This window comes from Kineosporia babensis (genome assembly GCF_021129305.1).
Taxonomy (GTDB): Bacteria; Actinomycetota; Actinomycetes; order Actinomycetales; family Kineosporiaceae; genus Kineosporia; species Kineosporia babensis.
This window is the reverse complement of sequence record NZ_JAJOMB010000001.1, coordinates 395869-453072: the sequence shown is the minus strand read 5'-3', so window position 1 is coordinate 453072 and position 57204 is coordinate 395869. Positions and strand designations below refer to the sequence as shown.

Here is a 57204-nt window from a genome sequence, read left to right as displayed (position 1 = left end):
GCACCGCACGCACTGCCACCGCTCGCGCACCCGACTGCTCTGAGCCTTCACCCGTACGGCGGGTCAGGCACCCCGGACGGCTGCCGACAGACCCTCAGATGGACGCCCAGACTCTGCTCCTGCTGCGCCGAGCCAGCTACGGACCGACGCCTGCGCTGCTGGCCGAGGCCCAGAGGACGGGCCGCCAGGCCTGGCTGGATCGGCAGCTGGAGCCGGCCGCGATCCCCGACGACTACGTGACCGGGGTGCTGCGGCGCTTTCCGCGGGTGCAGTGGCCGATCGCCAAGGTGCGGGCCGAGTACGCCGACGACTTCGGCAGCTGGGACGTGATGGTCGAGCTGACCCGGGCCACGCTGGTGCGGGCGGCCTGGAGCGAGCGCCAGCTGTTCGAGCTGATGGTCGAGTTCTGGTCCAACCACCTGAACGTCACCTGCCCCTCCGGCGACGTCTGGGACTCCCGCGCCGACTACGACAAGGTCGTCCGGCAGCACACTTTCGGCAAGTTCAGCGATCTGCTGGTGGCCGCCAGCCTGCACCCGGCCATGCAGAGCTATCTCGACAACGCCTCCTCGACCAAGGAGCACCCGAACGAGAACCAGGGCCGTGAGCTGCTCGAACTGCACACGGTCGGGGTCGGTACCGGGTACACCGAGGACGACGTGAAGAACAGCGCCCGCATCCTCACCGGATTCGGCACCGACGGTTCCGGCGAGGCGGTCTATCGTGCCGATCGTCATTTCATCGGCCCGGTCAGCGTTCTCGGCTTCAGCGATCCGAACTCGAGCGCCGAGGGCGGCCAGGAACTGGCGGTGCGCTATCTGGAATATCTGGCCCGGCACGAGAACACCGCCCGGCAACTGGCCACCAAACTCAGTCTGCGTTTCGTCAGCGACAATCCGCCCGCGTCCTTGATTTCCCGCTTGACCCAGGTCTATCTGGAGAACGACACCGCCATTGTTCCGGTGCTACGAGCGCTTTTCGGCAGCCGGGAATTCGCCACGTCGGCCGGGCAGAAGGTGCGCCGGCCGTACGAGGATCTGGTGGCCACCTTGCGGATTCTCGGAATGAAGGCGGATGCCAAGGGAATTGCCGGGATCGAGAGCCTGCACTGGATGATTCTGGACATGGGCCACGCCCCGCTGTACTGGGGCCCGCCGAACGGATATCCGGACGTGGCGGCGGCCTGGCAGTCTCCGGCCGGAACGCTGGCCCGCTGGAATGCGCACCTGGACATCGCAGCCCGCTGGTGGCCCAAAACCCTTACCGGACCGGCGCTCACCACGCTGATTCCCAGTCCCCGTCCGGCCACTCACGGCGCTCTGATCAATGCCCTGGCCGAGCGTCTGCTGCAACGTAAGGCCACGAAGGCCCAGCAGATCGCCGTCTGCGACTTCCTGACCGACGAATGGCACAAGATCACGCCGGCCACGCCGATCGCCAAGGACAGCGTGATCATCGGCTGGCGGCTGCCGTACGTGGTGAGTCTGCTGCTCGACTCGCCTGCGCACGCGCTTCGGTGAACTGCTTGCGGACGTGTCCCGCCTCACTTTTGCGGGGCTCATGGGCCGGGCGTCGTTACCGATGGGACTGTTCAGCCGATCCAACACCCGAACTTGCCTGAGTTCTCCTGAGCTCTTCTGAAACGACTGACTCGACGCTTGAGGACACCGCCGCCTGCATGAGTACCCGCGCCCACTGCCTGTGCCCCGACGGCCCCAGTGCCTCTGGCGGTCTTTCCCGCCGCACCCTGCTGCGCGGCCTGGCCACGGCCGGTGCCCTGGGCGGCGTAATGACGGCGGTGGACGGGTTCAACGCCCAGTTCGCCTTCGCCGCCGCCCCGGCTGCCTACACCGGTGACGTGCTGGTCGTGCTCTCGCTGCGCGGCGGCTTCGACGGCCTGAACGCGGTGGTGCCGATTGGTGACCCGGGCTACCTGGAGGCTCGTCCGACCATCGGTATCCAGGAGCGCTCACTGCTTCCGGCTGGTGGCATCTTCGGTCTGCACCCCGCCCTGAAGCCCTTGCAGAAATTCTGGAGCGCCGGGACTTTCGGTGCCGTACACGCGGTCGGCCAGGACAACCCCACCCGCTCGCATTTCCAGGCCATGCAGGAACTGGAACGCGCCGCGCCGGGATCCAGCCTGCGCACCGGCTGGCTCGACCGAACGCTCGGCAGCCGTGCTCGGGGGACGATCTTCCAGGCCTCGCAGGTCGGGTCGAACGACGTACCCCTGGCCTTGGCCGGACCCACGCCAGAGCTGGCGCTGGGCAGCGTGGACTCGTTCAAGATCGCCGGCGCTTGGAACACCGCCGAGCGCAACCGCTGGACCAAAGCCCTGACCGCGATGAACGCCGGCGCCCCGCCCGCTGTCGGCCTGCCCGCCAAGGCCACGCTCAGCGCAACCGGAACCACCGCCGCGCTCGCCGCCAAGAAGTACACCCCTGCGAACGGCGCTGTGTACCCCAAGGACTCGGCCCTGGGTAAGGCCCTGCGCGACGTGGCCCGCATGATCAAGGCTGACGTGGGACTGCAGGTGGCCTGTGTGGACGAGGGCGACTGGGACATGCACGCCGACATGGGCGCGGCCGACAACGGCTGGATGCACGACCACCTGAACGACCTGGCCCTGTCCCTGGCTGCGTTCGCCACCGACCTGGGCAACCGGTTCCAGAAGGTCACGGTGGTGACGCTGTCCGAGTTCGGCCGCCGGGTGGGCGAGAACGGTTCTGGTGGTGTGGATCACGGCCACGGGAACGCGGTGCTGTTGCTGGGCGGCGGGGTGAACGGCGGCCAGGTGCACGGGCGCTGGCCGGGCCTGTCCGAGGCCGACCTGGTGGACGGCGACCTGGCCGGCACCACCGACTACCGCACGATCCTCGGCGAGATCCTGCAGAAGCGCTGCGGAGCAGGCTCTTTGTCGCAGATCTTCCCCGGGCTGCCGGGCTCCGCCCCACTCGGCCTGGTCAAGGCGGCCTGAATTTGGCGTGGGGCGGTACCCACCCACCCTTGGGGAGGGGCCGGCCCTCGCCAAAAGTTGAGATCCGCGGCTGCTTTCTCGCTGCACTCGTCCGCGGGATGATGTCGCACTTGGCGGATCGTTGTCGCAGTACGCGGGCGGTTGTCGCCGAAAAAGGCCGTTAGAAGGGCCAAACCTGCAACTTCAAGCCGCTAGGTGCGACAGCGAGCCGCTGGGTGCGACATGGGGCCGCTAGGTGCGACAACGGGCCGCTGGGTGTGGGATGGGCGGCTGGGTGCGACAACGATCCGCTAGGTGCGACATGAGGGCGGCGGGTGCGACATCGGGCGGCCAGGCGCGGTCGGGTGAGGCTGCCGGGTGGTCGAGGGGAGGAACGCCGGATGCTGCGACCCACTGCCACCTGCGAAAGCCGCGGCTGACCGACGTCTCACATCTGGGGTTTGGGCCGATGCCGCAGGCGGGCCCAAAATGAGCAGCGTGGTGGTGAGAAAGCGCAAGATCGACATTGCGGTGGGCCGCAGCGCCCTCGAGGCCTGGGCGGCCGAGCCCACCGGCGTACCCCGGCCCACGCTGGCCAACGCGGTTCGCTTCACGCTGGAAGAACTCGCGGCCCGCGCACCCGGCCCGACCACCGAGGTGCGGGTGCCGCCGTTCGGGGCCGTGCAGTGCATCGACGGGCCCCGGCACACCCGGGGTACCCCGCCGAACGTGGTGGAGACCGATGCGCAGACCTGGCTCGAGCTGGTTTCTGGGCGGTTGAGCTGGGCCGATGCCGCTTACGACGGACGGGTGCGGGCCAGCGGACAGCGGGCCGACCTGTCCGATCTGCTGCCGCTGGGCGGTCTGCTGCCCTCGACCGCGCAGTAGGTCGGTACCGTCAAGGGGTGGCTGAGAGCAAGGGACTGTCCGTGACCCCGATCGACGACGAAGAAAACCCGGCCGAGACCGAGGACGCCGGCGGCAAGGCCGACGGGCCGGCGGGCTACCGCCTGCGCCGGGCGCCGCGCTACCGGGCGTTCGGATTCACAGGTGTGCTGCTCGGGGTGATCGTCGGGGCAGTGCTGGCGTTGTCGTTCGAGGTGACCGACAACTACTCCGAGCGCACCATTCTGGGCTATTTCGTGGCCATTTTCGGGCTGCTGGGGGCCCTGGCGGGCTGCGGCGTGGCCGTTCTCCTGGACCGTCGCAAGGACTGATCCGCAAGTCCGACAGGCCGGTCCGGACCTGGTCCGGCCATGCGGGTGATGCTGCGACCTCCTCCGGATGTGCGACACTCGATGACGTGGCGCGCGGCGACGGACGGCTTTCGCACGAACTCCTTCCCGGCGAGAAGGGCCCGCAGGACGCCTGCGGAGTCTTCGGAGTCTGGGCCCCCGGTGAAGAAGTGGCGAAACTGGCCTACTACGGCCTGTACGCACTTCAGCACCGTGGACAGGAAGCGGCGGGTATCGCCGTCTCCAACGGCAAGCAACTGCTGGTCTACAAGGACATCGGCCTGGTCTCCCAGGTCTTCGACGAGACCTCGCTGGACTCCCTGCGGGGGCACATCGCGGTCGGTCATGCCCGGTACAGCACCACCGGCGGCTCGACCTGGCAGAACGCCCAGCCCACCCTGGGCGACACGGCGGCCGGCACGGTGGCCCTGGCGCACAACGGCAACCTGGTCAACGGGCACGAGCTGCGGGAACTGGTGGCCGAGCGCTACGGCGCCCCCGACCGCGGCGAGATCGTCAACGGCAACACCACCGACACCGCCCTGGTGACCGCCCTGCTCGCGGGTGATCCTGATCACACTCTCGAAGCCACTGCGCTGGACGTGCTTCCGCACCTGCGCGGCGCCTTCAGCTTCGTCTTCATGGACGAGCACACGCTTTACGGCGCCCGGGACGCGAACGGCGTGCGCCCGCTGGTGATCGGCAAGCTCGAGACCGGCTGGGTGATCGCCTCCGAGACCGCTGCCCTGGACATCGTCGGGGCCGCGTTCGTGCGGGAGGTGGAGCCGGGCGAGTTCATCGCGATCGACGCCGACGGCCTGCGCTCGCAGCGCTTCGCCGAGGCCAAGCCCACCGGCTGCATCTTCGAGTACGTCTACCTGGCCCGGCCCGACACCACGATCAACGGCAAGGTGGTGCACGAGGCCCGCGTCGACATGGGCCGCAAGCTGGCCGAGGAGCACCCGGTCGAGGCCGACCTGGTGATCCCGGTGCCCGAGTCCGGCACCCCGGCCGCGGTCGGCTACGCCCAGGCCTCGGGCATCCCGTTCAGCCAGGGCCTGGTGAAGAACGCCTACGTCGGGCGCACCTTCATCCAGCCCAGCCAGACCATCCGGCAGCTGGGCATCCGGCTGAAGCTGAACCCGCTGAAGAACGTGATCAAGGGCAAGCGCCTGGTCGTGGTCGACGACTCGATCGTGCGTGGCAACACCCAGCGGGCGCTGGTGCGGATGCTGCGTGAGGCCGGCGCCGCCGAGATCCACGTGCGGATCTCCTCGGCCCCGGTGACCTGGCCGTGCTTCTACGGCATCGACTTCGCCAGCCGGGCCGAGCTGATCGCCAGCGGCCTGGGCGTGGAGGAGATCCGGGCCAGCATCGGCGCCGACTCCCTGGGCTACATCTCGCTGGACGGCATGGTCGAGGCCACCGAGCAGAAACGGGACCGGTTGTGCACGGCCTGCTTCACCGGTGAGTACCCGATCGAGCTGCCCGACTCCGAGCACCTGGGCAAGCACGCGCTGGAGCAGCGCCAGCTCGGCCTGGAGATCGCCCGGCCGCAGGCCCAGCGCGATGTCGAGGGTGTCTCCACCGGCCTGGCCGGCGGCGCCGCCGACGCGCTCACCCGCCCCTGACGTATCCCGTCAGTCCCTTTTCGACGTCGACCGGAAACGGTCCGTCATCCCCTGAACGAGTAAGGTGATCTTTGTGGCTTCAGCTGAGCCGGGTTCCACGGCCCTGACCTATGCCTCTGCCGGTGTCGACACCGAGGCCGGTGACCGCGCCGTCGAGTTGATGAAGGCTTCGGTGCGGCGCACCCACGGCCCGGAGGTCCTCGGCGGCATCGGCGGCTTCGCCGGGATGTACGACGCGAGCTTCCTGACCAAGTACCGGCACCCCCTGCTGGCCACCAGCACCGACGGGGTCGGGACCAAGATCGGCATCGCCCGGGCCCTGGACATCCACGACACGATCGGCATCGACCTGGTCGGCATGGTCGTGGACGACATCGTGGTGAGCGGTGCTCGCCCGCTGTTCATGACCGACTACATCGCGGTCGGCAAGGTCGTGCCCGAGCGGATCGCGGCGATCGTCAGCGGTATCGCCAAGGGCTGCGAGCTGGCCGGTACCGCGCTGGTCGGCGGCGAGACCGCCGAGCACCCGGGTCTGATGGCGCCGGACGAGTACGACGTGGCCGGGGCGGCCACCGGCGTGGTCGAGGCCGACGAGCTGCTCTCGCCCGAGCGGGTGCAGCCCGGCGACGTGGTCATCGCCCTGGCCTCCTCCGGACTGCACTCCAACGGCTACTCGCTGGTGCGCGGAGTACTCAAGCAGGCCGGCTGGTCGCTGGAGCGCGAGGTGCCCGAGCTGGGCCGCACCATCGGCGAAGAGCTGCTGGTGCCCACCCGGATCTACACCGCCGACGTGCTGGCCGCGGCCGAGGCCCTGGGCCGGGAGCTGCACGCGGTCTCGCACGTCACCGGCGGCGGGCTCGCGGCCAACCTGGCCCGGGTGCTGCCGGCCGGGACGAGCGCCGATCTCGATCGTTCTACCTGGACCCCGCAGCCGATCTTCGACCTGCTGATGAAGCTCGGCTCGGTGCCGCTGCTGGACGCCGAGGGCACGTTCAACCTCGGCGTGGGCATGGTGCTGGTGGTGGACCAGGCTGCTGCCGAACGCGCCCTGGCGCTGTTCAGCGACCGGAACCTGCCCGCCTGGGTTCTGGGACAGGTGTCGGCCGGTTCGGCCGCCGAAGGAGCCGTCCAGGGCACCAAGGGTGTGGACGGCGGCTCGGTCCGGCTGGTCGGGGAGTACCGCGCCTGACGGTGCCGAAGAAGTCATGATCTGCGCAGGGGCAAGCAGAAGAACGGACCCGGCACCTGGAGGTGCCGGACCCGTTCGAAGCATGGAAAAACACGCCACCTCGTCGTGGCGTGCCGACATGCGAACTGCTGATCGCCTGGCGCAGACGACCTTGCTTCAGGTGGACCGGTGGAACTCGCCCGAAGCCGCCTTGACAGACTCAATCCCCGGCACCCCACGGGCACCGGGGATTGAGTCAACAGTCAATGATGACGACCGTTGGATGCCCAGTCGGCGTACTCGTCGTACTCGCCGCCGTCGTCGTCACGTCCGGCATCCGTGTCATCCACGGGCGGGCTCTGGCGATATTCACCATGTCCGAGTTCCCTCTGCAAGGCGTCATAGTCGGTGCTGGGGCTGTAGTACTTCAGCTCCCTAGCGACCTTCGTCTGCTTGGCCTTCTGACGGCCGCGCCCCATGGCGTCGACCCCCTTAAACGTCGACCCGGCGCAGGCGCACACGGCGCGGCCCCGGAGTGGTCATCAGTCTCTCGTGACGCCAAACGCTACATCGTCTGGTGCGGTTCCGGCATCCCGGTTGGACCGGCTTACCCAACCAGGGGTGCGCCGAGGCCCGTTCGCCGACCGCGGTGTTACTGGCCCCATCCTACGTGCAACCTGCGTGGGACGCTCACCCCGCCGCTCCGGGGAGTCGTCCGGGGCGGTCCCGATGCCCGTCCGGGCAGTGGCCGGTCTCACATGACGGTCAGAGCGAGCCCCGAGAGCTTCAGCATGGTTTGATAGCTATGTCCTAATCGTGGGCAACACGCCCGTGCAGCTGTTCGCGATCGCCGGGGGGTCGGTTCGTGGTCGTCAGCGATAGACCGTGAGTAATGCGTCACTCACAGGTGTCGCTTCACTCAGAAGTCGTACCGTGACGCTTCGTCCCTCTTCGGATCTGAGAATATGGATCTGGGTACTTCGGGGGTGCTCCACACAGTCATGGCTGATTTAGTGGTGCACACGCCGTTCTCGAGTGGATTTGATGTGGTCTGGTTGAAAACACCTAGCCCGATTGAGGGGCATGTATCCGGTGTTCGGCGGGCACATCGCCTATCGAGGGAGTGCTCACGAGAGCGAAGGTTAGAACCGACCCGCGAGGCGTGTCGGATGGGCCACATTCGTGGTTCGATCACTGTAAGGTGCCATGCCGTGACCGTACGTACACAACCAACGTCATGCTTCCTCCTGATGGGGGATCATCCGTCTGGATTGTTCCCGCGACGTGTCCTAACAAGGCACGATGTCGGAAGCCGGGGTATCCGCCCCGTTCATGGAGGCTGACATGACCACCCGATCGCCCGACGCCGAGCCGCTGCTCACACCGGCTGAGGTTGCCGCGCTATTCCGTGTCGATCCGAAGACCGTCACCCGGTGGGCCAAAGCCGGCAAGCTCTCTTCGATCCGAACGCTCGGTGGCCATCGCCGCTACCGCGAGTCGGAAGTTCGGGCCTTGCTGGCTGGGATTCCGCAGCAAAGGCTCGACGAGGACTGAAGGTCCAAGACGACAACTCGATAAAAACCGGTTACCGCCGGGGCTGACTACGGCCTCGGCGGTTTTCGGCTTTGTGGCCCGAGTAGTGGAAAACACCCAGTGGGATTTTGGCACAAGCAATAGGTGTTTTCATAGTGGGCCGATCGGAAAGGTCGTCGGCCTCGCCGCCGGGAGACGCTTAGGTGTTGCGCAGGGGTCCGGAGAGGCGCTTCTCCCGCACTCATGGAAAAGGGCCGTCGAATGACACCAGGAGATGTCATCGACGGCCCTTAGCTGGCCTGCCGGCGTTTCGCGCTGAAGCGGGAGAGGGCTCACGCCATCCGCCCGAATTGGTCGCGAAATTATGACCAGAGAGGCAGATCTGCCGGATTCGTGAGGGCAGGTAGAGCCAGGACTGTGCTCGGGCTCACCTTGGCGTCCAGGGACTGGGTCGACTTCGGCTCGGTCGTCTCGACCGGGGCCGAACTCGCCGTGGTCGTGCCGGTGTCCGTGGGCTCCTCCACCGGCGGGTCCTCGGGGTCCTCCTCCGCGGGCGGTGGGTCTTCCGGGTCTTCCTCCGCGGGCGGTGGGTCCTCGGGGTCCTCCTCCGCAGGCGGTGGGTCCTCGGCGGGCGGTGGGTCCTCAGCTGGTGGCTTGGACGTCGGTGGCTTGGACGTCGACGGCTTGTCCTTGTCTTTGTCCTTGTCACCCTTCGGCTTGTCGCTCTTGGGCTTGTCGTCCTTGTCCTTGCCCTTGTCGTCCGAGTCAGAGCTCGGGTTGCTGCGCGGCGGGTTGGCCACCGGCCGGGTCGTCGTGGTGACGACCTGGTGGCCGGCCGCGTCGGTGGTCGTGGTGGTGACCACCTCGGTCGGCGCATCGCTCGACTCGTCCGCCGACGGCGAGCCGGTGGGGCCGGTGCTCGGGATGTCGGCGGAACCGAACGTCCCGGTCTCGGCCGGCAGTTCGGTGCCGTCCACCAGGTTGGCCGAGGCCCGGCTGGTGTTGTCCGAAGGGGTCTTGTTCAGCTGACCCGTCAGCGCCCAGGCAGGGGCAACCATGACGACGGCTGCCGCCACACCACCGACGATCGGGCGGCGCAGCAGCAGGGGGCGGGGCGCCCGATGTCTACCGACGTACCTCATGGCTCGCTCTCATCTGCCGGAGCTGTCTCCGTGCGCTGTCTGACCGGTGCTGGGGGTGGTTCCTGGGGTTGGTTCTGCGGACGTCCGTTTCGCCACCCGACGTGCACTATGCTGTACATCGGGCGATGGTGTCAGCGCGTTACTCATCGGACGCTAACAGGCAATTCCCATCTTGAGCGACCGGATGCCCGCCAAATTCCCCGCGCTACCACGTAGCTGCATGAACTCCCCCCAGCTCTCAGACTCGGCGTTCCTAGCTTGGTGCAGGAAGGCCGATCTTGGTGCGCGTTCGACGGATTGATAAGGCCTGGATAGCGCAAACTTGAGCTTGCGCGGCCCACGAACATCACTCGCCGTCAGCCGACTCAGCCCGTTCGGGCAACCGCGGACATGGCTGAGGCCGGTTCGGGGGTTGGCTGCCCTCGAACCGGCCTCGGACGAATGCTGGAGCCGGACTCTCAGCTCTGCTTGATGCACCGAGCGTTGACGACCTCGACGCACTCGCCGTAGCGATCGCTGAGGTTGCGCTCGATCGAGGCGACAGTGGCGCTGTCGTTCACATCGACCTGCGTGCTGCGGGTGAAGCGGCTGGAGGGAATCGTGACCCGGAGCTCGAACCGCCCGCGCTCCAGGACGGTGCCCGGGGAGACGGCGACGAACTGGGCGTAGTGGGCGGTGGTGACGTTCTCAACCATGGGAAACAACGATCCTGAACGTAGTGCTCTGCGTGGTGGATGCGGGGTACCGCGTCGTGCCTCGCGCCCTTACCACAACGTGACGATCATGGCGGTTATGCCGCCGACGAGATCCAGGTTACTCCAGACAGCGGCCCGGTCCAGCCCGCTTTACTCACAGTGAGTGATGATCGGCTGCGAGTGGCCGATCGGGCCGAATTTCTGGGCGTTGCGGGCCTCAAGCGGAAGGAAAATGACCTAAAGCCTCTCTACGGTTCTTCCAGCCGCCCGAAAACACGGGCCGGCCACGACCGAGAAGGAGACCGAGATGTCGATCACTCAGGGCAGCATTCAGGACGTTGGTCAGGCTCCGGCGGGGGCCGGTCAGGAAGCCATCGAGTTGCTTGAGACCCTGGCCGAGCGGCGCCACTTCTTCCGCTTCACCCTGCAGAACCTCAGCGCCGAGCAGACCGGCTCCCGGCCGACCGCCAGCCAGCTCACCCTGGCCGGTCTGGCCAAGCACCTGAGGGAGACCGAGGCGCAGTGGGCGCGCTTCATCGTGGAGGGGCCGGTCGCCGTGGCCCTTCCCGAGGGCTGGGAGAACGACCCCGCCTTCTGGGTGGACGGCTGGAAGCTGATCGGCGAAGAGACGCTGGAGAGCGTCCTGGCCGAATGGGAGCAGGTGGCCACGCGCACCGAGGAGATCGTGCGGGCGCTGCCCAGCCTTGATGCGTCTCATCCGCTGCCCGAGGCCCCGTGGTTCCCCGCCGGCGCCACCTGGTCGGCGCGCCGGGTTCTGCTGCACCTGATCGGCGAGATCGCCCAGCACTCCGGGCACGCCGACATCATCCGCGAGTCGATCGACGGCCAGAAGACCATGGGCTGATCCGCGTCTTCGCAGGTCGGAATGGTCCTAGTACCTCTGTCTCATGGCGGTCCGAACCCGCGGTCACCGCCAATGGGTAGTACGCGAAATGCCGGCTACCCAGGAGGACGAGATGAAGAAGGCGTTGATCATCAGCGGAGCGGCCGCGGCGGCGATCCTGCCGGCGGCGCTGGGGCTGGCGGCCAACCCGTCGCTGAGCGCCCAGCGCCCGGTGGACCAGAGCAACGTGCAGTTGGTGGACAGCCTGAGCAACCCGCGTAGCACCGCCACCTCGAGCCCCTCGGCCACTGTTGACGACCACGGACGGCGGCACGGTGGCCGGGGAGCCGACGACATGCCCAGCAGCTCGGCCAGCTCTACCCACCATGCGACCGACGACCACGGACGGCGGGGGCGGGGCTCGGACGAGAAAGGTACGGACGACCGTGGCCGGGGTAAGGACCACAGCGGTCGGAGCGGGGACGACAAACGTGCGGACGACAGCGGGCGCCACAGCGGTTCAAGCAGGGACGACAGCGGTCACCACGGTGGGGACGACAGCGCTGATCACCGAGGGCGCGGTGGCGATGACAAGCATGAGGACGATGGTGGCCACCACCGCGGTCGCGGTGGGGACGACAAGGGTGGAGACGACAAGAGCAGGGTTGAGCGGTGAAGTGGTGAAGGAGAACGGGCGGCATGAGCTCCGAAGAGGCTGACGCGCAGACCGTGCCGCTGGCCACGGATGGGCAGGAGCCGACCGCCGAGCTCAGCACCGAGCCCGAAGGAGCTGCGCCGGGTGAGGGCTCGAGCCCGGCCTGGGTCAGCATTGCGTCAGGGGGAGCGGCCCGCACCGCTGATCAGCCGCTGCGTTGGGGTCGGCTGGTCGGCGGTGTGGTCGTGCTTGCCCTGCTGGTGTTCGTCGGGGTCGCCGCCGCCAGCGCGGTCACCGCCCGCCGGGCCGCCGAGCGCGAGGCGGTGAACGATGCGCTGGCGATCACCGATGTGCTCGGGGAATCGGTGATGCAGCCCGCGATCAGCGACGACCTGTTCTCCACCGACGAGCCCACCCGGACCGCAGCGCTGGAACGGCTGGACACCACCGTGCGCGAGCGCCTGCTGAGCGAGGCGATCATCCGGGTCAAGCTCTGGGCCCCGGACGGCACGATCATCTACGCCGACGAGCCCCAGCTGATCGGCGACCGCTTCCCGCTGGACGAGGAAGAGCTCGAGGCGCTGAAGAGCCCGGTCACCAAGGCCGAGATCAGCGAGCTGGACGCCCCCGAGAACCGGTTCGAGCGCAGCCAGAATCGCAAGCTGCTGGAGGTCTACCGTCCGGTCTGGTCACCCGACGGGCGCACCCTGCTGTTCGAGACCTACTCCGCCTACGACGCGGTCACCGCACGAACCAGCCAGCTGTGGCGGGGTTTCGGCGGGATCACCCTGACCAGTCTGCTGCTCCTGCTGATCGCCCAGGCCCCGCTGACCTGGGCGCTGGTCGCCCGGGTGCGGCGCTCGCAGGACGAGCGGGAGGCGTACCTGGCCCGGGCGGTGCAGTCCTCCGACGACGAGCGCCGGCGGATCGCGGCCACCCTGCACGACGGCGCGGTGCAGGAACTGGTCGGCAGCGCCTTCCTGGTGGCGGGGGCGGCGGACCGGGCCCGGGCGGCGAACGACCAGGCCACCGCCCGGCAGCTGGATCTGGCCGCGAGCTCGGTGCGTTCCAGCATCGGCGGGCTGCGCTCGCTGCTGGTCGACATCTACCCGCCCTCACTGCGCGAGGCCGGGCTCAAGGCCGCGCTGACCGACCTGACCGCGCCGCTGCGGGCCCAGGGGGTTGCGGTGCAAGTGCAGGTTCCGGACGAGGTGGAGCTGGGGCAGCAGCTTCAGGAGCTGGTGTTCCGGGTGGCTCAGGAATGCCTGCGCAACACCATGAAGCATGCTGATGCCGAGAGCGTTCAGGTCACGCTGCGCGGTGCGGTGCTGGAAGTGATCGATGACGGCGTCGGCTTCGACCTCGACGCAGTCCTGGCAGACCCGGCGCAGGGCCACTTCGGCCTGCGGCTGATCGCCGACCAGACCTCTGCCGCCGGGGCGGAACTGCTGGTGAGCACGGCCCCCGGCGCAGGAACCCGATGGCGGCTGGAGTTGCCCGAATGAACCATGAGATCCGCTATCCGGTGCGTGTTCTGCTCGCCGACGACCACGCCCTGGTGCGGGCCGGCCTGGCCGCGCTGCTCGATGCGCACCCGCAGATCGCCGTGGTCGGTGAGGCCGCCGACGGTGGGCAGGCGATCGAGCTCACCCAGAACGCGGAGCCGGACGTGGTGCTGATGGACCTGTCGATGCCCGGTGTCGACGGAATCACCGCAACCCGCGAACTGCTGGCCCTGAGACCGCAGACCCAGGTGCTCGTCCTTACTTCTTTCTCCGACCGCGACCGGGTGCGGGATGCGCTCGCGGCCGGGGCAATCGGATACCTGCTCAAGGATTCCGACCCGCAGGACGTGGTGGCGGGGGTACTGGCTGCGGCCAAGCAGGGGTCGCCGCTCGACCCCCGGGTGGCGCGGACGTTGCTGACCGAGGGCGCGGTCGGCCCGAAGCCGCAGCTGCCACCGTTGTCGCCCCGCGAGCTGGACGTGCTGCGGCTGGTGGCCAAGGGGATGGCCAACAAGCAGGTCGGCCGGGCTCTCGGGATCAGCGAGCGCACAGTAAAAGTGCACCTGGGAAACGTGTTCCGCCGGATCGGGGTGCAGGACCGGACCTCGGCCGCGCTCTGGGCCCGGGAGAACCTCACCTAGCGAAGGGAGCTTTCAAGGTGGGCAGGATGTGTTTCCGGTGCCAGGCGAAGACGACCACCGCGATCACGGCGTAGACCGCGGACAGGATCAGCCGGCCCTCGGTACTGGTCACCGGGAACTGGACCATGAACAGCAGCAACAGGATCCAGGCGGACCAGTGGTGGAACTTCAGCCCGATGATCAGGGCCACGCCCATCATCGTCTGGGTGGCGGTCAGCAGCATCTCCTCGGTCTGCCGGTGGTCCAGCTGCAACGCCGCCCCGCCACCACCGGCCAGGTAGGCGATCGGCAGCGACCCGACCAGAAGCGTCCATTGGTTGACCTTCGAGGAGATCAGCGTGGCCAGGGCCGCTCCGGCATTGCCTCGCCAGGCGAACATGATCGCGATGATGAACTCGGGCGCCTCGGAGGCCAGCGGCGCCACCCACTGCACCAGCAGGAACTCGTCGATGCCGAGGTCGGCCCCGGCGTTCACCAGGCTGTGCGCGAAGGGTTCGGCCGCCAGCAGCACGATGAAGGCGGCGAAGGCGAACAGCCCGAACAAGGTCCAGCGCCGCCGGCGCCGGGGCAGCGCCCCGATCGCGGCGGAGGTGCCCTGCAGGTGCGGTTCCTCGACCGCGCCCCGGCTGAGCCGGTAGGCGTAGCAGCCGAACCAGGCGAACAGGATCACGCCCATCCACAGGTGGATCTGCCCGGTCAGCGGCATCACGAAGGCGAAGATCCCGGCGATCAGCAGAAACCCCAGTTCCAGACGGTTGCCCTGGTTCAGCGACAAAACCCGGCGGTTCCGCGGCAAGGCCGGGCGGTTCGAGGACAAGGCCCGGCGCCGCAGAGCCCAGAGCCCGACCAGCACCACAACCGGCCAGCCCAGCCCCAGCAGCAGCCGGTTGGAGCCGGTCATGTTGGCCGCGGCGTACTGCACGTACTCGGGATTACTGCCCGCGGTATAGGCGTAGTAGAGGTCGACGGCGTACTCCGGCAGCACCGCGATCAGGGCCAGGATGGCGATCGCCAGGCCGCCGGAGATGTCTACCTGAGCGGCCTCGGCGGCCCAGGCGAGCAGGAACGACGCTGCGAAAACAGCCACACCGTAAATGATCATCGACAGCACCGGCTCCGGATGGGAACCGGACAGCCGGGTGACGATCGCCGGCAGGGCCAGCAGGGTGCACAGCCCGATGGAACGAAACATCAAACGCGTAGGCACGACAAACGGCTCCCTCGGTCGGTTTTCGACCGGAGCGCCTGGACGAAGCTGAGGGTAGCGACCCGGCCGGCAAACGGAGGTACTGGCCGAAGGTCTGGCTCGCCGCCGCAGAGGTGTCCGACGGTGGATGACCGTGCTGCCCGCGATCGGTGCAGGAAGCCGTGATGGCGACCATCCGCACCGGTCCAGCGCTGGCGTGGACCGGCGGAGTTACTCCCCTTCACTCACGAGGCTAACCCAAACGGGTGAGGGTGTCGCCAGGGCGGAAGGCCCTCAAACGTGGCCGAGATGCTGCTCGACCCACTCCACCGCGCTGCGCACGAACTCGACCCGGTTCGCGGTGTCGAGCAGGTCGTGCCCCTCACCGGCGAACCGCAGGTAGCGATGCGGCACCCCGCGCTCGGCCAGCGCCGCCACCACCTGCTCGGCCTCCTCCACCGGCACGTTCGTGTCGTCGGCGCCGTGCACCACCAGCAGCGGTGCGCTCAGCCGGTCGATGCGGTGGATCGGGGAGAACTCGCGCAGCAGTTCGGCGTCCTTGGCCGGATCACCGTACTTGGACACCGCAGCGGCCGCGATCCACGGCTCGGTGTGCTGGTAGAACGTCTCCAGGCTGGCCATTCCGCAGACATCGATGCCGACCGCGAACCTCTCCGGGTAGGTGGTCAGCCCGGCCAGGGTCAGGTAACCGCCGTACGAGCGCCCCATCAGACCGATCCGGCCGGGGATCGAGATGCCCGTTCCCAGAAGGTGTTCCGTGGCCGCGTAGACATCCTGGATCGACCCGAGCCGGAGCTCGACGTCGTCGGCGGTCTCGTAGGCGCGGCCGAAACCTGAGGAGCCGCGCACGTTCGGGGCGAACACCGCGATCCCGGCCGCGACCAGCGACTGGAACAGCGAGTTGTACACCGGGCGTTCCTGCGATTCCGGCCCGCCGTGCAGATGGATCATGGTCGGCCAGGGAGCGGGGGAGTCCGGCCGGTACAGCCAGCCGTTGATCTCCCGGCCGTCCAGTCCAGGAAAGCGCCGCAGGACCGGCCGGGTCAGGTCGGCCGCGTCTACGGTGGCGTAGCTGGACCCCCGTGAGCCGCGCAGTTCACCGTCGGCGCGGCTGGTCAGAGGCAGCGTCATGCCGGAGGTGAGGTCGATGGTCCAAGCTCCCTTGGGGTCGGACCAGTCCTCCGCCGTGAGCAGCAGCGACTTACCCCCGGCGAACACCTGGCAGTCGTCCACCACGTCGCGGGGGAGCGGGCCGATCTCGTCCTCGCGTAGCGACTCCAGGTTGAGCAGGCTTACCGCATTGGTGCCGCCGTACTCATTCCACAGCAGTACCGCCGAAGCTCCGTCTGCGGCCAGCGTGAAGTACTGCAGTTCAGCTTCTTCCCGGCGGGCCAGGAGCTCTACCCCACCGTCAAGCGCGATCCGTACCAGTGCAGCGCGATCGTGGTCGGCCTCGGATCGGGCGTAGACGAACTTGCCGTCGGGGGAGAGCGCACCGTGGTCGACGAACCCGCCGCGTTCCCCGGAGACCGACGTATCCACAGACTGCTCGTCCGAACCGTCCAGCAGGCAGACCGAGAGCGTGCGGTAGCTGCGCGGGCCGCGACGCAACAGCGCTCGCCCACCAGCTACGTCCAAAAGCGAGATCAGTTCACCGGAGATGATTACCTGGCGGGTGCCGTCCGCCGGGGAGATCAACACCGCGGAGGCGACCACCCCCACAGTCTCGGTGAGCATCAGACGCCCGTCGGGCGTCCATCCGTGGTGGGTACCGGCAGCCAGCCACGCCGTCGAGCCAGGACCCCCGGCGACCAACCGCAGACCCGAGCCGTCCGGCCGGGCTACCCACACCTCGTCCCGGGAACTGCCCGACCCGGCCACCAGGCAAGCCAGCCACTCCCCGTCGGGCGACCAGCTGATCGAGGTGACCCGGGCCAGCGTGATCCCTGAGCTGACCGGCTGCGGCTCCGAGCCCTTGATCCAGATCGCCGGAGCACCGCCCCGGTCGGAGATGAAGGCGACGCGAGTGCCGTCCGGGTCGGGGGTGGGCGACCAGCTGCCGTAGACGTCTTCCGGTACGGCCTCGGCCGACTGCTCCTCGAAAGCGGCACCGGGGCCCTGGTCGTTCACAGACCCGTCCGCTGGAGCCACAGTTCGAGCAGGCCGAGCTGCCACAGCACGTTGGCACCGATCGTGGTGCGCGAGGCGTTCGGGTCGGCCAGCAACGTCTGCACCACCTCGTCCCGGAACAGCCCGCGATCCCGGGCCGCCGGCGCCAGCAGGGCGTCCCGCACCCGGTCCAGAATGCCGCCCTCCAGATGCCGCACCCCGGGAACCGGGAAGTAGCCCTTCGTCCGATCGATCACCGCGTCCGGAACCACTCCGCGCGCCGCCTCCTTCAACACACCCTTGCCCCCGTGCGCCAGCTTGAGTTCCGGCGGGCACAACGCGGCCAGTTCGACGAGTTCGTGATCGAGGAACGGTACCCGTGCCTCCAGGCCCCACGCCATCGTCATGTTGTCGACCCGCTTGACCGGATCGTCCACCAGCATGATCCGGCTGTCGATCCGCAACGCGGCGTCCAGCGTGGTCTCGGCGCCCGGTGCGGCGAAGTGCTGCTCCACGAAGGCGGTGCTCGGATCGCCCTCGACCAGCCAGTCCGGGTTGAGCAACTGCGCCACGGTGGCGTCCGGACGATCGAAAAAGACCTTGGAATAAGCAGAAACAGCATCAGAACGGGGGACGTCGCGCAGCGGCGGGTACCAGTCGTACCCGGCGAACACCTCGTCGGCGCCCTGCCCGGACTGCACCACGGTGATGCTCTTGGAAACCTCTTCGGAGAGAAGGTAGAACGCCACGCAGTCGTGACTGACCATCGGCTCGCTCATCGCCGCCACCGCGCCGTCCACCCCGCGGGCCAGCCGGTCGGGCGGGATCGGGATCTTGTGGTGATCGGTGCCGAACTCCTTGGCCACCAGGTCGGAGTACTCGAACTCGTCGCCGCGCTCCCCGCCGACGGCGTCGAACCCGATGCTGAACGTGGCCAGATCCTGCTGCCCGGCTCGGGCCAGCAGCGCCACCACCAGGCTGGAGTCCAGCCCGCCGGAGAGCAGTACGCCCACCGGCACGTCGGCGACCATCCGGCGCTGCACGGCCAGATCCAGTGCGGCAAGGGTGCGTTCGCGCCATTCCCCGATACCGATGAGGGACGATCGACTCGCCGGCGGATCCCAGTAGACGGTTTCGGTGCTGGAACCGTCCGGTTCGACCACCCTTACGGTGGCGGGCGGCAGTTTGCGGACGCCGTTCAGGATGGTGCGCGGCGCCGGAACCACCGAGTGCCAGGACAGGTAGTGGTGCAGGGCTACCTTGTCGATGCTGGTGTCCACGTCGCCGGCCGCGGTGAGGGCGGGCAGGGTGGAGGCGAAGCGGATGCGCTGCGGGGTCTCGCTCAGGTAGAGCGGCTTGATTCCCAGCCGGTCCCGGGCCATCACCAGCCGGCCGGAGTCGAGCTCGTGCAGCACGAAGGCGAACATGCCCAGGAACCGGTCCACACAGGCGGTACCCCAGCGGTGGTACGCCTTGAGGATCACCTCGGTGTCGGAGACGGAGCGGAAACGGTAGCCGTAGCCCTCGAGTTCGCGGCGCAGCTCGTGATGGTTGTAGATGCAGCCGTTGAACACCAGGGCCAGCCGCAGCTCCTCGTCCACCATCGGCTGGGTACCCGCCGCCGAGAGATCGATGATCTTCAGCCGGTGGTGCAGGAACGCGGCCGGGCCGTGCGACCAGGTGCCCTTGGCATCCGGCCCGCGACGCTCCAGGCACGGTGACATCCGGGCCACCGCATCCAGATCCGGTTTTCCGCCGTCCAGCCGGAACTCGCCACCCAAGCCGCACATGCCACAGACCTCCAACACCTCGCCGCAACGCCCTACCGAGTTGACACGCCCGCACCGGGGGCGCGCAACCCGAGAGCGTTACTTCAGCAGCCAGGTGTCCTTGGAACCGCCCCCGCGCGAGCTGTTCACCACCATGCTCCCGGTCGGCGCCACCCTGGTCAGGGCGGTCGGCGCGACCAGCAGCTCGGGCGTGCCCGGGTTCAGCACGAAGGCCCGCAGGTCCACATGGTGGGCAGTGAGCCGGTCGTCGGTGAAGCAGGGCATGGTCGACAGCGGCACCATGTCCTGGGCGATCCAGCGGTGCGGGGTGGCGATCAGCTGCTTGCGGTGCGCCGCGATCTCCTGCTCGCTGGCCAGCGGCCCGATCAGCACACCCTCGCCGCCGTAACCGTCCACCGGCTTGAGCACCAGCTCCTCCAGCCGGCCGAGGACGTGCTCGGCCTGCTCGGGCAGCCCGCACAGATAGGTGGGAACACTCTTCAGCAGCGCCTTCTCACCCAGGTAGAACTCCACCATCTGCGGCACGAAGGCGTACACGGCCTTGTCGTCGCCGACCCCGTTGCCCGGGGTGTTGCACAGCGCCACGCGCGCCGCGCCGACCGCCGAGAGCAGCGACGGGCCCAGCGGCCGGCCGTCGGCCCCGGCCCCGTGCAGCAGGTCCTCCTCGTCCACCCGCAGGTAGAGCACGTCCACCCGGGTCCGGCCGCCCTCGCGCAGCAGGTACACGGTGTCGCTCTCGACCAGCAGATCGCCGATCTGGGCCACCGGCACGCCCATCTCGTTGGCCAGCATCCGGTGCTCGAACCAGGCGGAGCCCTCCGGGCCCTCGCTCAGCAGCACCACCTGCGGCTCGTCCGGAGCGCTGGGCAGGGCCGCCGACTGCAGCGTCTGCAGCAGCAGGGCCGGTACCTCGTTCGGGTCGAGCATGCCGTCGGGCCGGGGCAGATCGCCCATCACGGCATCGCTCAGCCGCCGGTTCTGCACCGAGTAGCCCAGGCCGGAGGGCACCCGCAGGTTGTCCTCCAGCAGCAGCCACTGGCCGCTGGTGGCGTCCTTGACCAGGTCCATCCCGCTGATGTGGGCGCGTACTTTCTGCCGGTGCACCAGCGCCCCGGTGCCGCGCAGACCCGGCGCCGAGTCGAGCACCCAGGCCGGCACCACACCGTCCTTCACGATCTGGCGCTCGCCGTACACGTCGTGCAGGAACGCGTCCAGGGCGGCCGCCCGCTGCCGCAGGCCCAGGCTGAGCTGGGCCCATTCGTCGGCCTGGACCACGCGGGGCAGCAGGTCCACCGGGAACAGGCGCGCGCTGGCCCGGCCCGGAACCCCGAACGTGACGCTGTTGGACCGCTGCTCCTCGTCGCGCCGGCGCTCGCGTAGCCGCATTCCGCCGGGGCCCAGATCCTCCAGCACCCGGAACATTTCGACGTAGGACTTGGTCGGGCCGGTGGTGTCGAGCGCCTCGTCCCCGCTCTGCCGGTACAGCGGCAGCGAGACCGGATGCCCGGGCTCGCCCGGCACGGCCGGGGTGCTCCGGTCCGGATCGGTGCGGCTGAGGAGCATGTCGACCACGTCGGCGAAGCGTTCGCGGCGCTCGTAGACGGCTCGTTGCTCGGCCGCGGAACTGCCTCGCACGAGCGCGCGTTCGGCCAGTTCGCCGACGGTGGTCCAGTCTCCGGTCTCCTCCAGCTGAGGCCGCAGGTCTTGCAGGAGGTGGTGCACGGCGTCGGCGGCGGGCACCGGCAGGGTGGAATGCGGCAGATCGAGCAGATCGCCCTCCAGCCCGGAGCGGGCGGCCCGCCAGAGCGCGGCCCGCAGCAGCGGCGAGGGCCAGCGCCGGGCCGGTTCGCCGGCGCCGATCGCGGCCGCCTCCTGGCGCACCATGGCCCGGAACAGCCCGGCCACCAGCACCACCGTGTCCAGGTCGGGGCAGGCGTCGGTGAGGCGCAGTTCCAGGGTGGGCAGGTGCGAGGAGGGCCGGACGTCGAAGTAGATCATCCCCGAGTCGCTGATCGTGCCCGAGGCGACCAGGTCGGCGATCAGCTGGTCGTGCTCGGCGGCCGAGCCCAGCTCACCGCTCAGGCCGGCGGTGGGCCAGCGCGACCACAGCAGCGAGCGGTTGCTGGCGTAGCCCGAGTCCTCGCCCATCCAGAACGGGGACGAGGTGGACAGCGCCAGCAGCACCGGCAGCCGGGGCGTGACCCGCTGCGCGATCTGCACCGCCAGGTCGCGGTCGGAGACCTGCACGTGCACCTGGGCGCCGCAGATCAGCTGCTCGCGCACCAGGCTCTGGTACTCGTCGAGCATGTGCTGGTAGCGCTGGTTCGAGGTGACCGACAGCTGCAGCGGGTCGACCAGCGGCACCGTTCCGGCCGCCACCACGCCCAGGCCCATCGGGGTGGCCACCTCGACCAGGGCCCGGCGGGTGTCCACCAGGGCCTGGCGCAGGTCGGCCAGCGTGCCGCAGACCGGGGTGTTGCTCTCCACCACGCTGCGTTGCAGCTCGTCGGAATAGGTGTCGGTGGGCAGGTGCTCCAGCAGCTTCGGGGCCTGCGCCACCAGCTCCCGGGAAAGCAGATCGACGACGTGAAACTCTTCTTCCACACCGAGACTGGTCAGTTCTCCGGAACCGCTCACGACTGGTCGCTACCTCGCACCCTGGGGAAAAGCGGCTGATCGCCACCATTTCAACCGTAGGCCAGGAGCGTGACCTGCACATTTCGAGTCGATTTCGGGGTTCGGCTCAGATCCGGTCCTTCAGGCGAAGCAAGGGCTTCTCGAGCCAGCGGTAGGAGCAGACGGCCGCGGCCATGGTCATCACCAGGGCGAAGAGCACCTGGCCGGCCCACGGCCCGGGCAGGTACTTCACGCTGAGGTCGAGCAGCGGCAGGTGGAACAGGTAGAAGCCGTAGGAGACCACGCCCAGGCCGACCAGCGGGCTCAGCCGCAGCAGGCGCCCGGTGAGCTGCCCGGCGTCGGCGGTCAGGCCGGTGATCAGGCCGGCTGCGAGCAGGGCGGTGGCGATGATCTGCATCGGCATCCAGCTGCTCAGCCCGGCGTAGCCGCCGGTCAGCAGGAGCAGGCCCAGGCCGAGCAGGCAGGCGGGAGCCAGCGCGACCCGCGCGAACAGCGTCTTCAGGAAACCGGGGTCCGAGCGCAGCGCGACCGCCAGCGCACAGCCGAGCAGCAGCTCACCCGCGCGGGAGTAGGGCATCGCGTAGCTCATCGGGACGGTGCCGGGCCGGGCCTCGGTGGTGAAGATCAGCAGCGCCCAGGAGATCAGCACCCCGGCCAGGGCCACGTTCAGCACCGACCAGCGCCGCCGCCGGGCGAAGATCAGCACCGGCGGCCAGAGCAGGTAGAACTGCTCCTCCACGGCCAGGCTCCAGGTGTGCAGGAAACCGCCGTGCGCGGAACCGGTGATGCCCGCGACGAAGTCCTGGAAGTACAGCCCGGTGGCCAGCGCGCTGAACACGTACCCACCGGCCGTGCCGCCGTCGCCGAAGACCGGGGCGAACAGCGCGCAGAAGGCCAGCATGACCAGCAGCGCCGGGTACAGGCGCAGCAGCCGGCGTAGGTAGAACCTGCGCAGCGCGATGCCCTCGGAGCGGTCCCACTCGCTCATCAGGATCGAGGTGATCAGGTAGCCGGAGAGCACGAAGAAGATGCCGACGCCGATCCAGCCACCGGCCAGCGGGCCCCAGCCGACGTGCGAGACGAACACCGCCAGCACCGCCAGGGCCCGCAGGCCGTCCAGTTCGGGTCGGTAGCCGAAGCGCCGCTCGGCCGGCTGGGCCGCCCGGGTCTGGGCGCGGGTTTCCGTCTCAGCGGCCATGCCGGATCGTTCCCCTCGAGGTCAGGTGGTCGGGAACTCTGACGTTCAGTGAGGGTATGGCGTGGTTGCTGAGATGCTGCTGAAAGACGCGCGGTTTCAGCCTTCTGGAGCTGGTCGAAGGGCGTATTCGGGGGCTTGTGCGGGTTTGTTCGGGGGTCGGTTCAAGTCTTACTCGGCGTTAGGTTTCAGGAATGCGGCCTCGCGGTCCGGGCCGATTCCGGGGCGGGGCCGGTCCGGGCGCAGTTGAACCTCTCCACCGATCGACTGCAGCCAGGCCCAGGTGTCGGCGATCGTCTCCTGCACCGGACGGCACTGCAGGCCGGCGGCCAGAACCTTCGAGGTGTCGCTCAGGTGCAGTCCGGCGTGATCGGGTCCCGGCGGGATCCAGACCGGCAGTTCGCTCCAGGGGGCGAAGCCGGCCTCGACCACGGCCTGCGGGTCCGACCAGCGCAGTCGGGCGTCGGCGGAGCCGGTGACCTCGACGCAGGTGCTCAGGAACTCGCCCATGGTGGTGTGCCCCGACCGGCTGACCATGTCGTACGGCCCGCTCAGCCCTCGTTCCACCGCGCTGATCGTCCAGGCGGCCAGGTCGCGCGCATCCACGTACTGCAGCGGCAGGTCTTGCGGGCCGGGGGCCAGTACGTCGCCGCCGCGCTTGATCCGGTTCAGCCACCAGGGCAGCCGGCCGATGTTCTCGCGCGGGCCCAGGATCAGACCGGCTCGCACGTGCAGGTAGCTCTCGGGAAAGCCTTGCTCGACGGCAATTTCCGAGCCGCGCTTGGCCTCGCCGTAGGGCACCTCGGCGCCGTCCCGCCCGGCCTCCGGGTCACCTTCGACCAGGGGCGCGCCCTCGTCGGCGCCTTCTGCGGTCGGGAACTGATAAACCGAGCGGGTGGAGATGAAGACGTAGCTGCGCGCTGATTCGCGCAGGGCCTTGACGCTGTCGGTGACGACGTACGAATCCCAACTCCAGGTGTCCAGCACGACGTCCCAGTTCTGGCCCTCGAGTGCTCGCAGTCCTTCGGGTTTGGTCCGATCGCCTTGCAAGGAAGTTACTTTGGCGGCCTTGGCGTGGTTGCCCCGGTTCAGTGTAGTTACGTCATGGCCCTGGGCCAGCGCCGTCTCGACCAGTGCATGGCCCACGAATTCGGTCCCACCCAGCACGAGAATTCTCATGGGCCAACCCTGGTGCGTGGCTTGTCGTGCTGGCTAGAACTTCTGCAGTAAGGAGAAGACCAAACCGGGGGCCGCGCCCGACAGCGCAAGGCGCGCACCCCGTCCTCAATTTCGGGTGTTCGTGCGCTCGCGGTCACCATTCAGCAATGCTGCCTCGGGCGTCCACTGCTCCCCCTGAGGCACCCGCGGCAGCGGCGGGATCGGGTCCTCGTGGTCCAGGTGGTCGATGGTCTTCAGCTTGTTCAGGTTCTCCCGCGCGAGGTCGCTGTGCCGCTGCTCGACCGCCTTGTCCGGGCGCACCACCAGCGTGCTGTCCACCATCGCCTCCGGCGGCTTGTCATCGCCCGGCAGCCGCAGCCCCAGGTATGACGCCTTGCGCTGGTCGTAGCCGTCGGCCAGCGCGAAACCCTGGTACTGCCAGTCCAGCTCGTCGGCAATGGCAGAGACCAGACCGGCCTCCAGCACCGAACGATCGCGCAGCCGGGGCAGGTAGGGCAGTGAGGTGTACAGCTCCCAGAGCTCGCCCAGGCTGATGTGCCCGGCCCGCCAGGTGGTGGTCAGCGGGCCGTCCAGATCGCCGCGAATCGCATGGTCGTCGCGCGCGGTGACCAGTTCGCTCTCGGAGCGGAGGGTCAGCGCGGCCCGCCCGGCCAGATCGCTGCCCTCGCCCTCGGCGGTGAGTACACGGATGCCGAGCTCGGTCTCCTCGTCCTTCTGCACCGGCACCAGCAGCCAGGAATACGTCTCCAGCAGTTGCGCGTCCACGCTGCTGTCGGCCGCCGTCTTCAGGGCCTGGGCCTCCTGCGCCGCGTCGGCCGGCAACCCCAGCGCATGAGCCATGGCGCTCACGTGTGACCAGGCCAGATAGTCCCGAACGCAGGATTCCAGTGTGGGGTAGTGCTGCGCGTCGGCGGCCAGCGCGATCACCGCGTTGCGATGGGTTCGCGGCTGGCGGCCGTGGGTGGTGACCAGCTGCAACACGTGCTGGACGGCGGCCGAGGGAGCCGCCGGGCCGTGGGTCTGGGCCGGATCGTGCAGGTGCCGGGGATGCAGGACCGCCAGTTGCACTTCGGCCTCATCGGGCAGCCCACTGGTCGAGTCCACCACGTGCACCGCCCCGAATCCCTCGGGCTCACCGGCCGGGCAGAGTGTCTCGAGCCGGCGCACCATCTCGGCGTGCAAGCGTTCGGTGGTCAGCTGATCGGCGAATTCGTCGGCCGCCCGCTCCATTTCGCCGGGCGCGTCCTTACTGGTCTTGCGCGCGAGGTGAGGCATCGGGGACATCGGGTGCTCCTTTGCGGCCGCTTCGGCTACCACCGGTGCTCGACATGTCGGCGCGCTGCTCCAAAAGCTTGAGCCGCCGTCGGGGTTACCGTGGAGGTGGGACAGGTGACCGATTCGCCGGATCCAGCACGGCGCCTCGGATACGTTCAGCGAAGGAGTGGGAAGGGGGACGCAGCATGAAGGTCGTCCGGAGCATGCTCGCGGTGGTCGGGGTCGGGGCACTGGGTCTGCTGCTGGCCGGGTGCGGAGGTGGCGGGGCCCAGGTGGGCTCGATCGGCGCCGAGGAGAACCCACCGGCCGAGGCCGCCCCGGCCTCCACCCAGAGCCGCGAGGAGATCGAGCAGGATCGCGCCGAGGACCGCGAGAACGACCCTCGCACGGCCGACGAGGAACGCCGGGAGGAGGCGCGCGAGGCGGCCGACAAGGTGAAGGAGGTCGCCGACGACATCCGGCGCGGCGTCACCGAACCGCACTTCACCATGCCCGACCTGATCGGCCAGAACCTGCAGGACGCGCAGGACGAGCTGCAGGACCGGGGCAGTTACCTGCTCGACCAGGTGGACGCCACCAGCCAGAACCGCTTCCAGCTGATGGACACCAACTGGAAGGTCTGCGCGCAGGCGCCGAAGGCGGGCAAGCAGGTGCTGAAGACCAAGCTGGTCCGGCTGGAGTCGGTCAAGATCGAGGAGAACTGCCCTTAGGCCAGGTTTCGGGAATTAGCCACGGCAGCGAGTTCCCTAACACTCGGAGTAGGAGTAACCCTCCGTGCCCCGGGGGACGATGGTCGGGTCACGCAGCACCACCGAGATCCGGCCGCCCCGCGCGGCACAGGCCTGCTCGAAGTTGTCCGGGCCGTTGTCGGTGTACTCGATCTCGAACCAGCGGTTGCCGTAGGCCCGGTCGTAGAGCCCGCACTCGTCGTACACCTCGCACGACTCCACCACCGCGAAGTCGAAGCCCACCGCCAGCCGGGTGGCGCGGCTCAGCTCGGCGGCGTTCTTCTGGGCGATGGCCAGGCCCTTGGCGTGGGCGCGGCGGGCCAGCAGTTTGGCCAGGGCCAGGTTGTCGGCGCGCTTGAGCTGCTGCGGGAACCGGGTCCAGGTGTCCAGGTTGTCCGGGTCGACGGCCTGAAAACCCTTGGCCGCGCAGGCGTCGATCCAGGCGTACTCGATCTTCGCGATGGCTGCCCGCTTGGCCTTGGTAGAGGTGTCCAGAATGAATTCGCCCGGCCAGTTGGGGTCTTCACGCGGCCGGCCGGAGGAGTCCTTCAGCAGCAGGGCGCGGCGGGCGCGGGTCTTGGTCCAGAAGTCCTTCTGGTAGTCCTGGGTCTGAAAGGCATTGATGTAGCAGATCGAGTAGACACCCTTGACCGCCGGCTCGGAGCTGTCCCGGTCGACCACCTTGACCGTGCGCAGCGGCGCGTAGGCCCCGCCGAGCTGCATGTCCACCGGGGCATTGAGCGGCAAGTTCTTGATCGGGGACGTAGCTGCGCGGGTTTGCGGGGCGGCCTGGGCCGGGCCGGTGGTGGCGAGCAGGGTGGTCAGGATCAGCGCCAGGCCGATCCCGGCCGCGGCAAGACGACGAACCACCAGCAGATCTCCTCACCCGGCGCTACCTGGACACAACCCGGTCCCCCCTTCGCCCGGGGCAAGATCCTTTGAAGCCATTGCCCGGTCTGGTGCCCGACCGGGCTAACGAGGCGGGCTCAGCCGACCCCGGCCCCCGCTCTCCACCACCACCGACAGCTCTTCCGGGCCGAACCGCAGCCCGCTCACCTCCAGCGCGCCGAACGGTGAACCGGCCGGTGGCAGACATTCCAGGGTCCCGTTCTCGGCCGACAGCCCGGCCAGGGCCTGCACGATCGGGCCGATCGCGGCGGCGGACCAGGCCTGAGGACGGCAGGCCGAGGGATACGGGATCGGCTGAGCGGTGTACCCGGCCGGATCGCCGCTGTAGAGCTCGGGCAGGCGGTAACCGAAGTCGGCCCCGGCCGCTAGCAGCCCCTCGATCAGGCCGAAGGCCGCGGACCCGAGACCGGACCGGGCCAGGCCGTGGACGGCGATGGCGGTGTCGTGGGCCCAGACCGAGCCGCAGTGGTAGCTCAGCGGGTCGTAGCCGCCTTCGGTGGTGGCCATGGTCCGCAGGCCGTAACCGCTGGACAGGGCGGGTGTGGCCAGCAGCGCCGCCACGTGCTCGGACTCCTCGGCGGAAAGCAGTCCGGTGCCCAGCAGATGGCCGATGTTGCTGGTCAACGAGTCGACCGGTCGCCCGGAGCCGTCCAGCGCGAGCGCCGGCAGGTGCAGACCGTCGGCCCGGGTGACCCAGAATTCGGCCCGGAACCGCTCGGCCAGACGATCGGCCCAGTCCCGCCAGAACGCCGCCCCCGGCCGCCCGAAATGATCCAGCAGACCAGCACCCCGCACGGCCGCCTCGTAGGCATAACCCTGCACCTCACACAGGGCCACCGGACCCTCGGCGATCGTCCCGTCGAAGAAACGCACCGAGTCGGGCGAGTCCTTCCAGCACTGATTGGCCAGACCGTGCCCGGACTCGTCCTGGTACTTCAGGAACCCCTCGCCCTGGTCATGCATCCACCCGAGCGCTGCCTCCAGCGCCGGAAGAAGCTCCACGACAACGGTTTCTGGCATTCCCCAGCGCCAGGAATCGTGCAGCAGGCAGATCCACAGCGGCGTCGCATCCACCGTGCCGTAGTACAGTGGAGGCAGCGACATGGCCGATTCGCCGCTTCCGTGTTCGGTTGCGGTTGAACGAATCTCGTGCGGAATCTTGCCAGGTTCCTCGGCCGTGTCGATGTCTGTCTTGGTGCCCTGCCGGGTGGCCAGTGCTCGCAGGGTGCCCTCGGCCAGGGCGGTGCCGAAGGGGAGAAGAAAGCGGGCGGCCCAGATGCTGTCCCGGCCGAAGAGGGTGAAGTACCAGGGGGATCCGGCGGCCAGGAACACTGCGCTCGGGTCGTCGGAGGGTGTCATGCGCAGCGCGCGCAGATCTGACCAGGAGGCGCGTAGGAGCGCGGGGATGCGGGGGTCGCCGGCGGTTGCGGTGGGCGTGTGGTCAAGAGCCGAACTGGAGACGTTTGTGTGCAGCGCGGTTACTGCGGTTGCGTCGACGTGGGCGGAGAGGTTCCAGGTCAAGGACGTTGTGCCGTGGGGCGGGAGCTCCACTTCCCAGCTTAGGAAGATGCTTTGGGACTGATTGGTGGCGGTCGGGGGAGAGCCAAGTGGGGATGCAGTAGGTGTGGGAGCCGTGTCCGGTGAGGGGGTGGGTGGGGAAGCGCTTGAGGGGAAGGCACTCGGTGGGGTGGAGTCGGACGGGGGAAAGGCAGTTGTGGGCCGAGAATCGTCTGGGCGGGGGTATTCTCGCCGGGCGCCGTTGGCCGAGACCGTGACCTGGACGCCCGGGCCGTCCCATTCGACGCGGGCGGCCGAGTCGGGTGAGCCGGCGGGAGCGGGCTTGATGTCCTGGGTCGGGCGGCCGCTGCGAAAAGCCTCGACCCGGGCCAGGTCCGTGGCCAGCTCGAGCGTGACCAGAAGCGAGATCGGCTTCTCGGCCACCGAACTCAGCGTGATCTCTTCCTCTACCCAGCCGGCTCGCACAGTCCGCGTGCGAGCGATCCGCGCCGCATCGTCCGTTGCTCTTGATACGGAGACGAACCGCGCCACACCGGCCGAAACCGCGCCGCCGCCAACCAACGTGGGTTCTTCCCCGTCCACCCGCAGCAGCGCCCGCGAGAGCACCCGGATGTCGCAGTGCGACACGCCCTGAGCGCCCAGCCCGCGGATCTGCCCGGAGGGCTCACACAGTGCGGTAGTGGGCGCGCACAGCGTGGTGACCAGATCGTGCAGCCAGGGCTGGACAGCAGCAGTGCCGGACATCGGACTCCCCGCAAAAGGAACGGCTGGTAGCGCCCGGGTGGCAGAACCCCGGTGCTACCAGCCGAGCAGACCGCTGGGCGGCGGGTCAATCCCTCACTTGGTGATGGTCTTGGACACCCGCGAACCGGTGGTGCCGGTGCCGCCGAACTCGACCCGCCACTGGCTCTTCTTGGTGGTCTTCAGCGTGGTCCTGAACTTGCCCCCGGCCTGGGTCTTGGTCCAGGCGACGCCGACCCACTCGCCCTTCTTCTTCATCTGGATCTCCACCTCCTGGCCCTTGAAGCCGATCCAGGCGCGCGCGGCCGGCTTGCCGAAGTCGACCCGCTTCAGCGTGCCGGACACCTGGCGTCCGCTCTTGAGCTTCTTCACCGAGGCCGACACCGAGGTGCCGCGCCGCATCCGGAACGAGGTGTTGCAGGTGCCCACCACCTCGCCCTCGGCGGTGATCAGGTCGACCTTGGCCGGCACCAGGCCGGCGGTGCTGTTCAGCAGCTTGGCCGAGCTGAACCGGTGCACCCGGTCCTGGCCGTCGGGCAGCGAGTAGGGGCCGGCGGTGCCCAGATCGGTGGAGGTGAAACGCATTGACCAGTACGGGTAGGCGGACTGAACGTCGAACTTCACGTCGGTCGGCTTCTCGTAGATCGTGAAAAGCTTCGGGGTGAGCGGGCACTCGGACGAGGGGATGCCCGGAGCCGCAGGGGCAGAGGGAGCAGCTACAGCAGCAGAAGCGGTGGCCGCCGGGGCCAGCAGAGCCAGTGACGCGAGGGTGACGGCGGTGACCACGGAGGCGGCCGCCCGTCGGAGGGAAGTCATGGCTGGCAAGTTACGCACTTTTCACACCGAGCGTGGGTGTTTTGCCGTAAAAGTCACCAACTGGCCATCTGAAAGGACGGTGCGGGTGGCGCCCACACCGTCCCCCATTGGGTTTTCAGCCGGTGATCTCGATCTCCGGTGAGACGCCGGACAGCTCGTCGCTCTGGAAGTACAGCCGCCACTTGCGCTCGCCGATCTGCTTGGTGAACTTGAACTTTCCGCCCTTGGTCACCTCGGCCGCGCCGGCGTCCTGCCACTTGCCCCGGGCGTTCAGGAAGCGGACGCTGACCGAGCCCTTGGAGTAGGTGGTCCAGCGCGAATCCGGCTTCTTGCCCCAGACCACGCGCTCCACCCGGCCGCTGAGTTTGCGCCCGTACTTGATCTTCTCGACCTTCACGTCCTGCAGTCGGGTGGCCCGCCGGATCCGCCAGGATGCGGTACAGGTGTCCTGGACGCCGTCGCTGCGCCGGGTGCGCTGCACCTCGCCCTGCTGGACTCCGGCGTCGGAGTTCTTGAACATCTCCGGGCCGATCCTGACCGAGCTGCCGTCGCCGTCCGCCTCGGTGTCGTAGACGTACAGCCCGATCCGGGGCAGCTCGTAGGTCCAGGCCGAGGCCGAAGGCACGTTGAAATCGACGGTTTTCGACTTGGCGCCGATGATGGTTCCGCGCGGGCGCAGATCACAGGTGGTGCTCTGGGCGGACGCGGGATTCGCCGACCCGATCAGGGTGAGCGGGACAAGAACGGTGGCGGCCACGATGCCGGCCGCGGACTTGCGCAGCGAGATCATCCTTCGAGCGTAGGCGTCGTACCCGGCTCGTGCGGGGGTTTGCGGCATCAACCGAACAGGGGACGTCGGCCCGCGGTTTCGCGGTCGGGTACGGGGCAGTCCCGTACCCGACTACAACCTCAGCGCGTGACGGTCTTGGAGGTGCGGGCACCGATCGTGGCGTTACCGGCGTAGACCACTCGCCAGGAGCGCTTGCTGAGCTTCTTGGTGACCTTGAACTTGCCGCCGGTGGCGGTCTTCACGGTGGCGGTGGTGACCCACTTGCCGCTCTTGGCCTTGTACTGGACGGCGACCTTCTGGCCCTTCACGGTGGTCCACTTCGCGCCCTGGCCGAAGGTGACCTGCTTGAGCGTGCCGGAGACGGTGCGCTTGGTGCCGGACTGCTTGACCGCGACGGTGAGCGCCGAGTCGCGCAGCAGGGTGTACGTCGGCTCGCAGATCAGCGGCTCGAAGTTGTCGTCCATCACGGCGACCGTGGCGGTCTGCCGGCCGGCGTCCGAGGGCAGCAGCTTGCTCGCGTCGAACTTGACCTTGGGGTTCTCGTCGTCGGCGTCGAACCGGTAGTCCCCGTTGAGGTCCACCGCCCAGTACGGGAAGTCGGACTTGACGCCGAGCTTCACGGTCCTGGGCTTCTCGGTGACGGTGATCGACTTCGGGGTGAGCGAGCAGTTGACCTCGGCCGCCTGGGCGGCTGCGGGGGTCAGCAGGGTCAGTGAGGTGACCACCGCGGTGGCGACCAGGCCGGCGGCGGCCCGGCGAAGGATCTTCATGATCGCTGAAGGTAGGGGTGTAAACGCAGCTTTCGCGGGCTTTTCGCCACAAAGGTGACCCAGGCCATAGCGACCGGGCGCTGCCGTGAGCGCCCGGTCGCTACGGGTTCAGGCCTTCGGGATGCCCACCCGCACGTCCGGAGCACCGAGCCGGGCGGCGTCGGCGGTCTGGTCGTCGGGCTGCTTCTGCGACTCGATCTCGGCCGCCACCCGCTTCTGGTAGTGCTCCACCTCGCGGGCGATCTGCTCCGGACCCCAGCCCAGCACCGGGGCGACCAGCTGGGCGACCTCCTCGGCGGCCTGGTGACCGCGGTCCGGGACCTCGATGGAGAGCCGGGTGCGCCGGGCCAGGATGTCGTCCAGGTGCTGGGCGCCCTCGTGCGAGGCCGCGTAGACGATCTCGGCCTTCAGGTACTCCGGGCCGCCTTCCAGCGGCTCGGCCAGTTCCGGCCGTTCCTCGATCAGGGCCAGCAGCTGGGTGTAGAGGCTGCCGTACCGGTTGAGCAGGTGCTCCATCACGTGCACCCGCAGACCGCTGCGCTTGGCCAGGGTGTGCCGGTTGTTCCAGGCCCCGAAGTAGCCGTCGGCCCCGACCAGCGGGATCTTCTCGGTGACGGAGGGAGCGATCTTGCGCTCCAGACCGTGCACCGCATTGTCGACGGCGTCCTTGGCCATCACCCGGTAGGTGGTGTACTTCCCACCGGCGATCACGGTCAGGCCGCGGACCGGGCTGGCCACCGCGTGCTCGCGCGAGAGCGTGCTGGTCGACTCGTCCTCACCGGCCAGCAGGGGCCGCAGGCCGGCGTAGACCCCGACCACGTCCTCCCGGGTCAGCGGGTCGGCCAGCAGGGCGTTGGCGTGATCCAGCAGGTAGTCGATATCGGTCTGGCTGGCGGCCGGGTGGGCCTTGTCCAGGTTCCAGTCGGTATCGGTGGTGCCGATCACCCAGTGGCTGCCGCGCGGGATGATGAAGAGCAGGCTCTTCTCCGTGCGGTGGATGATCCCGGTCCGGCTGTTGATCCGGTTGCGCGGGACCACCAGGTGCACACCCTTGGAGGCGCGGACCCGGAAGGAGCCCCGGCCACCGACCATCTCCTGGATCTCGTCGGTCCAGACCCCGGCCGCGTTGATCACGTGCTGGGCGCGGATCTGGAACTCCTTGCCGGACTCCAGGTCCCGGGCCACCACACCGATCACGCGGTCGTCCTCGCGCAGGAACCGTTCCACCCGGGTGCTGTTGGCGATCGCCGCCCCGTAGGAAGCCGCGGTGCGCGCGATCATCATGGTGTGCCGGGCGTCGTCCACCTGGCCCTCGTAGAACGAGATCGCCCCGGTGATCTCGTTGCGCTTGCCCGAGGGGAACGACTCGGCCGCCTTGGCCCGGCGCATGTACCGCATGTGGTGCGGCACGCCCCGGCCCGAGCCCATCACGTCGTACACACCCATGCCCAGCGACACGTAGGCATGGTCGAACGGCTTGGTCAGCGGATAGATGAACTCGACCGGGTGGACGAGGTGCGGGGCGAGGGTCTCCAGGTTCAGCGACCGTTCCTTCAGCGCCTCGAACACCAGCGCGAAGTTGAACTGCTCCAGGTAGCGCAGGCCACCGTGGAACAGCTTGGTCGACCGGCTGGAGGTGCCCGCCGCGTAGTCCCGCATCTCGACCAGACCGGTGCTCAGGCCACGGGTCACGGCGTCCAGCGCCGCTCCGGCGCCGACCACCCCGCCGCCGATCACCAGGACGTCGAGTTCTTCCTCCGCCAGCCGGGCCAGGGCGGCCTCACGCCCGGCCGGGCTGAACGGTTCCTGCGCGGTGCTCATTCGACTTCAACCCATCCTGTCGTTCGGTCCACGGCCTTCTTCCAGCCCGCGTAACCGCCGGTGCGCTGCTCGTCGGACCATTCCGGCGTCCAGCGCTTCGACTCGTTCCAGTTCTGCCGCAGCTCGTCGGTGTTCTGCCAGAACCCGACCGCCAGCCCGGCCGCGTAGGCCGCTCCCAGCGCGGTGGTCTCGGCCACCACCGGCCGGCTGACCGGCACGTTCAGGATGTCGGCCTGCAGCTGCATGCACAGCTCGTTGGCGGTCACCCCGCCGTCCACCTTCAGGACCTCCAGCGCCACCCCGGAGTCGGCGGCCATCGCGTCGGCGACGTCCTTGCTCTGGTAGCAGATCGACTCCAGCGTGGCCCGGGCCAGGTGTGCATTGGTGTTGTACCGCGACATGCCGACGATCGCCCCTCGGGCGTCGCTGCGCCAGTACGGCGCGAACAGGCCGGAGAACGCGGGCACGAAGTACATCCCGCCGGAGTCCTGGACGCTGCGGGCCAGGGTCTCGATCTCGGAGGCCCCGGAGATGATGCCGAGCTGGTCGCGCAGCCACTGCACGGCCGAGCCGGTGACCGCGATCGAGCCCTCCAGCGCGTACACCGGGGCCTCGTCGCCGAACTGGTAGCAGACCGTGGTGAGCAGGCCGTTCTTCGAGCGCACGAGCTCGTTGCCGGTGTTCAGCAGCAGGAAGTTGCCGGTGCCGTAGGTGTTCTTGGCCTCGCCCGCGGCGAAGCAGACCTGACCGACCATGGCGGCCTGCTGGTCGCCGAGGATGCCGGCGATCGGGATGCCGTTGAAGCCCGCGGGATCGCGCACCTCGCCGTACCAGGACGGCTCGGAGGAGGGCCGGATCTGCGGGAGCATCTGCCGGGGAATGCCGAAGAACGACAGCAGTTCGTCGTCCCAGTCCAGGGTCTCCAGGTTCATCAGCATGGTGCGGCTGGCGTTGGTCACGTCGGTGACGTGCTTGCCGCCGTCCACCCCGCCGGTCATGTTCCAGACCAGCCAGCTGTCGGTGTTGCCGAAGATCGCGTCGCCGCTCTCGGCGGCCTCGCGCACCCCCGGGACGTTCTCCAGGATCCACTGGATCTTGCCGCCGGAGAAGTACGTGGCCGGCGGGATGCCCGCCTTCTGCCGGATCACGTCGCCCTTGCCCTCGCGGTCCAGAGCAGCGGCGATCCGGTCGGTACGGGTGTCCTGCCAGACGATCGCGTTGTAGTACGGCCGGCCGGTCTTCTTGTTCCAGACCACCGTGGTCTCGCGCTGGTTGGTGATGCCCAGCGCGGCCAGGTCGGACGGCTGCAGACCGAGACCGTTGAGGGTGTTGGTCATCACCGAGCGGGTGCGCTCCCAGATCTCCACCGGGCTGTGTTCCACCCAGCCCGCCTGGGGCATGATCTGCTCGTGCTCGAGCTGGTGCTTGCCCCGCTCGTTGCCCGCGTGGTCGAACAGCATGAACCGGGTCGAGGTCGTTCCCTGGTCGATCGCACCGATCAGATCCGCCATGACTTAGAGCTCCTTCGCCTGAGTCGTGTCTTCAGCCTTCGGCAGGAACACCTGCAGGCCGTACTTGTAGAGGCCACCGCCGACGAGACCGCCGATGATCGGGCCGATGATCGGGACCCAGAAGAACAGGTCCCCGTTCTGATCTCGCATCGCCTGGCCGTACCCGGTGAAGAACGAGGCCAGCCGCGGGCCGAAGTCCCGGGCCGGGTTGATCGCGTAGCCGTCGAGCGTGCCCCAGGCCATCCCGATCGCCACCACCAGCAGGCCGACGAACAGCGGGGTCAGGTTGGCCAGCGGCGGGGAGTTGCGGGAGTCGGTGATCGCGAAGACCAGGAACACCAGGATCGCGGTGCCGATGATCTGGTCGCGCAGCGCACCGCCCTGGCCGATCGGCAGCTCACCGTTGCCCGGCAGGGTGGAGAAGATGCCCTGGGTCTTGATCGTGTGGCCGGGGTCGACCATGGCGATCAGGTCGGTGTAGTTCCAGCGCACGATCAGCGCGGCGACGAAGGCGCCGAGGGTCTGCGCGCCGATGTAGGGCAGCACCTTTTTCCAGGGAAAGCCCTGGTAGGCGGCCAGGGCGATGGTCACGGCCGGGTTCAGGTGGGCCCCGCTGATCTTGCCCGCGGCGAAGATGCCCAGCATGACGCCGAAGCCCCAGGCCCAGGTGATGCTGTCGTGGTCGCCGATCCCGCCGGCCACCACCTGGGCGACCACGCCCACGCCGAACAGAATCAGGATGAATGTGCCGAAGAACTCCGCGGCCAGTTCACCGGTGAGCCCGGGAACCCGGCGGTCGGGGGAAGGAAGCTTCGGATCTGATGCGGTACTTGCACTTGCCGTCTTTGGCATGGCGTCACCCTCATCTGAAGAATTGTTGCCCGGATGTTTCGGGTCCTTAGACGCTAGGAATGGCCGGGCGAGGCAACAACGGCGGCCTGTCGACATTGTCGAACAACTGCCGACCGGACTACGGTGGCCGGATGCCGGGCTCGATCCAGTCCATCGAGCGTGCCGCGGCGATCCTGGAGCTGCTCGCCGCGGCTCCCGTACCGCTGCGCGTGAGTGAGATCGGTTCAGCCGTTCAGCTCCCCCGCGCCACGGCCCACGGCATCCTGCGCACGATGCTCGACGTGGGCTGGATCGAGCAGGACCGGGTCAGCGGCAAGTACCTGATCGGCGAGGGGCGGTTCGCCCCGGGCGGCCGTCAGGTGGATCCGAACGAGTTGCGGGCCCGCAGCATGAACTGGGCCGATCCGCTGGCCGCGCGCAGCGGTGAGGCGGTGCGGGTGGCGGTGCCGGAAGGCCCGGCCGCCCGGGTGATCCATTACGTCTTCCGGCCCGACCACTCCACGCAGAAGGCCGATGTCGGCGCGCTGCTGCCGGGCCACGCCTCGGCCCTGGGCAAGGTGCTGCTGGCCTTTCGTCCGAGCGCCGGGCAAGCCCTCACCGACCAGGCGCTGACCCCGTACACCTCCCGGACCCTGACCACCCGTTCCCGGCTCACCTCCGAGCTGGCGCAGGTCCGGCGCCAGGGCTGGGCGGTGGAACAGGGGGAACGGCAGATGGATCTGGCCGCCCTGGCCGCCCCGCTGACCGGGCTGGGCGGCCTGGTGGTGGGCGCGGTCGGCATCCACGGGGCAGTCGACCGGATCTGCGACCCGAACGGCGTTCCCCGCCCCCGTCTGCTCGCGCTGGTGCAGGAGTGTTCCCGCGCCATCGGCCGTGAACTGCACACCCCCAGGACCCAGGCATGAAGCCACGTTTCGTGATGGCCATCGACCAGGGCACCACCAGCACCCGGGCGATCCTGTTCGACCACGGCGGCCAGCTGGTCGCGGTCTCGCAGCTGGAGCACCACCAGTACTTCCCCAAACCCGGCTGGCTGGAACACGATCCGGCGGAGATCTGGCGCAACGTGGAGAAGGTGGCCCGCCGGGTGCTGGCCGACGTCGGGGCCCGGGCCGAGGACATCGCCGCGGTCGGGATCGCCAACCAGCGCGAGACGATCGTGCTCTGGGACCGCAGGACCGGAAAACCCGTGCGCCGGGCCATCGTCTGGCAGGACACCCGGACCGACGCCCTGGTCGACGAACTGCAGCACGCGCCCGGGGCCGGGCAGATCACCGAGCTGACCGGGCTGCCGCTGTCGTCGTACTTCAGCGCGCCGAAAGTGCGCTGGATGCTGGAGGAGACGCCGGGTCTGCGGGAACGGGCCGAGCGCGGCGAGGTGCTGTTCGGCACGATGGAGTCCTGGCTGATCTGGAACCTCACCGGGGGTGTGCACGTCACCGACGTGACCAACGCCAGCCGCACGCTGCTGATGAACATCCGCTCGCTGAAATGGGATCCGCAGCTGCTGGAGTTCTTCGGCATCCCGGAGGCGATCCTGCCGCAGATCCGCAGCTCGCTGGAGACCTACGGCACCGGCCGGGGAGTGCTCGAGGGGGTGCCGATCGCGGCCGCGCTGGGCGACCAGCAGGCGGCCCTGTTCGGGCAGACCTGCTTCGCCGCCGGTGAGGGCAAATGCACCTACGGCACCGGCAGTTTCCTGCTCCTGAACACCGGTACCGAGCTGGTCGCCTCCACCCACGGGCTGCTCACCACGGTGGCCTACCAGGTGGCCGGGCAGCCGGCCCACTACGCGCTGGAGGGCTCGATCGCGATCACCGGCTCGCTGGTGCAGTGGTTCCGCGACGGCCTGGGCCTGATCGGCAGCGCGGCCGAGATCGAGACCCTGGCCCGCACGGTCGAGGACAACGGCGGATGCTACATCGTGCCCGCCTTCTACGGCCTGTTCGCCCCGCACTGGCGGCCCGAGGCGCGCGGCATCATCGCCGGCCTGACCAGCTACATCACCAAAGGGCACCTGGCCCGGGCGGTGCTGGAGTCGACCGGCTGGCAGACCCGGGAGGTGCTCGACGCGATGAACGCCGACTCCTCGCTGCGGCTGCGCGCGCTGAAGGTGGACGGCGGGATGACCTCGGACAACCTGCTGATGCAGTTCGTCGCCGACGTCCTGGACGTGCCGGTGGTCCGCCCGATGGTGGCCGAGACCGTCTCGCTGGGAGCCGGTTACGCGGCCGGGCTGGCGGTGGGCTACTGGTCCGATCTGGAGGGGCTGCGGCGCAACTGGCACCTGGCCGCGCAGTGGCAGCCCGCGATGGACCCGGCCCGGCGCGAGGCGGAGTACCGGAACTGGACCTACGCGGTGGAACTCACCCTGGACTGGACCAGCAAGACCGGCGCCCAGTAGTTCGGCTCCAGTCCGAACCGGGGTTTCTCAGGGTTGTTTCAGGGCGATGCCCGAGAGGTTTCCGGGTGTCGTGATTGCTACTGTTCCCGAGGTTCCGGTGGAGCAATTTCTTCGTTTGTCGGGACCAGGATCCGGGCAGAGGGGGAGTTAAGGTTAGGTCAGCCTGACCGGGGGTCGATTCAAACGGTCGGGCGGCAGCGTCAGCCATGCAGTCAGCCAGCGTTCGCGGATGTCCTTTGCGGGGATCCGCGTAGCGACAGGGGAAGGCCGGACCGGCGGTGAGGCGATCATGACCATCATTACTTCGCGATTCGAACGGCGTCTGGGTAAGGGGGACCGGGATCCGGCCGACGGGGTGCGCGCCGGGGGCGTGACCCGGCGGCTGAGCACCCGGCGCAGTGAACGGCACCGGGGTGAGCCCTGGCGGGACTGGGCGGCGATCGGGCTGTGGATCCACGCCCAGATGCTCCTCGTGGCACTGATCTCGCCGAGCTGGCCGTGGCTGCTGCTGGCCGCCCTGCCGCTCAGCCTGGCCTTCGCCACCGGCACCCTGACCATCCTGCACGACGCCGGTCACCGCCGGTTCTCGCGCCGGACCTGGCCGAACGTGTTCGCCGTGCAGACCGCGGTCCCGCTGGGCTTCTTCGTCCAGCACTGGACCCTCAAGCACCGCGTGCACCACCGCTCCTCGCAGGTCTACCCGCTGGACGAGGCCACCCGGAACACCACCGTCCGGATGCACCCGGGCATCGAGCGCAAGCCGGTCCATCGCTACCAGCACCTGTACGCCTGGTTCCTGTACGCGCTGGCCTGGGTGGGTGAACTCGACAGCCAGTTCACCTACGTCCGCAAGGGCAACATCATCGGTCTCGAGGTCCCGCCCTTCCACGTCCGGCTCGGCCAGTGGCTCTTCGAGAAGGCTTTCTGGGCGCTGGTGATCACTCCGTACGTGCTGCTGCTCGGCCCGGGCAAGTTCACCCTGTACTTCATGGTGGCGATGAGCGTGGGGGCCGTGCAGGCGGCGATCGTGCTGGTGGTCGGGCACATCAACGAGGGCCTGTACGCGCCCAGCGAGCAGCCCGCGCCCCGGGACTGGTCCAAGCACCTGGTGGCCACCACCGCCTCGTTCAGCACCCGGAGCCTGCCGATGCGCTGGCTCACCGGCGGGATGACCCACCACCTGGCCCACCACCTCAAGCCGGTGGCTCCGCGTCACCAGTTGCCCCAGCTGCACACCACCGTGGTGGAGAAGGTGGTCCGGGCCTCCGGCCTGCCGCACGTGGAGTACCCGACCCTGACCTCGGCCACGATCAGCCACTACCGCAGACTGAAGGAGCTGGGCCGGACCGACGGGGGTCCGCCCGTGGTGACCGGACCGACTGCGGCCGGTGCGCCGGCCGGCGGCGGACAGTGACGAGAAGGCAGTGAGAAGCACGTGATTGAACGGTGAACGCGGCTGCGATCGCGGTCGCTTTCCTGGACGCCATCGCGTTCGGGGCCTCGACCGCCCTGATGCACCACAGCGCCTCCCGGGCTCCGCAGGGACCGGGGGGCCTGCGGGGCGTCGTCCATCTGTTGCGGCATCTGGCCACCCAGCCGAAGTGGCTGGCCGGGGTGGCCGCCAGCCTGACCGGGCTGGGGCTGCACTCGGTGGCGCTGGCCCTGGGGTCGCTGGCCGTGGTCCAGCCGATCGTGGTCACCGGCCTGGTGTTCGCGTTCGTCTTCCGGGCCCTGCTCGACCGTAAATGGCCCGAACCCCGGCTGATGACCTGGGTGGTGCTGGTCGCGGCCGGGATCGCGGTGTTCCTCACCGGCGCGCACAGCAGCGAGAGCTCGGCGCACTTCACCGCCGCCTCCGCGCTCTGGTTCGTCGCGGTGGCGGTCGCGGTCGCCGCGGCCACCTGGTGGCTGGCCACGAAGGTCGGCATGCACCGGGCCGGGCTGCTGATGGGCGTGGCGGGCGGCCTGATCTTCGGCATGATCGCCTCGATGATCAAGGTGGTGACCTCCTCCAGCAGCGTCTGGGAGGCCCTGACCACCTGGCCGATCTACGCCCTGGCGGGACTGGGCGTGGCGGGGTTCCTGAGCAACCAGTACGCCTACAACCGGGCCCCGCTCTCGCACTCGCTGCCGGTGCTGAACGTGATCAACCCGGTCATCGCGGTCACCTTCGGCATCGTGGTGTTCAACGAGGCCCCGAGCTCCGACCCGGCCCTGCTGGCCCTGGAGATCGCCGGGCTGATCATGGTGCTCACCGGCGTGGCCTTCCTGGCCCGCGAGGAGCAGGAGGACCGTTCCGGCGACGGGCCGCCCGAGGGCCTGCCGCCGGCGGCCGGTCAGGTGCTGCCGCCGCCGCAGTCCGGTGAGGCCCGCCGGACCGCGGCCGACCCACTGCCCAGCTGACCGGCCCTAGGCCTACAGGCTGATCGCCAGCAGCGACTCGGCGTCGTCAGGAGCCTGCGCCCCGGCCCGCAGTGAAGCGGTGACGGCCAGGTCGAGCGGTACGGCCAGAAGCTCGAACCCGGCGGCCCGCAGCGGCGCGGCCGGGGCGCCCTGCTCCAGACACATCACCGGCATACCGGTCTCGTCGACCACCGGCAGGGCGGCCTCGAGCAGGTCGTTCAGCACCTCGTCGTCGCCGGGGGCGTGCAGGGGCATCAGCAGCCAGTGCATCTCCGGGGCGCCGGCCAGGGCCGCGAGCTCGGTGATGTCGGTGTTGTCGGGCAGGCCGGGAATCAGCCCGAGCTCCAGCTTCAGCGCGCCCTCCAGGCGCTGCTTGGTGCCGAAACCGCCGGCCGGAACGGTGGGCGGGAAGATCACCACGGCGGCGCGGACCTCACCGGCGGACTCGGCCACCCAGAACTCGCCGTGCTCCAGCCCTACGTGGGTGAGCATCAGCCGGGTGGCCGTGGTCAGGTCGTCGTCCGAGACCCCACCCGGCAGCGGCCAGTCGGCCAGCGACGGGGCGCGCAGCATGCGCGAAACGGCCGGAATGTCGATGAGCCGGGCGCGGCGCACCGTCCAAGAGGGAGCACCGGCCGTCATTGACTCAGTCATGTCTGGATAACTACTGGCGCGTTCGCCGGAGTTCCGGACTTCGGTCTCGTTCACCATCTGTACGTCCATCCGTTCCGTGAGCCGGGCCTGGGGAAGAGGTGTCCCGGCAACGGCGGACGACGCTAGCCCACCGGTCGGCGACGCGCCCGCGATGACTCGGGCGTGCCGCGGGAATGGCCGGAACGGGCAAGTAGTTGCTCAAGCAACGATCTATTCGAGAGGATGTCCCCGTAACCGGTGTCATCCAGCCTGAGCAGGGAGTTCGTGATGCAGTTCGGTATTTTCTCGGTCGGCGACGTGACGCCGGACCCGACCACGGGCCGGACGCCTACCGAACGTGAGCGGATCAAGGCCATGGTCCGGATCGCCCAGAAGGCCGAAGAGGTGGGCCTGGACGTCTTCGCGACCGGCGAGCACCACAACCCGCCGTTCGTGCCCTCGTCGCCCACCACCATGCTCGGCTACATCGCGGCCACCACCGAGAAGCTGATCCTGAGCACCTCGACCACGCTGATCACCACGAACGACCCGGTGAAGATCGCCGAGGACTACGCCATGCTGCAGCACCTGGCCGACGGCCGGGTCGACCTGGTGATGGGCCGGGGCAACACCGGCCCGGTCTACCCCTGGTTCGGCCAGGACATCCGCCAGGGCATTCCTCTGGCGGTGGAGAACTACGCGATGCTGCACAAGCTGTGGCGTGAGGACGTGGTGGACTGGGAAGGCAAGTTCCGGACCCCGCTGCAGGGCTTCACCGCCACCCCACGTCCGCTCGACGGAATTCCGCCGTTCGTGTGGCACGGCTCGATCCGCAGCCCGGAGATCGCCGAGCAGGCCGCCTTCTACGGCGACGGCTTCCTGCACAACCACATCTTCTGGCCCAAGGAGCACACGGCCCGGATGGTGCAGTTCTACCGGCAGCGCTTCGCGCACTACGGCCACGGCACCGCCGAGCAGGCGATTGTGGGTCTGGGCGGGCAGTTCTTCATGCGCAAGAACTCGCAGGACGCGGTCAAGGAGTTCCGTCCGTACTTCGACAACGCGCCGGTCTACGGGCACGGGCCCTCGCTCGAGGAGTTCAGCACCCAGACCCCGCTCACGGTCGGCAGTCCGCAGCAGGTGATCGACCGGACGCTGAGCTTCCGCGAGTACGTCGGCGACTACCAGCGTCAGTCGTTCCTGATCGATCACGCCGGCCTGCCGCTGAAGACCGTGCTGGAGCAGCTCGACCTGCTCGGCGAGATCCTGCCGACGCTGCGCTCGGAGTTCGCCGCCCGCCGGGCCCCGGGTACGCCGGACGCGCCCACCCACGCCTCGCTGTTGGCCAAGCAGCAGTCCCTGGCAACCGTTACGGAGTAGGCAATGACATCGCTGGTGGTGATCAGCGCGGGCCTCAGCCAGCCCTCCTCCACCCGGCTGCTCGCCGACAAGCTGAGCTCGGCCACCGTCCACCAGCTGGCCGAGGTTCCCGAGGTCACCGTGCTGGAACTGCGCGACCTGGCCCAGGACATCACCAACAACCTGCTCACCGGCTTCCCCTCGGGAAAGCTCTCCGCAGCAGTGGAATCGGTAGCCAAGGCCGATGCGGTGATCGCGGTGACGCCGATCTTCAGCGCCTCCTACAGCGGGCTGTTCAAGTCGTTCTTCGACGTCCTCGACCCGGACGCGCTGGACGGCAAGCCGGTACTGATCGGCGCGACCGGAGGCTCGTCCCGGCACTCGCTGGCGCTGGAACACGCTCTGCGGCCGTTGTTCAGCTACCTGCGGGCGGTCGTGGTGCCGACCGCGGTGTACGCGGCCAGCGAGGACTGGGCCTCCAGCGGCGAGGGTGAGCTGTCGGGGAGGGTGCAGCGGGCCGGTGGTCAGCTCGCGGCGCTGCTGAACGGATCGACGGGTACCACGGGGGCGAAAGATCCCTTCGCCGATGTGATCCCGTTCGCGGACATGCTCAAGGCGCAGGGCCAGTGATCAGACCAAGGTGCCCACGACGTCCTTCAATTTGAGACGTTGTGGGCACCTTGGTCTTCAGCGGCAAGTCAGCGCGGTGGCATCCGGATCGCGCCGTCCATCCGCACCGTCTCGCCGTTGATGTAGTCGTGGTCGATCAGCATCAGGGCCAGCTTGGCGTACTCGTCCGGCCGGCCCAGCCGACGTGGGAAAGGCACTGCAGAAGCGAGACCTTCGAGGTACTCCTCGGTGACGCCGGCCAGCATCGGGGTCTCGATCGTGCCCGGGGCGATGGTGTTCACCCGGATGCCGTACTGGGCCAGATCCCGCGCCGCCGGCAGGCACAGACCGACCACGCCGCCCTTGGACGAGGAGTACGCCGCCTGCCCGACCTGACCCTCGAACGCGGCCACCGAGGCGGTGTTGATGATGACGCCGCGCTGGCCCACCTCGTCGGGTTCGGTCTTGGCGATCTGCTCGGCGGCATAGGTCAGCACGGTGAAGGTACCGACCAGATTGACCTGCACGACCTTGGCGTAGAGGGCGATGTCGTGACGCCCTTTCTTGCCCAGAATTCTTGCCGCCGAGCCGATTCCGGCGCAGTTCACCACGCTCCGCAAGGGCTTGTCGGCAGCGGCCAGGGCCACGGCGTGCTCCACCGCATCCGGATCGGTGACGTCCACCGCCAGGTAGGTCATGCCCTCGATCTGCGGGGCCTTCTCCACCGCGGACGGCAGATCGAAGCCGAAAACCCTTGCTCCCTGGGCGGCCAGCGCGGTGGCGGTGGCATTGCCCAGGCCGGATGCCGCGCCGGTGACGATGGCAGCGGTGTCGGTGATCTGCATCAGGATCCTTCCGCGAGGTGGATCTTTCCCTGGCTGTGCTTGAGGGCCCGGCCGATCACCATGCGCTGGATCTGGTTGGTGCCCTCGAAGATCTGCATTACCTTCGCCTCGCGCAGGTAGCGCTCCAGCGGGAAGTCACGGGTGTAGCCGAACCCGCCGAGCACCTGCACCGCGTCGGTGGTGACCCGCATGGCGTTGTCGGTGGCGACCAGCTTGGCGATCGAGGCCTCGCGGGTGAACGGCAGGCCGAGATCGCGGCGCCGGGCCGCCTCCAGGTAGGTGGCGCGGGCGGTCTGGACGGCGGCGGCCATGTCGGCGAGCAGGAAGGTCAGGCCCTGGTGCTCGATGATCGGCCGGCCGAAGGTCTCTCGCTCGCCGGCGTAGGCCACGGCGGCGTCCAGCGCGGCCTGGGCCAGGCCGGTGGCCACCGCGGCGATGCCCAGGCGGCCCGAGTCCAGGCCCTGCAGGGCAATTTTCAGGCCTTCACCCTCGGCGCCGAGCATGCGCTCGCGCGGCACCCGCACGTCGTTCAGCCGGACGCTGGTGGTGTGCGAGGCGGTCAGGCCCATCTTGCGTTCGGGCGGATCGGCTTCCAGGCCGGGGGAGTCGGCCGGGACCAGGAAGCAGGAGATGCCATTACGTGAGTCAGACGTACGGGCCATGATCTTGTAGAAGTCGGCGTGGCCGCCGTGCGTGGTCCAGGCCTTAACCCCGTTGAGCACGTACTCGTCGTGGACCCGGACGGCCTTGGTGCGCATTGCCGAGGGGTCGGAACCGGCGTGTGGCTCGGACAGGCAGTAGGCGCCGAGTTGCTCACCGCCCAGCATCTCCGGGAGCCAGGCGGCCTTCTGCCCGGCGGTGCCGAACTCGGCCAGGCCGAAGCAGGACAGGGCGTGCACGCTCACCCCGACGCCCACGCTGGCCCAGACGGTTGCGATCTCCTCCAGCACCTGGAGGTAGACCTCGTACGGTTGCCCGCCGCCGCCGAACTCTTCCGGATAAGGCAGGCTCAGCAGCCCGGCCCGGCCCAGCACCCGGAACGTCTCGCGTGGGAAGGTCTCGTCCGCCTCGTGGGCGTCGACCAGCGGGGCGAGCTCTTTGGCGGCGATCTGCCGGGTCAGGGCGATCAGGTCCGCGGCCTCGGCGGACGGAACGACACGCTCGGCAGGCAAAAGCAGACCTCCCCGTTGAGACGGCATGCCTAGTATGCCGCCCCGACGGGGTCGAGGTCACTGCTTGAGAACGACGGCTGGATCCCCCCGGATCACCCCCGGGCGTGCTCAGCTGGCCTTGACGACCTGGAGCTCGGACTTGTGCTTGCGCTCGGTCGAGGCCGGGAACTGGGCCAGCATCTCCGGCGTGCGGATCGGCCGGGAGACCAGGTTGCCCTTGTCGTTCCGGCACGCATTGTCAGCAAAGGTGGCCGCGCAGTCGGTGCACCAGGTGCACTCGAAGGAGCAGATCCAGACGTCCGGCGAGTCCGCCGGGAGGTCGGTGTCACAGGCTTCGCAGTTCGGTCGCAACTCAAGCATGATCGGACGCTAACACCCTCCAGGGCAGTAATTTTCGCCTCAGATGATGCTCTCTTTACGTAGTCCGACGGTCACGCCGGGGTTTCGGGTCAATCGGGTCAGAACGCCGCGTTCGCAACACGCTTCGTACCGGTCCTGCTGCGGGTGGTGGCGGCCGGAACTGAAAGATTTTTCAAATTACTGACCGTAATTTCGGTGTCGGAGGGTGATTGGCGTCCGATAGGCCGGGGATGTCGCGGTCGCGCGGTTCGCCGACCTCGTGACCGCTCCTTCCTGCCGCCTGAAACTCCTTGATGCCGAGAGGTAACGACTACGACTCTGCCGCTGGGCGGACGGTTGCGCAGGCCGGGATGCGCGCAAGGATGGCGGCATGACTGACGAGGTGGTGGACCTGCTGGTGATCGGCGGCGGTCCCGCGGGGCTCTCGGCCGTGCGGGCGTACCGGGAGGCCGGCGGAAAGGGCCGGGCGGTGCTGGTCTCGGCCGATCCGGACGCGCCCTACGACCGGCCGCCACTGTCCAAGGACTTCCTGCGCGGTGATCAGCCCGAGGACGAGATGGGCCTGCTGGACGACGGGGAGCTCTCGCGTCTGGAGGTCACCTGGGCCAGCGATCGGGTGACGTCGGTGGACACCGGCCGCAAGCACGTCGGCACCCGCGACGGTTCCGGCTACACCTACCGGCACTGCGTTTTCGCCACCGGCTCGAACCCGGCCGATCTGCCGGTGCCGGGTGGGGACGACAGCGCCCTGCTGCGGCTGCGCACCCTGGAGGACGGCCGCCGGCTGAAGGCGGCGGTGGCCGGGGCCAAGACGGTCGCGGTGATCGGGTCCGGCTTCATCGGCTGCGAGGCGGCCTCGTCGCTGCGCCGGCTCGGGCTCGACGTGGTGCAGGTGACCAACGAGTTCTCGCCGCAGGAGAACCGGCTCGGGGCGGAGGCCGGGGCCCGGATCGCGGGCTGGCTGGCCGAGGACGGCGTGCGGCTGGTCACCGGGGCCACCGTCACCGCCCTGGATCGCGACGAGAACGGCGTGAGCATCCGGCTGGACGGGCAGGACGACGTCCGGGCCGACGTGGTGCTGCTGGCGGTCGGTGTGCGCCCGGCCACCGAGCTCGCGGCCGAGGCCGGGCTGGCGGTGCACGAGGGCCGGATCGTGGTCGACGCGCACATGCGCACCTCGGCCGAGGGGGTGCTGGCCGCTGGTGACGTGGTCTACGCGCTGAACAACGCGGCCGCCCGCCAGCTCTCGGTGGAGCACTGGTTCGACGCCGAGACGATGGGCCGGATCGCCGGGCAGACGGCGGCCGGGGTGGAGGATGCGACCTGGTCCGACCCGCCGGGCTTCTGGAGCCAGATCGGCGATCGCTGGCTGAAGTACGCGGCCTGGGGCGACGGCTACGTGGAGGCGCTGTACGAGGAGGGCGAGGGCGACGCCTTCACGGTCTGGTACCAGGACGGCGACGGCACCTGCGTGGGCGTGCTGACCTACCTGGCCGACGAGAACTACGACAAGGCGTTCCGGCTGCTCAGCTGAGCCGGAAAAAGAAGAAGACCCCGGCGCCAACCCGCCGGGGTCTTCTTCGGTTCAGGAGCAGGCCGGTCAGTCGGCCAGCAGTTCCCGGCTGATCCGGATCATGTCCTCGCGCTCGACCACCTTGACCCGCTGGCGGTTCTGCGGCTCGCCGAGGCTGACCTCGTGCGCGTCCAGCAGGTCCCAGCCGGCCCAGGTGGTGTAGTTGACGCCCTTCAGCTCCAGCTTCGCCAGGATGTCCACCCCGTGCGGCGCCGGGTCGTCCGGGTTGATCTCCTTCAGGATGTGCCCGACGGTCTCGCTGGCGTCCGACTTGGTGTGGCCGATCAGGCCGATCGGGCCGCGCTTGATCCAGCCGGTGCAGTACAGCCCGGGCACCTGGGCGCCGTTCTCGTCCAGCACCCGGCCGCCGTCGTTGCTGATCACGTGCCGGGACTCGTCGAACGGGATCTCCGGCAGCGCCGAGCTGCGGTAGCCCACGGCCCGGTACACGGCCTGGACCGGCCAGTCGGTGAACTCGCCGGTGCCGCGCACGCTGCCGTCGCCGGTGAGCTCCATCCGCTCGGTGCGCAGGTTCTCCACCTTCCCGTCGCCGGAGATCTCCACCGGCGCCTCGAGGAAGTGGATGTGCAGGCGGTGCGGCTTGCCCGTCGGGTCCTTGCCGACCCAGGCGTTCAGCGTCTTCATCACCTGCTTGACGTGCTTGTCCTCGTTCGCCGCGCGCATGCTGGCCTCGTCGAACTCGAAGCCCTCGGGGTGCACCACGACATCCACGTTGGGCGAGTGCGCCAGCTCGCGCAGCTCCAGCGGGGAGAACTTCACCTGGACCGGGCCGCGGCGGGCGAACACGTGGACGTCGGTGGCCTGGTTGAGCTTCAGGCCCTCGTAGACGTTCGGCGGGATCTCGGTCACGAGCATCTCGTCGGCGGTCTTGGACAGCACCCGGGCCACGTCCAGGGCCACGTTGCCGGCGCCCAGCACGGCCACGTGCTGCGCGGTCAGCGGCCACTCGCGGGCCACGTCGGGGTGGCCGTCGTACCAGTTGACGAAGTCGGCGGCGCCGTAGCTGCCGGGCAGGTCCACGCCGGGGACGTCGAGGTCGCGGTCGGCGAAGGCACCGGTGGCGAAGATGACCGCGTCGTAGTGCGCGCGCAGGTCTTCCAGGCTGAGGTCGGTGCCGTAGTTGACGTTCCCGATGAAGCGGATGTTCTCCTGGTCGAGCACCCGGCGCAGGGCCTTGATGATCTCTTTGATCCGCGGGTGGTCGGGGGCCACGCCGTACCGGACCAGACCGTACGGAGCGGGCAGCCGCTCGATGACGTCGATCTCGACCGGGACCTCGGACTTGGTCAGGATGTCTGCGGCATAGATGCCCGCCGGGCCCGCACCGATCACCCCGATGCGCAGCGGACGGGGGGATGAAGTCTCTTCAGTCATGGTTAGGCCAGCCTAACCGGGATCCTATAGGAAGTGGCAACATGAAAGTGGTCACTCGATTTGTATCCAGTATGTGAAGTGGCCAACGCACGGTGGGCGCGTCGCTGCGCTGGGTCGCGCTGTCCGGCCGGGCGGGGGAGTCGTCCCTGACATCGTGATCTACGCGTGCTCACGAGTAACGAAATGCGGTTCTAGCGAGAAACTGCGGCACCCGGGCAACGACCGGGTGAGGCGTGAGTTCACCGTCTTTGGTCGTCTTGGGCCTTGTGCGGTGCCTGAGTGCTGTCTGAGACTTTTGTGCGCTCGGCCGACGTGCGCCTTACCTTGTTGGACCGGGCACGGGTCAGCAGAAGGAGAGCCCGCCCCAACGCTGTGAAACGGACTACCGCATGCCTCATGTCCCTCATGTAGTCGTCATCAATCCGACCAGTTCGGCCGAGCTCACCGCGGGGATTCAGGACTCACTGGAGCCGGTGGCCCAGCGCTGGGCCGTCACCGCGGCGGCGGTGACCTCGTACGGTGGCCCGCGGGCGATCGAGAGCGACGAGGACGCCCGCGCGGCGATCGGCCCTCTGCTGGCCACGGCTGGGCAGCATCGGGCCGACGCGTACGTGGTGGGCTGCTTCTCCGACACCGGGCTGGAGGAGTTGCGGGCCGCGGCGCCGGTCCCGGTGATCGGGATCGCCGAGGCGGCCCTGCTCTCGGCGATGTCGCACCGGCGGCGGATCGGCGTGGTGAGCACGCTGCCGATGGCCACCTTCCGGCACGAGCTGTACTGGGCCAAGCTGGGGATCAGCGGCCGGGTGGTGGCCGACCTGGCGATCGGGCGCAGCGTGCTGGACCTGGCCTCCCGGGATGCCGCCAACGACGTTCTGAAGGTCTCGCGGGAGCTGGTCAGCCGGCGCGGTGCCCAGACGCTCATTCTGGGCAGCGTCGGGATGGAGCGGCTGCGCGGTCCCTTGGCCGAAGAACTGGGTGTACCGGTGATCGAACCGACCGCGGCTGCCGTGGCGATGGCCGTGCAGGCCCTGGCCGACGCTCCGCCGCCGGTCCGCAATGTGCCTGCGGCCCCGGCCTACACCCCGGAACCGGCCTACACCCCAGAGCCTGCTTACACGCCGGAGCCCGCCTACGCGCCGGAACCGGCCTACCGCTCCGGGTACGAGCCCTCCTATGACCGCTCGCACCAGCCGGCCCGCGAGTCGCAGCGGGATCCCTCGTACGACCGCTACGGCTCGTACGAGCGCGATCCGCGCTACGGCGCAGACGGTTACGAACCGCCCCGGGGCCGCGAGCAGCGCGGCCACGACCAGGGCTACGAACCGCGCGGGCACTACTCCGCCCATCAGCGTTCTTCCGAGGTCTACCAGTAGGAAGGTGATCACCAGCATCGGGTGTCAGCCGATGAACGCCGGCCCCAACGCAGTCTGAACATCCCCACTCGACCGGCGCAGGTCGTCCGCCGGTAGTGATCGATCCGGCCGGAGGCAACGTTGATCGGCCGGATCGGCACGTAGGGTGGCGGTGCGCAGGCGGATCCGGTGACCTAACGGGCAGGGTGGCGATGATCAACTTCGTGGTGGACGGTGACCCGCAGTCCCCGGTGCTCGTCCTCGGATCGTCGATCGGCACGTCCTACCGGTTGTGGGATCCCCAGCTGCCCGGCCTGGTTCAGCAGTTCCGCGTGGTGCGCTTCGACCTGCCCGGCCACGACGGCAAACCCGCGCCGGCCGGGCCGTACCGGGTGGCCGCCCTGGCCGCTGCGGTGCTCGAGGTCCTCGACGGCCTGGGCATCCAAACGTTCTCCTACTGCGGGCTTTCGCTGGGCGGCGCGATCGGCCAGCAGCTGGCGCTGGAGCGTCCGGAGCGGATGCGCAAGCTGGTGCTGGTCTGTACCGCGGCCCGTTTCGGCGATGATCCGCAGCTCTGGCGGGATCGGGCGGCCCGGGTCCGCGCCGAGGGCACCGGCTTTCTGCCCGAGCTGGCCCGCGGGCGCTGGTTCGGGCTGGATGCGCCGGTACCGCCGCACGGGCGCGAGTTGCTCGAGGCGCAGACCGTTCTCGACCCGGAAGGCTACGCGGGCTGTTGCGAGGCACTGGCCGATTTCGACCTCACCGCCGAACTGGGCCGGATCAGCGTTCCCACCCGGGTCGTCGCCGGGGCCGAGGACCAGGCCACACCGCTGGTCCGGGCCGAGCAGCTGGCCAAGGGCATCCCCGGGGCCGACCTGGTGGTCCTGCCGGGCGCCGCGCACCTTGCCAACGTCGAGCAGCCCGCCGCCGTCCTCCAGGCGATGCGCGAGCACCTGCGTTAGTCGGGCAAGAAGAACGTCCGCGCGATCCCGGTGGTGAGCAGCGAGGGCTCCACCCCGAGCTGCTGCGCGGTCAGCACGGCCTCGGTGACGGCGGCCGGCGCGGGTGGTGCGATGAAGTAGCCCTGCACGTGGTCCACCCCCAGGTCGATCAGCTGGCGCAGCTGCTCGACCGCCTCCACCCCCTCCGCGGTCACCGTGATCGACAGCCCGCCGGCCAGGTTGGTCAGCATCTCCACCACCGCCCGGGCCCGCTCCTCCACCTGCATCCGCCCGATGAACGACTGGTCGATCTTCATCTCGGCGACCGGCAGGGTGGCCAGGTGCCGCAGGCTCGAGGTCCCCGCCCCCACGTCGTCCAGCGACAACTGCGCTCCGGCCGCCAGCAGCACCTGCAGCTGTTCCGGCGCACCCTCGGCCAGGTCCAGCGTGGTGGTCTCGGGTAGTTCCAGCCGCAGCCGGCCGATCGGCACTCCCGACTCGGCCACCGCGGCGAGCACCTCGTTGGCCAGGTCCGGATGGGCCAGCGTGTCGGTCGAGAGGTTGACGTTCATCCAGTCCGGGGCCCGCTCGCCGAGCAGGTCGATCCACACCCGCAACTGCTTCAGCGCGGTCCGCAGCACCCACAGGTCCATCTCCATCAGGGCGTTGTCCACCGTGGCGGCGGCCAGCACCCGATCCGCCCCGAGCAGGCCGTCGCTGGGGTGCTGCCAGCGAATCAGCGCCTCCACCGCGGTGATCCGGCCCGAGACCAGCTCCAGGATCGGCTGGTAGTGCAGCACCAGCTCGTTCTCGGCCAGGGCCCGGTGCATCGAACGCGAGAGCCGGCCCTCGACCGGCTGCGGCTGGAGGTCCTCGAAGATCTGCGGGGGCCCGGCCACCACCACCCGGTCACCGCCGGCCTGCTTCGCCCCGTACATCGCCAGATCGGCCTCCTGCAGAAGGGTTTCCACGGCCGAGGCTCCACTGTTGTGGCCCGAGACGGCCGCGCCCATGCTGGCCGTGCTGCCGGCCCGTGAGTCCAGCCCCGGGTCGGGCTGGCGCAGCACGCTGAGGAACCGCCCCGAGATCCGGTGCAGCAGCGCGTGGGCATCGCTGTCGGTCCCGGCCGGAACCGTCATCGCCACCACGAACTCGTCCCCGCCGAGCCGGGCCAGCAGATCGCCCGGGTGCGCGGTGGCCCGGATCCGGCGCGCCACCGAGACCAGCAGCGCATCGCCGACGTTGTGCCCGAGCTGGTCGTTGACCTGCTTGAGCCGGTCCAGCTCGATGAACACCACGGCCAGCCGGCGGCCGGTCCCGGTCAGGCTGAGGGCCAGTTCGTGCAGGTGCTCGAAGAAGGCCGAGCGGTTCAGCAGCCCGGTCAGCTCGTCCTGGCTGGCCCGCCGGGCCATGCTCACCGCCAGCGCCTCCAGCACCGCTCCGGCCTGGAGCAGCCGCCAGTCGCCGTTGGGCCCGCGTAGCAGCAGTTCCTCGTAACGCCGATCGCCCGGCCGCGACAACACCGCCTCGACCGCGGCGGCCAAGGACAGCGAAGAACGATGGACGGGTACGTCCCAGTCGGCGAGCCGGCCCACCGGGGTGCGGGCCCGGGGCCGCCACAGACCCCACCGGGTCTGCACCTTCTGTTCCAGCCGGCGCCGCGAGAGCCGGCCGATCCGTTCCCCGTCGACGACCACGACCCCGCTCGACTCGTCGGGCATCACGTCGACCTCGGCACAGGTCCGGCGCGCCGACACGGCAACGATCGGGCTGGCCAGCTCCCACATCGGCCGTTCCTCGGAGAAGGCGAGGGCGGACAACCGCACGCTGTCGTGACCGGTCACCGTTCGGTACTCGGCCGGGCACGCTCCGGAACTGAGCAGTCGAGGGCACACCACCCGTCCGGCCGAGGGGCCGCTGACTTGCAGTTTCAGCGCGCCGACAGCTGTCCGCGTCGGTAGCCTCGAAGACGATGTCCGAGTCTGACCAGCCCACCTCCGGCCGGCCCAACCAGGGCGGGCCCAGCCCCGACGAGTCCGCCCCACCGGCGCCGAACCCCGACCAGCGAGTCCCGGACCAGCCGGGCGAGGCCGCTGGCGAGGCCTCCCCTGAACCTGCGCCGAAGCCGGTTCCCGGCCCGACGCGACGGCGCCTGCTACGCGTGCGCCGCTGGACGGTGGAGCAGATGTTCCGCCGGCCCGAGCACCCGGTCCGCGCCGCCGTCCGCTTCATCGTCTCGCTGACGGCCGCGCTCGCCGTGGCCGCCATCGCCGTCTCGGTCTACCCCTACCGGACCACGGTGGCCAAGGTCGACATCGTCGTCTCCGGTTCGGTCACCCCCGAGCACCGCGGCATCACCGTCGACTCCAGCCTCGGCTCGCTGCAGTTCCGCGACGTCACCGCGCTGCCGATCGGTCTGCACGTCACCCCGCGGATCGACCTGGACGCCGTGCGCGAGGCCACCAGCGGCGGCGCCACCTTCACCAACGACTTCCGTTCCCAGCTGGAAGACCGGATTCCGGCGATGGTGCTGCACTTCGCCGGCGCCGCCCTGATCGGTCTGCTGATCGGCGCCCTGATCGGTGACCTGATCGTGGATGGCGCGATCTCGGTGCTGGCCAACAAGGACCCGCTGCGAGCCGGCAGCCGGCGACATCGCCTGGCCGCCACCGCCACCCTGGTGGCCAGTTCGACGGTGGTGGCGCTGGTCGCCCTGACTGCCACCTTCGGCATCACCTATCGCTCGGACTGGTGGCAAAGATACGCCGTCACCGGACTTCTGGCCGATATCGCGGCCACTCCGGACAAGCTGGCGGCCCTGGACGCGCGGGACGCGGCCGCGGCCGACAAGGTGCGTGCGGTGCTGAGCCTGCAGGACGCCCTGACCCGGCCACCGACGTCCACCGATACCCCGGTGACGGCCTACAACGTCATGTTCATCTCCGACGTGCACCGCCGCGACATCTACAACTACCTGCAGGAATACATCGATGCGAACGATGTGAAGCTGCTGGTCAACACCGGCGACGAGACGCTGGTCGGGAACACCGCGGAGATGACCAGCAGCTACATCGACTCGATCCGGCGGATCACCGCGACCACCCCGATGATCTGGATCAAGGGCAACCACGACTCCGCCAGCGTGGCCCGGCGGATGGCCGAGATCCCCGGTGTCACCGTGCTCGACCAGGAAGTCGTCTCGGCCATGGGTCTGCAGATCTACGGGGTGGGCGATCCGCGGACGTACGGCGCGCCGGGCGATGCCGGTTCGGACGACGTCGAGGTGGTCACCCGGATCGAGACCGAGGCCGCGCTGTCGGCGGTCGAGAACCTGAACCGCGAAACCTATTTCGACCTGCTGCTGGCGCACGAGCCGATCATGGGCGACACGATGGCCACCACCCTGGGCCCCTCGGTGCGGGCGATCGGTTCCGGGCACGTGCACCACCAGAACGAGACGGCCGACCTGCAGAGCAGCGACCGCGACTACATCCGGCTGATCGAGGGCACCACCGGGATGGGCGGGCTGCTGCGCGAGACCGGTGACCCGATGGAGTTCTCGATCCTTTCGGTCGGCACGAACTGCCAGTACACCCGGATCATCCGCTACAAACTGGCCGACCCGGCGCTGCCCGACCTCACCCGCGGGGAGACCTACGGGAACAACTCGGCCTTCGACGTCCACTACTTCCAGCCCCAGGACATCAACGCCGAGCGCACCTGCGCGGTCGAGGACGGGATCGACGAGGCGGTTCCGGCCAGCGCCACCAACCTGGCCACCGTGCAGGAATGGTCCAGCCTGCAACTGAACGACGACGCACTGGCCACCCCGGACGAGGTCACCCCCGACCCGGTGAGCACGGCCGACGAGGCGGGAGACAACGCGATCCGGGACGATGCGGGCGACTCGACTCCCAGTGAGGCGACGAACCCGTCCCCGTCCGAAACCGCAACCCCGTAAACGACTCAGCGGGTGAACCAAAGGCGCGCGGAGCGTCCTTTGGTTCACCCGCTGTGTGCTTTTGGAACTGTCAGGCCCGGGCCTCGGAGGTGGCCGGCCGGGGGACCGGCAGCTTCCAGGTCACCCAGCCCGCGTCCTTGAACGTCAGGGCCGGCTTCTCCACCAGCTTCCACGAAGCCAGCGCGACCACCGCCGACACGGCCAGGCCGACCGGCACGAACGCCCAGATGCTCAGCGCGGCCAGGCCGAACAGGTTGAGGATCTGCAGCAGCGGCCAGTGGTACACGTACAGGCCGTACGAGATGTCGGTGCGCGGCTCGGGCAGGCGCACCCGGGAGACCGCCAGCGCCATCAGCACGTAGCCGAAGGCCGGGCCGGCAATCACCCGGTAGTCCTCCAAGAACACCACGCCGGCCACCACGACCCCGCTCGCGACCACCGTGAGCAGGCGGTTCATCGGCACGTGGTGGGCGTAGAGGTACAGCACCGAGCCGATCAGGAACATGAACGACAGCCGCAGGATGCGCTCCTGGCCGATGTACAGGATCTGGTACTCGTTCAGCACCGTGACCACCCAGAGCGCCCCCACCGCGCCCAGCGTCATCACCGGGCGCCGGCGCAGCCCGCCGCACACCCCCAGCGCGATGATCGAGGCGTAGCAGGCGGCCTCGTAGAAGAGCGTCCAGAGCGAGCCGTTCAGCACCCCGGCCATCTCCACGTCGGTCGGCAGGCCGTCGATCCCCCACTGGCGCATCAGCAGCGCAGCGTTGCGGATCACGTAGTCCACCGCCGAGTTCTGGCCGGAGAGCAGGCTGCTCATCGGCTGGCCCTGCTGCCAGGCGATCAGCGGGGCCATCAGGGTGGCGCTGATCACCAGGCACACCCAGAACCCGGGCATGATCCGCAGGAACCGGTGCCAGGCGTAGCGGCGCACCGAGTCCAGCCGCAGATAGCTGCCGACCAGCAGGAACCCGCTGAGCACGAAGAACGCGTCGACGCAGAGCGCGCCGATCTCGGTGCGCCCGACCATCGGCTGCCAGCCGTAGCCGATCAGCGCGGCGTGGGTGAAGCCGACCACCAGGGCCAGCCCCAGACGCATCAGGCCGAGGTGGTTGTTGCGCGGGGTGAACCGGGCACCCAGCGTCTTGGAGTCGGCGCTTCCCCGGTGCGGCCGCGTTTTCCGGCGGCCCAGAGCGTTTTTCAGAATGCCGAGAGCCGTGCGCAGACGCGAGCGGCGGGGAGCTGGTTCGGTGTTGCGTTCACGGACGTCGCGGCGCAGCGGGAGCGCGGTGGTCGGCGCGGTGGCCGGACCGATCTCGGGCTGGGTCTGGTGAACTTGAGACGTGGCGGGGCCGGGTTGCGCCTTCGGCTCACCTTCGGTGATCTTGGGCGTCGGTGCGGCCTCCGGTGCCGTCGCCTTCGGCTGCTCCGTCGTCTTCGGCTGGTGAGGTGCCCGGTGCACCTCTTCGGCGAAAGCCGGGGACGGTGCGTCGAAGATCTGAGGGTAGTTCCAGTCGCCCTGCGCGCCCTGCCAGCTCTCATCGGCCGACGGCAGCTTCAGGCTCGCTGTCCAGGCCGCATCGTCGTCGAGCGGCGCAACAGCCGGTCTTCGTATCTCGGGTTCCTCGTCCGCCTCCGACACCGCACTGCTGGGTACCGCCGTGCTGCTGGGAGCGGTGGTCGGCTGGGCGCCACTGGCCGGGACGGCTTCAGCGGACGGATCCTTCTGGCCCGGCTGCGGGTCGAGCACCGGGATCTGCCCGGTGGCCAGCGACGCGCCGGTGACCGGCCCGGCCTCGAAGTCCCGCCGGGGCCGGACAGGCAGCGGCGTCGGCTCCTTGGGGACCACTGTGTTCTCCCTTCAGCCCGTTTTCGGCAGGCTTCGCTCGCACTGATTTCAGATTCGCCGGAATGCTGCTGCGCGGGAGGTCAGGCGTAAATCAAAAGCCCATGAATCTGCCGTCAATACCTCCGGAGGCGAACGGTCACCCAGCTTGCCATGACGTGACGTCCGAAGTGGGCTGCGGAGCGCACTCGCCGCAGGTCAGTCCCGGCGAGCATGATCATCGGCGAAGCCTGCGGACGAAAGGTTGCCGCGACCAGGATCACATTTGATCGTTAAGCGGCTATCAGCAATGAATACGCGATGCACTCTGTGGAATGGGTTTCACACCGACCGTGGACGGTCTGATTATCGGACAAAAGCCGAATGCGGGTGCCCCGGGCAATGAAATCGGCCTGGCCGGGCTTGTCCGACCTAGAACCGACGCCGCTGGACGCACCTCGCGAATGCGTACATCAAGTCCACTTAGTACCAGGTGTACACGTTTCTCTCTGCCGGCCT

48 protein-coding genes (1 of these 48 only partly in view) are annotated in these 57204 nt (G+C 69.0%); 23 read left to right on the top strand and 25 right to left on the bottom strand.

The window, feature by feature from the left end; translation table 11 throughout:
• From LR394_RS02070 to purM, 7 genes are all read left to right on the top strand, one after another.
• On the top strand, positions 1 to 43 hold the end of the coding sequence (locus LR394_RS02070) for a class I SAM-dependent methyltransferase (RefSeq protein ID WP_231438588.1). It extends 737 nt beyond the left edge of the window; the window shows 43 of its 780 coding nt (coding positions 738-780); its start codon lies off the left edge, out of view; its stop codon occupies positions 41 to 43.
• Positions 44 to 98: 55 nt separating this feature from the next.
• Positions 99 to 1520, top strand: a complete 1422-nt coding sequence (locus LR394_RS02065) for a DUF1800 domain-containing protein (RefSeq protein WP_231438587.1) — start codon at positions 99 to 101, stop codon at positions 1518 to 1520.
• Between the two features lie 158 nt (positions 1521 to 1678).
• The gene (locus LR394_RS02060; RefSeq protein WP_231438586.1) at positions 1679 to 2977 is read left to right on the top strand and encodes a DUF1501 domain-containing protein; all 1299 of its coding nucleotides are present in this window, start codon (positions 1679 to 1681) and stop codon (positions 2975 to 2977) included.
• 477 nt (positions 2978 to 3454) lie between these two features.
• Positions 3455 to 3844, top strand: a complete 390-nt coding sequence (locus LR394_RS02055; protein ID WP_231438585.1) for a sterol carrier family protein — start codon at positions 3455 to 3457, stop codon at positions 3842 to 3844.
• A 17-nt stretch (positions 3845 to 3861) separates the two neighbouring features.
• Positions 3862 to 4173, top strand: coding sequence for a hypothetical protein (locus LR394_RS02050; protein WP_231438584.1), 312 nt, complete (start codon positions 3862 to 3864; stop codon positions 4171 to 4173).
• Positions 4174 to 4259: 86 nt separating this feature from the next.
• A complete protein-coding gene (gene purF / locus LR394_RS02045) occupies positions 4260 to 5822 on the top strand; it encodes an amidophosphoribosyltransferase (RefSeq protein ID WP_231438583.1) in 1563 nt (520 codons plus the stop codon).
• A gap of 64 nt (positions 5823 to 5886) precedes the next feature.
• Positions 5887 to 7011 (top strand): phosphoribosylformylglycinamidine cyclo-ligase, encoded by a 1125-nt coding sequence (gene purM, locus LR394_RS02040; RefSeq protein WP_407936960.1) that lies wholly within the window; start codon positions 5887 to 5889, stop codon positions 7009 to 7011.
• A 242-nt stretch (positions 7012 to 7253) separates the two neighbouring features.
• Here the strand turns inward: purM and LR394_RS02035 are convergent, their stop codons facing one another.
• Entirely contained in the window at positions 7254 to 7469 is a 216-nt protein-coding gene (locus tag LR394_RS02035; RefSeq protein WP_231438581.1) for a DUF3073 domain-containing protein, read from the bottom strand.
• An 865-nt stretch (positions 7470 to 8334) separates the two neighbouring features.
• Here LR394_RS02035 and bldC point away from each other — a divergent pair.
• The gene (bldC, locus tag LR394_RS02030) at positions 8335 to 8544 is read left to right on the top strand and encodes a developmental transcriptional regulator BldC (RefSeq protein ID WP_052533586.1); all 210 of its coding nucleotides are present in this window, start codon (positions 8335 to 8337) and stop codon (positions 8542 to 8544) included.
• Positions 8545 to 8885: 341 nt separating this feature from the next.
• Here the strand turns inward: bldC and LR394_RS02025 are convergent, their stop codons facing one another.
• Together LR394_RS02025 and LR394_RS02020 are read right to left on the bottom strand one after the other, a co-directional pair.
• Complete coding sequence (locus LR394_RS02025) at positions 8886 to 9665, bottom strand: hypothetical protein (protein WP_231438580.1); 780 nt, start codon at positions 9663 to 9665, stop codon at positions 8886 to 8888.
• A 458-nt stretch (positions 9666 to 10123) separates the two neighbouring features.
• Positions 10124 to 10360 (bottom strand): hypothetical protein, encoded by a 237-nt coding sequence (locus LR394_RS02020; protein WP_231438579.1) that lies wholly within the window; start codon positions 10358 to 10360, stop codon positions 10124 to 10126.
• Positions 10361 to 10667: 307 nt separating this feature from the next.
• Here LR394_RS02020 and LR394_RS02015 point away from each other — a divergent pair, with 307 nt between their 5' ends.
• The 4 genes from LR394_RS02015 (at position 10668) to LR394_RS02000 (ending at position 14005) form a co-directional block, all read left to right on the top strand.
• On the top strand, positions 10668 to 11225 hold the full coding sequence (locus tag LR394_RS02015; RefSeq protein WP_231438578.1) for a DinB family protein: 558 nt from the start codon (positions 10668 to 10670) through the stop codon (positions 11223 to 11225).
• Positions 11226 to 11337: 112 nt separating this feature from the next.
• Positions 11338 to 11880, top strand: a complete 543-nt coding sequence (locus LR394_RS02010; RefSeq protein ID WP_231438577.1) for a hypothetical protein — start codon at positions 11338 to 11340, stop codon at positions 11878 to 11880.
• Between the two features lie 23 nt (positions 11881 to 11903).
• On the top strand, positions 11904 to 13364 hold the full coding sequence (locus LR394_RS02005; RefSeq protein WP_231438576.1) for a sensor histidine kinase: 1461 nt from the start codon (positions 11904 to 11906) through the stop codon (positions 13362 to 13364).
• Positions 13361 to 14005, top strand: coding sequence for a response regulator (locus LR394_RS02000; protein WP_231438575.1), 645 nt, complete (start codon positions 13361 to 13363; stop codon positions 14003 to 14005). The genes LR394_RS02005 and LR394_RS02000 overlap by 4 nt, the downstream gene beginning before the upstream one ends.
• Here LR394_RS02000 and LR394_RS01995 read toward each other — a convergent pair.
• From LR394_RS01995 to LR394_RS01965, 7 genes are all read right to left on the bottom strand, one after another.
• On the bottom strand, positions 13998 to 15197 hold the full coding sequence (locus LR394_RS01995; RefSeq protein WP_407936969.1) for a sodium:proton exchanger: 1200 nt from the start codon (positions 15195 to 15197) through the stop codon (positions 13998 to 14000). The two genes, LR394_RS02000 and LR394_RS01995, sit on opposite strands and share 8 nt — an antisense overlap.
• Positions 15198 to 15485: 288 nt before the next feature.
• On the bottom strand, positions 15486 to 17342 hold the full coding sequence (locus LR394_RS42635) for a prolyl oligopeptidase family serine peptidase (RefSeq protein ID WP_231438573.1): 1857 nt from the start codon (positions 17340 to 17342) through the stop codon (positions 15486 to 15488).
• Positions 17339 to 19111, bottom strand: coding sequence for an N-acetylglutaminylglutamine amidotransferase (locus LR394_RS01985; RefSeq protein WP_231438572.1), 1773 nt, complete (start codon positions 19109 to 19111; stop codon positions 17339 to 17341). Before LR394_RS01985 ends, LR394_RS42635 begins: the two co-directional genes overlap by 4 nt.
• A gap of 78 nt (positions 19112 to 19189) precedes the next feature.
• Positions 19190 to 21748, bottom strand: coding sequence for a carboxylate--amine ligase/circularly permuted type 2 ATP-grasp protein (locus LR394_RS01980; protein WP_231438571.1), 2559 nt, complete (start codon positions 21746 to 21748; stop codon positions 19190 to 19192).
• A 106-nt stretch (positions 21749 to 21854) separates the two neighbouring features.
• Positions 21855 to 22946: an acyltransferase family protein gene (locus LR394_RS01975; RefSeq protein WP_231438570.1), complete on the bottom strand. Its 1092-nt coding sequence runs from the start codon at positions 22944 to 22946 to the stop codon at positions 21855 to 21857.
• Positions 22947 to 23114: 168 nt separating this feature from the next.
• Complete coding sequence (locus LR394_RS01970) at positions 23115 to 24122, bottom strand: NAD-dependent epimerase/dehydratase family protein (RefSeq protein ID WP_231438569.1); 1008 nt, start codon at positions 24120 to 24122, stop codon at positions 23115 to 23117.
• A gap of 105 nt (positions 24123 to 24227) precedes the next feature.
• On the bottom strand, positions 24228 to 25406 hold the full coding sequence (locus LR394_RS01965) for a hypothetical protein (RefSeq protein WP_231438568.1): 1179 nt from the start codon (positions 25404 to 25406) through the stop codon (positions 24228 to 24230).
• Positions 25407 to 25582: 176 nt separating this feature from the next.
• On the opposite strand from LR394_RS01965, the gene LR394_RS01960 reads away from it, so the two are divergent.
• Positions 25583 to 26107 (top strand): PASTA domain-containing protein, encoded by a 525-nt coding sequence (locus tag LR394_RS01960; protein WP_231438567.1) that lies wholly within the window; start codon positions 25583 to 25585, stop codon positions 26105 to 26107.
• Between the two features lie 36 nt (positions 26108 to 26143).
• Here the strand turns inward: LR394_RS01960 and LR394_RS01955 are convergent, their stop codons facing one another.
• The 8 genes from LR394_RS01955 to LR394_RS01920 all read right to left on the bottom strand — a co-directional run bounded on the left by LR394_RS01955 (position 26144) and on the right by LR394_RS01920 (position 35853).
• Positions 26144 to 26995, bottom strand: coding sequence for an endo alpha-1,4 polygalactosaminidase (locus LR394_RS01955; RefSeq protein ID WP_231438566.1), 852 nt, complete (start codon positions 26993 to 26995; stop codon positions 26144 to 26146).
• 102 nt (positions 26996 to 27097) lie between these two features.
• Entirely contained in the window at positions 27098 to 29296 is a 2199-nt protein-coding gene (locus LR394_RS01950; protein WP_231438565.1) for a glycogen debranching N-terminal domain-containing protein, read from the bottom strand.
• A gap of 93 nt (positions 29297 to 29389) precedes the next feature.
• Positions 29390 to 30109 carry a hypothetical protein gene (locus tag LR394_RS01945; RefSeq protein WP_231438564.1) on the bottom strand — a complete coding sequence of 240 codons (720 nt, stop codon included), beginning with the start codon at positions 30107 to 30109 and terminating at the stop codon, positions 29390 to 29392.
• 115 nt (positions 30110 to 30224) lie between these two features.
• Entirely contained in the window at positions 30225 to 30899 is a 675-nt protein-coding gene (locus LR394_RS01940) for a hypothetical protein (RefSeq protein WP_231438563.1), read from the bottom strand.
• A gap of 119 nt (positions 30900 to 31018) precedes the next feature.
• Positions 31019 to 31669: a hypothetical protein gene (locus tag LR394_RS01935; RefSeq protein ID WP_231438562.1), complete on the bottom strand. Its 651-nt coding sequence runs from the start codon at positions 31667 to 31669 to the stop codon at positions 31019 to 31021.
• Between the two features lie 108 nt (positions 31670 to 31777).
• The gene (locus tag LR394_RS01930; protein WP_231438561.1) at positions 31778 to 33490 is read right to left on the bottom strand and encodes a glycerol-3-phosphate dehydrogenase/oxidase; all 1713 of its coding nucleotides are present in this window, start codon (positions 33488 to 33490) and stop codon (positions 31778 to 31780) included.
• The gene (gene glpK / locus LR394_RS01925; RefSeq protein WP_231438560.1) at positions 33487 to 35001 is read right to left on the bottom strand and encodes a glycerol kinase GlpK; all 1515 of its coding nucleotides are present in this window, start codon (positions 34999 to 35001) and stop codon (positions 33487 to 33489) included. Before glpK (LR394_RS01925) ends, LR394_RS01930 begins: the two co-directional genes overlap by 4 nt.
• Positions 35002 to 35004: 3 nt before the next feature.
• Entirely contained in the window at positions 35005 to 35853 is an 849-nt protein-coding gene (locus LR394_RS01920; RefSeq protein WP_231438559.1) for an MIP/aquaporin family protein, read from the bottom strand.
• A 131-nt stretch (positions 35854 to 35984) separates the two neighbouring features.
• Between LR394_RS01920 and LR394_RS01915 the strand changes: the two genes are divergently transcribed.
• The 4 genes from LR394_RS01915 to LR394_RS01900 all read left to right on the top strand — a co-directional run bounded on the left by LR394_RS01915 (position 35985) and on the right by LR394_RS01900 (position 40660).
• Complete coding sequence (locus LR394_RS01915) at positions 35985 to 36758, top strand: IclR family transcriptional regulator (protein ID WP_231438558.1); 774 nt, start codon at positions 35985 to 35987, stop codon at positions 36756 to 36758.
• On the top strand, positions 36755 to 38257 hold the full coding sequence (glpK, locus tag LR394_RS01910; protein ID WP_231438557.1) for a glycerol kinase GlpK: 1503 nt from the start codon (positions 36755 to 36757) through the stop codon (positions 38255 to 38257). The genes LR394_RS01915 and glpK (LR394_RS01910) overlap by 4 nt, the downstream gene beginning before the upstream one ends.
• 289 nt (positions 38258 to 38546) lie before the next feature.
• Complete coding sequence (locus tag LR394_RS01905; protein WP_231438556.1) at positions 38547 to 39671, top strand: fatty acid desaturase family protein; 1125 nt, start codon at positions 38547 to 38549, stop codon at positions 39669 to 39671.
• A gap of 32 nt (positions 39672 to 39703) precedes the next feature.
• Positions 39704 to 40660, top strand: coding sequence for a DMT family transporter (locus tag LR394_RS01900; RefSeq protein WP_231438555.1), 957 nt, complete (start codon positions 39704 to 39706; stop codon positions 40658 to 40660).
• A gap of 12 nt (positions 40661 to 40672) precedes the next feature.
• Here LR394_RS01900 and LR394_RS01895 read toward each other — a convergent pair whose 3' ends face one another.
• The gene (locus LR394_RS01895; RefSeq protein WP_231438554.1) at positions 40673 to 41314 is read right to left on the bottom strand and encodes a hypothetical protein; all 642 of its coding nucleotides are present in this window, start codon (positions 41312 to 41314) and stop codon (positions 40673 to 40675) included.
• A gap of 267 nt (positions 41315 to 41581) precedes the next feature.
• Between LR394_RS01895 and LR394_RS01890 the strand changes: the two genes are divergently transcribed.
• Both LR394_RS01890 and LR394_RS01885 read left to right on the top strand, forming a co-directional pair.
• The gene (locus LR394_RS01890) at positions 41582 to 42673 is read left to right on the top strand and encodes an LLM class flavin-dependent oxidoreductase (protein ID WP_231438553.1); all 1092 of its coding nucleotides are present in this window, start codon (positions 41582 to 41584) and stop codon (positions 42671 to 42673) included.
• Between the two features lie 3 nt (positions 42674 to 42676).
• A complete protein-coding gene (locus LR394_RS01885) occupies positions 42677 to 43282 on the top strand; it encodes an FMN reductase (protein ID WP_231438552.1) in 606 nt (201 codons plus the stop codon).
• Between the two features lie 68 nt (positions 43283 to 43350).
• Here the strand turns inward: LR394_RS01885 and LR394_RS01880 are convergent, their stop codons facing one another.
• From LR394_RS01880 to LR394_RS01870, 3 genes are all read right to left on the bottom strand, one after another.
• Positions 43351 to 44106 (bottom strand): SDR family oxidoreductase, encoded by a 756-nt coding sequence (locus tag LR394_RS01880; RefSeq protein ID WP_231438551.1) that lies wholly within the window; start codon positions 44104 to 44106, stop codon positions 43351 to 43353.
• Complete coding sequence (locus tag LR394_RS01875) at positions 44106 to 45278, bottom strand: acyl-CoA dehydrogenase family protein (RefSeq protein WP_231438550.1); 1173 nt, start codon at positions 45276 to 45278, stop codon at positions 44106 to 44108. The genes LR394_RS01880 and LR394_RS01875 overlap by 1 nt, the downstream gene beginning before the upstream one ends.
• Positions 45279 to 45386: 108 nt before the next feature.
• Entirely contained in the window at positions 45387 to 45638 is a 252-nt protein-coding gene (locus LR394_RS01870; protein ID WP_231438549.1) for a DUF1272 domain-containing protein, read from the bottom strand.
• A gap of 370 nt (positions 45639 to 46008) precedes the next feature.
• On the opposite strand from LR394_RS01870, the gene LR394_RS01865 reads away from it, so the two are divergent.
• Positions 46009 to 47172, top strand: coding sequence for an NAD(P)/FAD-dependent oxidoreductase (locus LR394_RS01865; RefSeq protein ID WP_231438548.1), 1164 nt, complete (start codon positions 46009 to 46011; stop codon positions 47170 to 47172).
• 66 nt (positions 47173 to 47238) lie between these two features.
• Here LR394_RS01865 and LR394_RS01860 read toward each other — a convergent pair whose 3' ends face one another.
• Positions 47239 to 48606, bottom strand: a complete 1368-nt coding sequence (locus LR394_RS01860; RefSeq protein WP_231438547.1) for an FAD-dependent oxidoreductase — start codon at positions 48604 to 48606, stop codon at positions 47239 to 47241.
• A gap of 389 nt (positions 48607 to 48995) precedes the next feature.
• Here LR394_RS01860 and LR394_RS01855 point away from each other — a divergent pair, with 389 nt between their 5' ends.
• Together LR394_RS01855 and LR394_RS01850 are read left to right on the top strand one after the other, a co-directional pair.
• On the top strand, positions 48996 to 49979 hold the full coding sequence (locus LR394_RS01855) for an aspartate/glutamate racemase family protein (RefSeq protein WP_231438546.1): 984 nt from the start codon (positions 48996 to 48998) through the stop codon (positions 49977 to 49979).
• 191 nt (positions 49980 to 50170) lie between these two features.
• Positions 50171 to 50920: an alpha/beta fold hydrolase gene (locus LR394_RS01850; protein ID WP_231438545.1), complete on the top strand. Its 750-nt coding sequence runs from the start codon at positions 50171 to 50173 to the stop codon at positions 50918 to 50920.
• Here LR394_RS01850 and LR394_RS01845 read toward each other — a convergent pair.
• Entirely contained in the window at positions 50917 to 52743 is a 1827-nt protein-coding gene (locus LR394_RS01845) for a putative bifunctional diguanylate cyclase/phosphodiesterase (protein ID WP_231438544.1), read from the bottom strand. The two genes, LR394_RS01850 and LR394_RS01845, sit on opposite strands and share 4 nt — an antisense overlap.
• Positions 52744 to 52871: 128 nt before the next feature.
• Between LR394_RS01845 and LR394_RS01840 the strand changes: the two genes are divergently transcribed.
• Positions 52872 to 54860: a metallophosphoesterase gene (locus LR394_RS01840; RefSeq protein ID WP_231438543.1), complete on the top strand. Its 1989-nt coding sequence runs from the start codon at positions 52872 to 52874 to the stop codon at positions 54858 to 54860.
• A gap of 70 nt (positions 54861 to 54930) precedes the next feature.
• Here the strand turns inward: LR394_RS01840 and LR394_RS42630 are convergent, their stop codons facing one another.
• Positions 54931 to 56709, bottom strand: coding sequence for an acyltransferase family protein (locus LR394_RS42630; protein ID WP_231438542.1), 1779 nt, complete (start codon positions 56707 to 56709; stop codon positions 54931 to 54933).
• Positions 56710 to 57204: the final 495 nt, after the last annotated feature.

Excerpts from the sequence above, each read along its gene's own strand:
- bldC (WP_052533586.1), top strand. The coding sequence starts at position 8,335 with ATGACCACCCGATCGCCCGACGCCGAGCCGCTGCTCACACCGGCTGAG.
- LR394_RS01840 (WP_231438543.1), top strand. The coding sequence starts at position 52,872 with ATGTCCGAGTCTGACCAGCCCACCTCCGGCCGGCCCAACCAGGGCGGG.
- LR394_RS02010 (WP_231438577.1), top strand. The coding sequence starts at position 11,338 with ATGAAGAAGGCGTTGATCATCAGCGGAGCGGCCGCGGCGGCGATCCTG.
- LR394_RS02015 (WP_231438578.1), top strand. The coding sequence starts at position 10,668 with ATGTCGATCACTCAGGGCAGCATTCAGGACGTTGGTCAGGCTCCGGCG.
- LR394_RS01850 (WP_231438545.1), top strand. The coding sequence starts at position 50,171 with ATGATCAACTTCGTGGTGGACGGTGACCCGCAGTCCCCGGTGCTCGTC.
- LR394_RS02025 (WP_231438580.1), bottom strand. The coding sequence starts at position 9,665 with ATGAGGTACGTCGGTAGACATCGGGCGCCCCGCCCCCTGCTGCTGCGC.
- glpK (WP_231438557.1), top strand. The coding sequence starts at position 36,755 with ATGAAGCCACGTTTCGTGATGGCCATCGACCAGGGCACCACCAGCACC.
- LR394_RS01865 (WP_231438548.1), top strand. The coding sequence starts at position 46,009 with ATGACTGACGAGGTGGTGGACCTGCTGGTGATCGGCGGCGGTCCCGCG.
- LR394_RS01920 (WP_231438559.1), bottom strand. The coding sequence starts at position 35,853 with ATGCCAAAGACGGCAAGTGCAAGTACCGCATCAGATCCGAAGCTTCCT.
- LR394_RS01940 (WP_231438563.1), bottom strand. The coding sequence starts at position 30,899 with ATGATCTCGCTGCGCAAGTCCGCGGCCGGCATCGTGGCCGCCACCGTT.
- LR394_RS01960 (WP_231438567.1), top strand. The coding sequence starts at position 25,583 with ATGAAGGTCGTCCGGAGCATGCTCGCGGTGGTCGGGGTCGGGGCACTG.
- LR394_RS01905 (WP_231438556.1), top strand. The coding sequence starts at position 38,547 with ATGACCATCATTACTTCGCGATTCGAACGGCGTCTGGGTAAGGGGGAC.
- LR394_RS02005 (WP_231438576.1), top strand. The coding sequence starts at position 11,904 with ATGAGCTCCGAAGAGGCTGACGCGCAGACCGTGCCGCTGGCCACGGAT.
- LR394_RS01885 (WP_231438552.1), top strand. The coding sequence starts at position 42,677 with ATGACATCGCTGGTGGTGATCAGCGCGGGCCTCAGCCAGCCCTCCTCC.
- LR394_RS01895 (WP_231438554.1), bottom strand. The coding sequence starts at position 41,314 with ATGACTGAGTCAATGACGGCCGGTGCTCCCTCTTGGACGGTGCGCCGC.
- LR394_RS01880 (WP_231438551.1), bottom strand. The coding sequence starts at position 44,106 with ATGCAGATCACCGACACCGCTGCCATCGTCACCGGCGCGGCATCCGGC.
- glpK (WP_231438560.1), bottom strand. The coding sequence starts at position 35,001 with ATGGCGGATCTGATCGGTGCGATCGACCAGGGAACGACCTCGACCCGG.
- LR394_RS01855 (WP_231438546.1), top strand. The coding sequence starts at position 48,996 with ATGCCTCATGTCCCTCATGTAGTCGTCATCAATCCGACCAGTTCGGCC.
- LR394_RS01950 (WP_231438565.1), bottom strand. The coding sequence starts at position 29,296 with ATGTCCGGCACTGCTGCTGTCCAGCCCTGGCTGCACGATCTGGTCACC.
- LR394_RS01945 (WP_231438564.1), bottom strand. The coding sequence starts at position 30,109 with ATGACTTCCCTCCGACGGGCGGCCGCCTCCGTGGTCACCGCCGTCACC.
- LR394_RS01995 (WP_407936969.1), bottom strand. The coding sequence starts at position 15,197 with ATGTTTCGTTCCATCGGGCTGTGCACCCTGCTGGCCCTGCCGGCGATC.
- LR394_RS02060 (WP_231438586.1), top strand. The coding sequence starts at position 1,679 with ATGAGTACCCGCGCCCACTGCCTGTGCCCCGACGGCCCCAGTGCCTCT.
- LR394_RS01860 (WP_231438547.1), bottom strand. The coding sequence starts at position 48,606 with ATGACTGAAGAGACTTCATCCCCCCGTCCGCTGCGCATCGGGGTGATC.
- LR394_RS01935 (WP_231438562.1), bottom strand. The coding sequence starts at position 31,669 with ATGAAGATCCTTCGCCGGGCCGCCGCCGGCCTGGTCGCCACCGCGGTG.
- LR394_RS02020 (WP_231438579.1), bottom strand. The coding sequence starts at position 10,360 with ATGGTTGAGAACGTCACCACCGCCCACTACGCCCAGTTCGTCGCCGTC.
- LR394_RS01930 (WP_231438561.1), bottom strand. The coding sequence starts at position 33,490 with ATGAGCACCGCGCAGGAACCGTTCAGCCCGGCCGGGCGTGAGGCCGCC.
- LR394_RS02065 (WP_231438587.1), top strand. The coding sequence starts at position 99 with ATGGACGCCCAGACTCTGCTCCTGCTGCGCCGAGCCAGCTACGGACCG.
- LR394_RS01890 (WP_231438553.1), top strand. The coding sequence starts at position 41,582 with ATGCAGTTCGGTATTTTCTCGGTCGGCGACGTGACGCCGGACCCGACC.
- LR394_RS02035 (WP_231438581.1), bottom strand. The coding sequence starts at position 7,469 with ATGGGGCGCGGCCGTCAGAAGGCCAAGCAGACGAAGGTCGCTAGGGAG.
- LR394_RS01915 (WP_231438558.1), top strand. The coding sequence starts at position 35,985 with ATGCCGGGCTCGATCCAGTCCATCGAGCGTGCCGCGGCGATCCTGGAG.
- LR394_RS02000 (WP_231438575.1), top strand. The coding sequence starts at position 13,361 with ATGAACCATGAGATCCGCTATCCGGTGCGTGTTCTGCTCGCCGACGAC.
- LR394_RS01870 (WP_231438549.1), bottom strand. The coding sequence starts at position 45,638 with ATGCTTGAGTTGCGACCGAACTGCGAAGCCTGTGACACCGACCTCCCG.
- LR394_RS01985 (WP_231438572.1), bottom strand. The coding sequence starts at position 19,111 with ATGTGCGGCTTGGGTGGCGAGTTCCGGCTGGACGGCGGAAAACCGGAT.
- LR394_RS01970 (WP_231438569.1), bottom strand. The coding sequence starts at position 24,122 with ATGAGAATTCTCGTGCTGGGTGGGACCGAATTCGTGGGCCATGCACTG.
- LR394_RS01965 (WP_231438568.1), bottom strand. The coding sequence starts at position 25,406 with ATGTCCCCGATGCCTCACCTCGCGCGCAAGACCAGTAAGGACGCGCCC.
- LR394_RS01975 (WP_231438570.1), bottom strand. The coding sequence starts at position 22,946 with ATGGCCGCTGAGACGGAAACCCGCGCCCAGACCCGGGCGGCCCAGCCG.